Below are 57,671 nucleotides of genomic sequence, written 5' to 3'. Positions count from 1 at the left end.
TGTAGGATTTCAAACCCATTTAAAGTGGGGCCCACAAAAAGAAGTTATTCGTTTGATTCCTGGGTTAGAGAATGCAGAAATTGTACGATACGGAGTTATGCATCGAAATACGTTTATCAATTCACCGAGCTTATTAAAACCAACATACCAATATAAAGACAGAGAAGACTTATTCTTTGCGGGTCAAATGACCGGTGTGGAAGGTTATGTTGAATCGGCTGCTTCAGGGTTAGTTGCAGGAATAAACGCTGCTAACCATGTTTTAGGAAATGAATTATTAACTTTTCCACCTGAGACGGCAATAGGAAGTATGGCTAGATATATTACCTCTACCAGCTCAAAGAACTTTCAGCCTATGAATGCGAATTTTGGCTTATTTCCAGATCTTGATCGAAAAATCAAAAATAAACAAGAGCGTTATGAACAGTATGCTGATAGAGCATTAAAAACAATTCAGAATTTTATAAAAAAATAAGAGAAATTGTTTGCAAGGGCTACTAAATTGTGATACTATTTAGTAGCCTTTGTGAGGTGAAAATATTGGAAAATATGAATGTTTCGTTACATTTATCTTTTCAGTCTTTACAAACTCATAAAAAGGATTAAAATATACAATTGTCGTCGAAGAAGAGGATCATACAAGCATGAGGTTTTCGAAAACGCTCTAACCAATACATATTTCATGTCAACCCTAATCTTGGGTGCAGTTTTTCTTAGAGGAGGTCGAGAATAATGTCTACGTTTCACGCAACAACGATTTTTGCAATACATCATAAAGGGCAATGTGCAATGTCAGGTGACGGTCAAGTAACTTTTGGTAATGCAGTAGTAATGAAACATACAGCCCGTAAAGTGCGAAGAATCTTTCAAGGGAAAGTTTTAGCTGGATTTGCTGGTTCGGTCGCAGATGCGTTTACTTTATTTGAGATGTTTGAAGGGAAATTAGAAGAATACAATGGTAATCTCCAAAGAGCTGCTGTTGAACTTGCTAAAGAATGGCGTAGTGACAAAGTATTAAGAAAGCTTGAAGCAATGTTAATTGTTATGGATAGAAAGGATCTTTTACTTGTATCTGGCACAGGTGAAGTGATTGAGCCTGATGATGGGATCCTAGCAATTGGTTCAGGGGGTAATTATGCATTGTCGGCAGGTCGTGCGCTGAAGAAATACTCAGGAGAACATTTGACTGCGGTAGAAATAGCTAAGGCTTCATTAGAGATTGCTGGTGAAATTTGTGTTTATACGAACGAAAATATTATTGTCGAAGAGCTATAAGGAGGGATTTCATTCATGAAAAATAATCTAACTCCACGTCAAATTGTTGAAATGCTTGATCAATATATAGTAGGTCAAAGAGATGCTAAAAAGGCTGTTGCAGTTGCGTTAAGAAATCGCTATCGCCGTAGCAAACTAAATGATCAACTTCGGGATGAAATCGTTCCCAAGAATATCTTAATGATTGGTCCTACAGGAGTAGGGAAAACCGAAATCGCAAGAAGGCTAGCAAAACTAGTAGGTGCTCCGTTTATTAAGGTCGAAGCAACAAAGTTTACAGAGGTTGGTTATGTAGGACGAGATGTAGAATCAATGGTCCGGGACTTAATTGAAACCTCGATAAGGTTAGTTAAAGAAGAAAAGATGAATAGCGTAATGGGGAAGGCAGAAGAGAATGCCAACAAACGTATTGTCGAGCTATTGGTGCCTGCCCCACAAAAGCAAAATGCGTATAAGAACCCACTAGAAATGCTTTTTGGTGGCGGTCAATCTAATGTTCAAACTGAGCCAGAAACAATAAAAGAGGATGAAAGTATTTCTGATAAACGAAAGAGAATTACCCATCAACTTGCTCTTGGAGAACTTGAAGATCATTACGTAACAGTTGAAGTTGATGAACAGCAGCCATCAATGTTCGATATGCTTCAAGGTTCAGGTATGGAACAGATGGGCATGAATATGCAGGATGCTCTTAGTAATTTCATGCCAAAAAAACGCAAAAAAAGAAAGCTTACTGTTAGAGAAGCAAGAAAGGTACTTACAACTGAAGAAGCATCAAAATTGATTGATATGGATGAAGTTAGCCAAGATGCGATTTTTAGAGCGGAGCAATCTGGTATTATCTTTATTGATGAGATAGACAAAATTGCTGGTAAGAATCAATCTTCTTCTGCAGATGTTTCTAGAGAAGGAGTACAAAGAGATATTTTGCCTATTGTTGAAGGGTCAACGGTTGTTACAAAATATGGTTCCGTAAAAACAGATCATGTCTTGTTTATCGCAGCTGGTGCATTCCATATGGCTAAGCCATCTGATTTGATTCCAGAACTACAAGGGCGTTTTCCGATTAGAGTTGAACTAACAAAGCTAACGGTTGATGACTTTGTAAGAATTTTGGTTGAACCGGATAATGCATTACTTAAACAATACATTGCTTTATTAGAAACGGAAGGTATAAAACTAGAATTTTCTGACGATGCTATTCGTAGATTGGCTGAAATTGCATACCAAGTAAATCAAGATACTGATAATATTGGTGCAAGAAGGTTACATACAATTATGGAAAGATTGTTAGAAGATTTATCTTTTGAGGCACCTGAAATTTCGATGGGTACGGTGACAATTACTTCAAAATATGTTGATGAAAAGTTAAATACTATTGTTAAAAACAAAGATTTAAGTCAATTTATTTTATAAATCCTTGTCATAGCATTAAAAAGAATTATTCTTGAATTAAGATCTACCAATATAAGGAATTGAAAAGTAAATAGGAGGATTTATCCATGGCATTATTAGAAAAAACAAGAAAGATTAACTCAATGTTACAAAAGGCTGCTGGCAAACCAGTTAACTTCAAGGAAATGGCTGAAACATTACGTGATGTTATCGTATGTAATGTATTTGTATTAAGTCGTAGAGGAAAATTACTTGGATTTGCTATTAATCAGCAAATTGAGAATGAGCGTATGAAGAAGATGCTTGAAGATCGTCAGTTTCCAGAAGAGTATACAAAAAGCTTATTCAATATCCCAGAAACATCTTCAAACCTTGACGTAGAAAGTGAATATACTGCATTCCCTGTTGAAAACAGAGAGTTATTTAAGAACGGTTTAACAACAATTGTTCCAATCATTGGTGGAGGAGAGCGTTTAGGTACACTAATATTATCTCGCTTAGAACAATCTTTTGAAAATGATGATTTAATTCTTGCTGAATATGGTGCAACAGTTGTTGGAATGGAGATTCTCCGTGAAAAGGCTGAGGAGATTGAAGAGGAAGCTAGAAGTAAAGCTGTTGTTCAAATGGCAATTAGCTCATTATCGTATAGTGAGTTAGAAGCAATTGAGCATATTTTTGAAGAGCTGAACGGAAGCGAAGGACTATTAGTGGCTAGTAAAATTGCTGACCGAGTAGGAATCACAAGATCCGTTATCGTAAATGCATTACGTAAGCTTGAAAGTGCTGGAGTTATTGAGTCGCGTTCCTTAGGGATGAAAGGAACGTATATCAAAGTTCTAAATGATAAATTCTTAGTAGAATTATCTAAGTTAAAAGCAAATTAATCGTTTAAAAAGAAGATTGGTCATACCAGTCTTCTTTTTTTACATTGATTTATAAAGGATAAATGGGTACTGGTAAAAATTTTATTGTCGAAACCTGAAGAAAAACAGTGAATATGCAAAAAGTTTGACATATAATATATTTATAAGGTATGAGAAATGTTGATAGCATTTCTTTTTTTTTATGAGTACTTACATTTAAACTATGCATATGTATGAAAAAAGAACTATCTTGTCGAAAAATGAAGGTTTTTCTATAAGTTCCATAGACATACGTGTCATAATTCATTAAAATAATCATATTACGTCATAATAATTCGAAATATGTAGAAATTTTATGGGGGGACCTCCATTGAAACTTTTTTCCAGTACAATAACCACTTTAGAACAAGCGATGAATTACTCAACTGCTAAGCAGAAGGTAATCTCACATAATATTGCTAATTCAGATACGCCGAATTATAAAACAAAAAGTGTTAGTTTTAATTCTGAGTTTAGTAGAGTACTAAAAGATTCCATGCAGGCGAATAAAACTGATATACGTCATTATGATTTTAAGTCTACTAACAGTAAAAGCTTCTCTGTCTTTACAAAAAACAGTAGTTCATATAACCATAACGGTAACAATGTGGATATAGATAAAGAAATGACAGAACTTGCTAAAAATCAAATTTATTATAATGCTGTTGCAGACAGAATAGGAAGTAAATTTAATTCTCTTAAAACGGTAATTAGAGGAGGGAAGTAGGAATGACCATCTTTCATAGTATAAATACAACATCATCAGCTTTAACTGCCCAAAGATTAAGGATGGATGTTGTTTCATCTAATATGGCTAATATTGATACAACTCGTGGGAAATTTGTGGACGGAGAATGGCAACCTTATCGTAGAAAAATGGTTGTTACACAGGAGAATACAGGCCATTTCTCATCCTTTCTAAAAACTGCTGTAGCTAATAATGGCAGCTCTCTTGGAAATGGAGTAAAGGTTACAAAAATTGCAGAAGATGAGGCTCCTTTTAAATTAGTTTATAACCCAGATCATCCGGATGCAAATGAAGAGGGATATGTTCAATTACCTAACGTTGACCCTTTAAAGGAAATGGTGGATTTAATTAGTGCTACACGGTCTTACGAAGCAAACGTTACGGTACTAAATGCGACAAAAGGTATGTTAATGAAAGCACTAGAAATAGGGAAATAGGTGAAAAAAGATGATTGATAAAATCTCAATAGCAAATCAATTAACAAACACGCCAATTGTAAAAAAGGTAACTACGCCTAACGAAGCGCATCAAGCTTTTTCTTCTATGCTGAAAAATGCGATAAATAATGTTAACGACACCCAAAGTAAATCTGACGAAATGACTGTTAAGCTTGCCAAAGGTGAAAATGTTGACTTACATCAAGTTATGATTACAGCTGAAAAAGCAAGTGTTACAATGGCAGCTACAATGGAAATTCGCAATAAAGTAATTGAAGCCTATCAAGAAGTAATGAGGATGCAAGTATAATTGCTCGGGTGCAATTATACATAGCGGTTATTAGCTGCATCGAGAGAAAACAAGATTAATAACCGGGGGCTAGTGATGAACGAAAAATTAATACAATATAAAAATAAATCAACTGAATATTGGCAAAGTCGCTCAAAGGGACTAAAGATGCTGGTAGTAGGTTCAATTATTGGCCTGCTTTTCGTAGTTGTTCTAGTTTCCATTCTCACATCTAAAGAAAACTTTGTTCCTCTATATAGTAATCTATCACCACAAGAAACTGGTCAAATAAAAGCTACTCTTGATTCAAGGGGAATTAGTTCTCAAATATCAGATAATGGGGCGACAATAAGTGTTCCAACTGAAGTAGTGGATACTTTAAAAGTGGAATTAGCAGCCGAAGGAATTCCGAATAGCGGAAGTATAGACTACTCATTCTTTAGTCAAAATGCTGGTTTCGGTATGACGGATAATGAATTTAATACACTAAAGCTTGAAGCTATGCAAAATGAATTAGCAGGCCTCATGAAAGGAATCGACGGGATTAACGATGCGAGGGTAATGATTAATCTTCCTCCAGAAAACATCTTTGTAGGAAGTGGTCAGGAAGCTGCCAGTGCTTCCATTGTTTTAAACACAAAGCCAGGGTATAAATTTGATCAACAGCAGATCAGTTCGTTATACCATCTAGTTTCCAAAAGTGTTCCAAACCTTCCCACTGATAATATCGTCATCACCAATCAATACTTTGAGTACTTTGATCTAGAAAGTGAAAAAAATAATTCTTTTGTTGGTGATATTTCAACACAGCTAGATATTAAAAAGGAAATTGAACGAGATATCCAGCGACAAGTACAGCAAATGCTTGGAACAATGATGGGCCAAGATAAAGTTGTTGTCTCAGTAACTGCAGACCTTGACTTTACTCAGGAAAATCGTGAGGAAAATATCGTAGAACCTTTTGATAGAGAAAATAATGAAGCGATTGAAATTAGTGTAGAACGTATTACGGAAACTTTTACAGGTAACGGACAACAAGCAGCTGGTGTTGTTGGAACTGGTGAAACAGATATTACAAACTACCCAGCAGATGGTACAACAGGTAATGGAGACTATGAACGGATTGAAGAGAGAATAAACAATGATGTAAATCGAATTCGAAAAGAAATTGTAGAGAGCCCTTATAAAATCCGGGACCTAGGTATACAGGTAATGGTCGAGCCACCTGATGCCGAAAATAGAGAATCTTTACCGCAGGAAAGTGTTGATGATATTAAACAAATTCTTGGCACCATTGTCCGTACAACGATAAATAAGGATGTTAATACACCACAACTTACTGAACAGAATATCGAGGATAAGATAGTTGTATCTGTTCAACCATTTAAAGGGAAAGTCGAAACAACCACTACACCTGTGGTAAATACAATTCCAATTTGGATTTACTTTGTTGGTGGTGGATTAGTACTCGTAATTCTACTTCTTCTATTCCTTAATCTTAGAAAGAGAAAGACAGATGATTCTGTTGAATTCGAAGAAGAAGAAGAGGAGCAGTCGTATATTGGTAATGTACCAGATGTTAATCGCGAAAGAGAGACTGAAGGAACCGTCCGCAGAAAACAACTTGAAAAAATGGCAAAGGAAAAACCAGAGGACTTCGCAAAACTATTGCGCTCTTGGTTAGCTGAAGATTAGGGGGAAGAATGGTGGCAAAAAGAGATAAAGACATTAGACTATCCGGAAAACAAAAAGCAGCCATTCTTTTAATCTCATTAGGACCTGATGTCTCTGCTTCTGTCTATAAACATCTATCAGAGGAAGAAATTGAAAAGTTGACACTAGAGATTTCAGGGGTAAGGAAGGTAGATGCATCAGCAAAAGAAGAAATTATGGATGAGTTTCATCAAATTGCTCTTGCACAAGACTATATTGCTCAAGGCGGAATAGGTTATGCCAAGACTGTATTAGAGAAGGCATTAGGTGCTGATCAAGCTGCAACGATTATTAACCGCCTTACATCTTCTTTACAAGTTAAACCTTTTGACTTTGCACGAAAAGCAGATCCTGCTCAAATTCTAAATTTTATACAAAATGAGCATCCACAAACGATTGCATTGATCCTTTCTTATTTGGATGCTACTCAGGCAGGACAGATTTTATCGGAGCTTCCACAGGAAATGCAAGCAGATATTGCAAGAAGAATTGCACTCATGGATAGTACTTCACCGGAAATTATTAATGAGGTTGAACAAATCCTCGAGAGAAAACTATCTGCTACTGTGACACAGGACTATACCCAAACGGGTGGTATAGAGGCTGTAGTAGAAGTGCTAAATGGAGTTGACAGAAGTACAGAACGGACAATTCTTGATGCATTAGAAATTCAGGATCCCGAACTAGCTGAAGAGATTAAGAAAAGAATGTTTGTATTTGAAGATATTGTTACATTAGACAATCGTTCGATTCAAAGAGTTATTCGAGATGTTGAAAATGAGGATCTATTATTATCACTTAAAGTTGCAAGTGAAGAAGTAAAGGAAATCGTCTTTAAAAATATGTCTAAACGAATGGTGGATACGTTTAAAGATGAAATGGAATACATGGGACCAGTTCGATTACGAGATGTAGAAGAATCGCAATCTCGAATTGTTGCAGTAATTAGAAGGCTTGAAGAAGCAGGGGAAATCGTCATAGCACGTGGCGGAGGAGATGATATCATTGTCTAGAGTGATAAAATCTAACTTTACGAATACGACGATTGATGAAAAAAGAATTATAGCATTACAAAAAATTAAAACTTCACTAAATAACCAAGAAAACATTGAAGTTGATTTTACTAAGTTCCATTTGGAAGCTGAAGCTATTATTCAAGAAGCACAGCGAAAGGCTGAACATCTTCTTTCTAGTGCAAAGTTAGACTTAGAAAAAACATTAGAAGAAATTGAAAATCAGAAACTAAAATGGGATTCTGAAAAACAAGAGCTTCAAGCACTAGCAAAAAAAGAGGGCTATTCCTATGGATTAGCAGAGGGTAAACAAGAAGGGCTAGACGAGTATAAAACACTAATCGCTGAAGCAAGGGAAATTATTGACATTTCAAAGCAAGAGTACAGTACTCTAATCAATTCTTCAGAAGAGACCATTTTAAAGATTGGATTAAAGGTAGCCAAAAAAATCATCACTAAAGAGTTAAATGACAACAACGAAGATTTTCTACTCATTGTAAGAAAGGCTATAAAAGAGGTCAGTGAATATACTCAAATACAAATACAAGTTCACCCACGCTATTTTGAGCTTCTGTTAAACCAAAAAGAAGAGCTTAGAAATCTATTTAACAAGGAAACGGAACTATCCATTTATCCAAATGAAGAGTTACAAGAAACCGGCTGTGTGATTGAATCAAGTTTTGGAAGAATTGATGCTAGTGTTGATAGTCAGTTAATTGAAATTAAGCACAAACTTCTTTCCTTGTTGGTAGGTGAATAATTTATGAAACTAGTTGACTTACTAGAGGAAATAGATACGATCAATCCATATAAGCGTTATGGAAAAGTAAATAAGGTAGTTGGACTAATGATTGAATCTAGAGGTCCGGAATGTTCGATTGGAGACGTCTGTTATATCAATGTTGGTTCAAAACACAAGCGTAAAATTCAGGCAGAAGTCGTTGGATTTCGTGAAGAATATGTTATTTTAATGCCCTATACTTCTGTTAATGAAATTTCTCCAGGGAGTATAGTAGAAGCTACTCTAAAACCGTTAGAAATAAAAGTAGGATCTGCTTTAATAGGTAGTGTTATTGATTCAATTGGTATGCCACTAGATGGTAGCCAACTTCCAAAAGGATTAACATCTGTGCAAACTGACCAAAATCCTCCGAACCCATTAGAAAGACCGCCGATAGACGAAGAAATTTCAGTTGGTGTTCGTATGATTGATAGTCTTTTAACCGTCGGGAAAGGTCAGCGTGTAGGGATCTTTGCTGGAAGTGGTGTGGGTAAAAGTACTTTAATGGGAATGATTGCTCGTAATACGACTGCCGATATAAATGTAATAGCATTAGTAGGAGAGCGTGGACGAGAAGTTAGAGAGTTCATCGAACGAGACTTGGGAGCTGAAGGGTTACAGCGATCAATCGTAATCGTAGCTACTTCTGACCAACCTGCACTTATGAGATTAAAGGCAGCTTATACGGCTACCTCTATTGCAGAGTATTTTCGGGATAAAGGACTTAATGTCATGTTTATGATGGATTCGGTTACTCGTGTAGCTATGGCGCAAAGGGAAATTGGATTAGCGATAGGCGAGCCACCTACAACCAAAGGTTACACGCCAAGTGTATTTTCAATTTTACCCAAACTACTAGAAAGAACAGGTACAAATAAAAACGGCACAATTACTGCTTTTTACACCGTACTAGTAGATGGTGACGACATGAATGAACCTATAGCGGATACAGTTCGGGGAATACTTGATGGTCACTTGGTCTTAGATCGCGCGCTAGCGAATAAAGGACAGTTCCCAGCTATAAATGTATTAAAAAGTATTAGCCGTGTAATGAATCATATTGTTCCTGAAGAACACCGTCATAATGCAGAAAGATTAAGAGAGCTTTTATCAACCTATATTAATTCAGAAGATTTGATAAATATTGGTGCGTATAAAAGAGGATCATCTAGAGATATTGATGAAGCAATTCGTTATTATCCTAAAATTATATCCTTCTTAAAGCAAGGCACTGAAGAAAAGATATCTGCAGAAGAGAGCTTACAAAGATTGCAAAAATTAATAGAAGTAGGTGAATAGTGAATGAGCTATCAGTTTGAATTTCAAAAATTATTAGCAATTAAAGAAAGAGAAAAAGACAAAGTGCTAGTTGATTACAATGAATCTGTAAAACATTTTGAAACTCTTGCTGAAAAGTTATATTCCTATTTAAAACGTAAAGAAGAGCTTGAAGAAAAAAAGGTATCGAAACTTAGCACAGGTTTAAAAATCCAAGATATTAGACATCAGCAGCAATTTATTATTAATCTCGAGAAGACTATTGCACATTATCAAAAATTAGTTATGGAAAGTCGACAGAAAATGCAGCAATTTCAAGCTATCTTACTTGAAAAAAACATTGAAGTTAAAAAGTTTGAAAAAATGAAAGAAAAAAGACTTCAGGCGTTTGTTGCTGACCTTAGTTATCAAGAGAGTAAATTAATGGATGAAATTTCTATACAACAGTTTATGGGTAAAGGAAATTAGGTGGAGAAATGGATTCGAAAGTTTCAGCTGGTAAGATTTATAGCAAATTTCAATGGTTTCTATTTGTTATTGTAATACCTATTCTTTTTACAATTACCTTGGCATTAGTTTTATTAACAATTGCAGGTGTTAATGTTTTTGAATACTCGAAAGTGATTACTCAAAATACACCAATTGTGTCTAGCTATGTTTCAAGTGACGAGCATGCTATTGTTGAAAATAGGGAAAGTGTTGAGTTGCAAATTAGCTCATTAGAGGGAACAATTCAAGAAAAAGAAGAGCAAATTGCTGAATTAGAAAAAAACCTTGTGGAAAAAGAAACAGAAATTAATTCCCTACAAGAAGAACTGTTATTTCTTGAAGAGGAGTTGTTAGTAAAAGAAGAAGAACAAAAAACTTATGGGAAAACCATAGCAGAAATTTCGAAAATGTATGAAACAATGTCACCGAAAAATGCTGCTGTTATCATACCAAAACTTGATAATGAAGAGGCTTTATCTATACTTTCTGCTTTAAAAACGGAAACTGTCTCAAAGATTCTAGAGAAAATGGATCCTGAAGATGCAGCTAAGTACACGCAATTGCTTACAGAGTAGATAGCTTTACTATCTGAGAGGAGGTGAAAAAATTGAGAATAGAGACCTTTTCATTAACAAATCAAAATGACACTAAATTCGATCAAAATGACCAGTCTCAAAAGGCATTTAATTTTAGTGGATTGCTAAGTTTAATATCTACTACTCATCATAATCCTACTGAATCAATTAGAAATAAGCTAGGACAGAACCTGGTAATGAATCAGCAGTTTAGTAATATTGGTGAATCAGAGGATTTAATGGAATTGGAAAGTGAAAGTTTTTCGGCTTTTGTTGAATTACTTACCAAGTCAGAGAAAGGTTTCTTTGATTCAGGCAATAATGTTGATATAGAAATAAATGAGGCAATTGCTGTTCTTGTTAACCAATCTGAAGGCACAGAAAAGAATGATCTTGAGTCACTCATTACGGAATTACTTGCAAGTTTACCAAATGATGTGAAAAGTAACATTGAACAAATCCTTCAATCATTTATGCTAGGTGGCAGCCTCGATAATTCATTAGATGAACAGCTAAATCCTGAAAATACAATTGCATTGTTAATTTTACTAGCACGGTCTGTACAGGATGGAAAGAAATTAATGGAGAACCCGTCAGTTTCAAAGATAGTTGAACATGTGAATAGACAGCTTAAAACTATTAATCTATCTCAGATTATTCCTAGTAAACAAGATCTTTCAAAGACACTAAATAAGCTAGTCGAACTATCAAATACCATAGTAGAAAAGATAACACAAAACCATGGAAAGATCACAGAAGTTGATAGTAATAGGAGTTACTTACAATCAGTATTCTCCAGATACTTCGCTCAACCAAATGGACTGAAAGTGAATCACGGCTTAGTTGCACAAGCAGTAGTAACTGATCAAGAGGGTATACAAACATCTTTTAAGTCTGATATGAATACCCAAGGTATAATTGGAACTCCAGACCTACAAGTTCCAATGACGAAGGTACAACAGTTTGCCTTGTTTGTAGAACAACATGGGAAGCAAACAATTAATCAAGAACAATTTATAAAAGAGTTTCAAAACATCTTGGCGCGTAGTCAAATTGGAAACGGCAAGGATGGAATGAAACTGTTAATTAAGCTTTATCCTGAGCACCTAGGATCATTAAGAATAGAGCTTTTACAAAAAGATAATATGATGATTGCTCGTATTATTGCTTCATCTGGTGCAGCCAAAGATGTTCTAGAGTCTCAGATTCAATCCTTGAAGCAGTCTTTCTTATCTCAAAATATCCAGGTGGAAAAAATTGAAGTATCGCAACAATTTCAGCAGCCTGATCGTTTTTTACAAAAGGAATCCCAACAACACAATGGACACGGAAATCGCCAGATGAATGATAATAATCAGCAAGAAGAGTCTGAGTTAAATCAATCATTTGAATCTGCATTACAAGAAGAACTTAACGTGAAAGTATAGGTGATAGCATGACTAATAAGATTGACTCTAGTCTGTATCTCTCAAATGTTCAGCAACAGAGGAAAACTGGAAATGACATTCTTGGTAAAGATGATTTCTTAAAAATTTTGATGACTCAGTTGCAAAACCAAGACCCAATGAATCCAATGCAAGACAAAGACTTTATTGCCCAAATGGCAACCTTTTCTTCTTTAGAGCAAATGACTAATATGAGCAAGACGATGGAGAAGTTTGTTAGTGCTCATAATGGGGATCTTTTACTTAAGTACAGTAGTATGATTGGTAAAGAAGTGGAATGGGCTTATAAAACAACTGATTCTGAAGGCAATGTGTCCGGAAAATCTGGTATTGGGATTGTCAAGTCAATTAAACAAAAGGGTACTGATATTGAGCTTGAACTTGAAGATGGGACAAAAGTTTATACAGATGAAATTATTAAAGTAAGTCTTCCTAATCCCGTACTTGAACAATAGGGAGGAAGAAAAATGGATCATAGAATACATCAATTACAAAGTCATCCGTTGTCAATGACACTGAAAAAAAACACAGCTGGAATAACACAACCAACTATTTCATTTAAAGAAACACTTGCACAGGCAACTGCTCTAAAAATTAGTAAGCATGCACAAAAGCGTCTTGATGAGAGAAACATATCAATTGACCAAAAAAGATGGGCTCAAATTAATGCCAAGGTTGCTGAAGCGAAATCCAAGGGCATTAGCGACTCATTAGTAGTAATGGATGAAGCTGCATTGATTGTCAATGCGAAAAATAATACTGTTATTACAGCAATGAATAGAAGTGAAGCAAGTTCACAGATATTCACCAACATAAACGGAACAATACTTATAGACTAAATGGCTGGACCGAAAGGAAGCCAACGCCTTGCTGACTGACTGAAGCAGGCTAATCGAGAGGAGAGAAAATAATGCTAAGATCAATGTACTCAGGTATCGGTGGTATGAAAAACTTCCAGATTAAATTAGATGTAATCGGAAATAACATCGCAAACGTAAATACTTATGGATATAAAAAAGGGAGAACAACATTTAAAGACCTTGTGAGTCAGCAGATTGCTGGGGCTGCGGCACCTACAGGGACACAAGGGGGAGTAAACCCTAAACAAGTAGGATTGGGTTCACAACTTGGATCAATCGATTCAATTCACACTCAAGGGAGTTTGCAAACTACTGGAAGGCCTCTAGACCTAGGTATTTCTGGAGATGGATATTTTATGGTCACTGATGGAACATCGGATTTTTACACAAGATCAGGAAATTTTTATTTAGATCAAGCGGGAAATATCGTTAATTCTGATGGATTAAGACTTGCAGATATTGGTGGAAATGCTCTTCCAGTAATGCCTCCAAATGCAGAGAGCTTTAGTATAGCTAAAAACGGAACAGTTAATGCAATTGTCGGTGGTGCTGTGGTAGTGGTTGGGCAGATTGGTTTGGCTAAATTTCCAAACCCTGAAGGTATGGAAAAAGCAGGTGACAATCTTTATATAGCTTCTGCAAACTCTGGAGTAGCAACTCCTGGTGCACCTGGTACTGGTGGTGCGGGGTCACTCGTATCCGGAGCTCTTGAAATGTCAAATGTTGACTTATCAGAAGAGTTCACAGATATGATTGTTGCACAACGTGGGTTCCAAGCAAATACTCGAATTATTACAACTTCAGATGAAATCCTTCAAGAATTAGTAAACCTTAAACGATAGGTAAGGGAGGTAAGGGGCTAAAGTAAACTTTAGTCCCTGATATATATTGATAAAACTGACTCGATTAAATGGAAAGCCTTTTACATTAAATGCTATTTATATTGAACAGGTAGAATCATTCCCGGATACAACTATTACCTTAACAAATGGAAAAAAGTTTGTCGTGAAGGAATCCGTAGATGATGTTAACCTGAAGGTGAGAAACTTTTATCACAGTGTAAATGTGTTAGGGCTTCAAAATGACACGGAGGGATCGTCATTGTGAAAAACAAGCTACTTACAATCATGCTAATTATTATCAGTGCTATTACATTAGTAGGTACAACAGCATTTGTCGTTATAATGAATTTTACAGGTGATGAAAAAACCGAACCAACGATTGATGAAGTTTTAGAATCGACAGTTGTTTTACCGGAGATGACTACAAAGTTAAAAGGTAAAGGCTATATGCTCATATCTTTTAACATTCATACTGACAGTAAAAAGGCCAAAACAGAATTAGAAAAACGAGATTTTCAGGTTAGAAATATAGTGATTAAAGAAATATCCGAAATGACAATAGATCAGTTCGAAGGTGAGCAAGGTATTTCCTCACTTGAAAATATATTAAAAGACCGTATTAACGAACTCATGCAAGAGGGTACAGTCGTGAGTGTTTATGCAACCTCCTTTCTCCCTCAATAAATATAACTTATAACGTTAAGGTGAATCGAGGTGATGCATCATGTCGGCGGAAGTTTTGTCTCAAAGTGAAATAGACGCTTTATTATCCGCTCTTTCAACTGGGGAAATGAATGCAGATGAACTAAAGAAGGAAGTAACGGAAAAGAAAGTTAAAGTATACGATTTTAAGCGTGCTTTACGCTTCTCGAAGGATCAAGTTAGGAGTTTAACTAGAATTCATGAAAATTTTTCTAGACTTTTAACGACTTATTTCTCTGCACAATTAAGAACCTATGTACAAATTACCGTAGGATCTGCTGATCAGGTTCCATATGAAGAGTTTATACGTTCAATCCCGAAGATGACAATCTTAAATGTATTTGAAGTTCCACCACTTGATGGAAGAATCCTTTTAGAAGTAAATCCAAATATTGCATATGCGATAATGGATCGTTTATTGGGTGGGCGGGGAGCAAGTATTAACAAGGTTGAAAATTTAACTGAGATTGAAACAAAAATCATGTCTAACATATTTGAAAAAGCTTTCGAAAATCTCCGTGAAGCGTGGGACTCGGTGGCAGATATTGATCCGATGTTGGCAGAGTTTGAGGTGAATCCACAGTTTTTACAAATGGTTTCACCAAATGAGACGGTAGTTGTCATATCATTGAACACGCAAATCGGTGAAACAAGTGGGATGATTAACATTTGTATACCACATGTAGTGTTAGAGCCTATCATACCAAAACTCTCTGCACATTACTGGATGCAAAATGTAAAAAAGGAAAGTGCACCTCAATCAGTAGCTGCAATTGAAAGAAAAATTAGACATGCAGATTTACCAGTTATAGCTGAGTTGGGTTCAACAGATATATCTATTCAAGACTTTTTAATGCTTGATCTAGGGGATGTGATTCAACTCGACCAAACAATTGGTAAACCACTTACGATAAAAGTAGCTGGAACACCTAAATTTACTGGTCAAGCTGGTAAAGTCAATAAAAAAATTGGGATTCAAATTATAAATGCGATACAAGGGGGGAGCGATGACGATGAGTGATATGCTTTCACAAGACGAGATTGATGCACTATTAAGAGGCGTCACTGATTTTGATAATGATAAGGAAGAAAAAATAGATAGTTCCCCTACTAAAGAATATCTAACTTCGATGGAGGAAGATGCTCTTGGGGAAATCGGTAATATTTCTTTTGGAAGCTCAGCAACTGCTCTTTCGACATTATTAAATCAAAAAGTTGAAATTACAACACCTAGTGTTTTTGTTGTGGAGAAGAGTCAGCTTGCAGATGAATTTCCCCAACCCTATGTGGCGATACAGGTTAGTTATACAGAAGGTTTTTCAGGTGCAAATTTATTAGTAATTAAACAAAGTGATGCAGCCATTATTGCTGACTTGATGTTAGGTGGGGACGGAAGAAACCCTGCAGATTTATTAGGAGAAATTCAGTTAAGTGCAGTACAAGAGGCGATGAACCAAATGATGGGTTCTGCCGCTACATCTATGTCCACTGTTTTTAATAAAAAGGTAGATATATCTCCGCCAAGTATTGACGTACTAGATTTTACTGAGAGTGAGACAGCTGGAAAGATTCCAACTGATCAAACACTTGCTAAAATTTCTTTCCGCCTTAAAATAGGGGATTTAATAGATTCAAATATTATGCAGTTAGTTCCTTTGGAATTTGCAAAGGCATTGGTTTATGAGCTGATGAATCCTTCTGCAATTGATGAAGTTGCTCCTACTGCTCAAGCTGATCGCTATGAGGAAAAGGTTGTAACACCAGATTTGACATCTATAGAAGCAAAACAAAACATGGGTAATGACTATGTCCAGCCAGCTTACCAGCAACCGCCGAGCCAACAATCTTACCAAACCAGACCAAGTCAACCATCAGGACCAAAGCATATGGGGGCTAATTACAACCAAGCAATGGGACAACCAACAAATGTTCAGCCAGCTGTATTTTCTAACTTTGAGCAGGTTCAGTTAGGTGAAAATGAAGCGAAAAATTTAGATATGCTTTTAGATATTCCACTTCAAGTGACTGTTGAATTAGGTAGAACAAAACGATCGATTAAAGAAATTCTTGAGCTTTCAACAGGTTCAATTATTGAATTGGACAAGCTTGCGGGTGAGCCTGTAGATGTTCTGGTAAACAATAAACTTGTTGCCAAAGGTGAAGTTGTCGTTATTGATGAGAACTTTGGTGTACGCATTACAGATATTATTAGTCAAAAAGATAGAATTAATAATCTTAGATAATTTTTTAGGGGGAATTTAACGATATGGCACATAAAATTTTGATTGTAGACGACGCAGCTTTCATGAGAATGATGATTAAGGATATTCTTTCTAAGAACGGTTTTGATGTAGTTGGGGAAGCAGCAGACGGTGCTCAGGCTGTTGAAAAATATCAGGAACTTCAACCTGACTTAGTAACAATGGATATAACGATGCCTGAAATGGATGGAATTACTGCATTAAAAGAGATTAAGAAACTTAACCCGAATGCGAAGGTAATTATGTGTTCCGCAATGGGACAACAAGCAATGGTTATTGATGCAATCCAAGCAGGTGCAAAGGACTTTATTGTTAAACCTTTCCAAGCAGACCGAGTTATTGAAGCTATCAGCAAAACATTAAGCTAATCCAAATAAAGAAGGTGCGGCATTTGCTACAGCGTATTATAATTTTAACTTTTATTCTTTTAATTTCTTTTTCAAACATATTCATGTTTTCAACAGTAGTTCATGGTGATGAATCAAATAAGAACGTTGATGAGTGGTTAGATGATAACGATGAACCTTCTGAAGAAATAGACGGTACAAGCAGTGAAACTGATTTGAATGAACTAGGTTCTTCAACGGAATTCTCTGCTTGGGATTTCTTTAAGATGATTTTTGCAACCATTTTTGTAGTTGGTCTAATTTATCTTTTACTAAAATTTATTAATAAAAAAAATAAATTATTTAACCAGTATAAATATATTGAAAACATTGGAGGGACGAGCCTAGGTACCAATCGTTCCATTCAATTAGTTAAAGTCGGAGACCGAATATTGGTAGTTGGTGTAGGTGAAGATATCCAGCTACTAAAAGAAATTGATGATAACGAAGAAATTAAGGAAATCCTTGAAGAGCATAATTCTAGATTAGATCACTTAGCTCAGCCAAGAGATATCTTTAATAAACTTCTACAATATAAAAAGGGTAAATCATCAGCGGATACGAATGAATTTCAATCAATATTAAAAGAGCAATTATCTGAACTCTCAAAAGGTAGGCAAAAAATGTTAGAGGAGTTCTCGAAGAAAGGATCTAACAAAGAATGAATGAATTTATGGAGTTTTTTAATAACAGCGCCCCTGAAAATGTATCCACATCTGTTAAATTGCTCCTATTGCTAACTGTTTTAACAATTGCACCAAGTATTTTAATATTGATGACCTGTTTTACAAGAATAATCATCGTCCTTTCATTTGTACGTACGTCGTTGGCGACTCAACAGATGCCACCTAATCAGGTTCTAATCGGATTGGCTTTATTTTTAACGTTTTTCATAATGTCACCCGTTTTGTCTGAAGTAAACGAGGAAGCTTTAACGCCATTATTTAACGAAGAAATTAACTTGGAAGAGGCATATGAACGAGCAGCTTTACCATTTAAAGAATTCATGGCAAAACATACTAGACAAAAAGATTTACAGTTATTTTTGAATTATTCCGGAAGTGAACGACCAGCCTCAATCGAGGAAATTCCTCTAACAGCACTTGTACCAGCATTTGCAATAAGTGAAATTAAGACAGCTTTTCAAATTGGCTTTATGATCTTTATTCCATTTCTTGTAATAGATATGGTAGTTGCAAGTGTACTAATGTCCATGGGGATGATGATGCTTCCACCTGTTATGATATCATTACCCTTTAAAATTTTATTATTTGTCTTAGTAGATGGTTGGTATCTAATCGTTAAATCATTATTACAGAGCTTCTAGAGAAGGGGAAACTAAATGAGTCCTGAATTTGTTATTTCATTAGCCGAAAAAGGGGTTTATACAACACTTATTATTAGTGGTCCTTTATTATTGCTAGCTCTTGTAGTTGGATTAATTGTCAGTGTCTTTCAAGCAACAACCCAAATTCAAGAACAAACACTTGCGTTTGTACCTAAAATTATTGCTGTATTAGTGGGTTTAATCTTTTTCGGACCTTGGATGTTAACACATATGTTGTCATATGCCCATGATATTTTCGGTAATTTAAATAGATTTGTAGGGTAATAGAATGCTTGAATTATATACAAGTTTTCCAGCGTTTTTACTAGTATTTGTAAGGGTTTCTAGTTTTTTTGCTACCCTCCCTTTATTTTCATATCGAACAATACCGGCTCAGCATAAGATAGGGTTTGCCTTTTTCTTATCATGGATTATGTTTTTTACGATAGATGCTCCAGTCTTAACGATTGATGGTTTTTACTTGATGTTAGTTATTAAAGAAGCACTTGTCGGTTTAGCGATAGGCTTAGTTGCATACATGATAATTTCTGCTATCCAGGTTGCTGGGGCATTTATAGATTTTCAAATGGGATTTGCAATTGCAAACGTTGTTGACCCGCAAACTGGGGCTCAAAGTCCTCTAGTAGGGCAATACCTTTATACCTTTGCTTTATTGCTGCTTTTAGCTGTAAACGGACATCACCTACTTTTAGACGGAGTCTTTTATAGTTATCAATTTATACCGATTGAACAAATGTGGCTCCCACTAGGGAATGAAAATGTAATAGAGTTTGTTATGAAAGTGTTTAACCACATGTTTGTTATAGCATTCCAAATGTCAATCCCAGTTGTAGGTTCTCTATTCTTAGTTGACCTTGCATTAGGGATTGTGGCAAAAACTGTACCACAGTTAAATGTCTTTGTTGTTGGACTACCATTAAAAATCTTGGTGAGCTTTATTGTGTTGATTCTAGTAATGGCAGCCATGATGATGCTTGTGGGTCAGTTGTTTGAAAGCATGATTTATATCATGAGAGGTTTAATGGGGTTACTAGGGGGTACGTAAATGAATTTAGTAAGGCTTGATTTGCAATTTTTCGCGGGTGAAAAAACAGAAAAAGCCACTCCCAAAAAGAGGCAAGATAGTCGAAAAAAAGGTCAGGTAGCCAAGAGCCAAGACGTAAATACAGCTTTTCTACTAATTGCCATTTTTCTATTGCTCCTGTTTATTGGTGGTTTCCTCAAAGATATCACTTTAAATATTTTTCGACACTCTTTTCAGGAATATATGTTAATGGATGTGTCAATAAGTACAGTTCATAAAATTTTCTTAGATCTATTATTGGAAACAGTAATCATTGTTGGTCCAATTATGGCAGTTGCATTATTAGCTGGAGTTGGAGCCAATTTAATGCAAGTTGGTTTTTTATTTTCAACTGAATCCATCCAAATGAAACTTAGTAAAATTGATCCAATTCAAGGGTTTAAACGAATTTATTCAGTAAGAGCTCTTGTAGAGATGATTAAATCCATTTTAAAAATCTTATTTATTGGGGCTGTAACCTTTTTCGTTATCTACCTAAATATCGAACAAATTCTTAAGCTTTCTCAGATTACATTAGGTAATTCACTTGCCTTTTTAGGAAAGCTAACAATTCAAATGGGGCTTGCAGCAGCCTTTGTGCTTTTACTTTTGTCAGTACTAGACTATTTCTATCAAAAATATGACTATGAAAAAAATATTAGAATGTCTAAACAGGATATAAAGGATGAGTATAAGAAATCTGAAGGGGACCCATTAATAAAATCGAAAATTAAGCAAAAGCAACGTGAGATGGCTATGCAAAGGATGATGCAGGAGGTCCCAAAGGCTGATGTTGTCATTACGAATCCAACTCACTATGCAATTGCTCTAAAATATGATGAGAACAAAATGGATGCACCATATGTTGTTGCAAAAGGCGTTGATTTTGTAGCTCAAAAGATTAAAGAAATTGCCAACGAGAACGATATTATCATGGTTGAAAATCGTCCTCTCGCAAGAGCGTTGTACTCCCAGACAGAGATTGGGGATGCAGTACCTGAAGACTTTTTTAAGGCTGTTGCCGAAATACTGGCGTATGTATATCGTCTTAAGCAAAAAGTGTAATTCACAAAAACTTATTATGTAACTTTATAAATGATCCGAGGGAGAGAGTAATCCATGTCAGCAAGAGACTTATCTGTTCTGCTAAGTGTAATATTAATTGTTGCTATGCTTATTATTCCATTCCCAGGATGGATGTTAAGTATTCTTATTATCATTAACATAGCTCTTGCTCTACTTGTTTTGCTCACCTCAATGAATATGCAAGAACCGCTTCAATTTGCTATTTTTCCATCATTATTACTACTTTTAACCTTATTTAGATTAGGTCTTAATGTGTCAACTACAAGATCAATACTTGCGAATGGTGAAGCTGGTGGAGTAGTTGAAACGTTTGGTACATTCGTTGTTGGTGGAAATGTTGTTGTTGGTTTCGTTGTTTTCTTAATCTTAATCATAATTCAATTCGTTGTAATTACAAAAGGGTCAGAACGTGTATCTGAAGTTGCTGCTCGATTTACCCTGGATGCAATGCCAGGAAAACAAATGAGTATCGATGCTGATCTTAATGCAGGGATGATATCGGATAAAGAAGCAAGAGAGCGTCGAGATAAAATCGGTAAAGAAGCAGATTTTTATGGAGCGATGGACGGTGCGAGTAAGTTCGTAAAAGGAGATGCCATTGCAGGTATCATTATTGTATTAATTAACATGATGTTTGGATTTATTATTGGTATGACTCAACAAGGTCTAGGATTATCTGAAGCGTTATCAAAGTATACTATGCTTACAGTTGGTGATGGAATTGTCAGTCAAATTCCAGCGTTATTGATATCCACTGCAACTGGAATCGTAGTTACAAGAGCAGCCTCAGATGGTAACCTGGGACAAGATATTACAGCTCAATTATTTGCATATCCCAAAATGATTTATGTAACAGCTGGGACTATCTTTATGCTTGGTCTGGTTACCCCTATTAACGATATTTTAACAATCCCAATTGCTGCAGCTCTTGCATTTGGAGCATTTATGATTGGCCGAACTGATAAAGTTGAAGAACAATCATTGGATGACGTTGAAGAGGAACTTGTTGTAGATGGGTTGAAAAGCCCAGAAAGTGTTGTCAACTTATTAAATGTTGACCCTATTGAATTCGAATTTGGGTATGGTCTAATCCCCTTGGCTGATACTAACCAAGGAGGAGATTTATTAGACCGCATTGTTATGATTAGAAGACAGCTTGCAATAGAATTGGGCTTAGTCATTCCGGTAGTTCGGATACGTGACAACATTCAATTGCAGCCTAATGAATATCGTTTGAAAATCAAAGGTAGTGAAATGGCAAGAGGAGAGTTACTGCTGGACCATTATTTAGCAATGAGTCCAGGCGTTGATGATGACTCAATAGAAGGAATACAAACGATTGAGCCTTCCTTTGGTCTACCTGCAAAGTGGATATCTGAGGATATGAAGGATCAGGCTGAAATGCTTGGCTACACAGTAGTCGATCCACCATCCGTTGTATCTACCCACATAACAGAGTTGATTAAAGCAAATGCACATCAACTAATTGGTAGACAAGAAGTGAAGCAATTAATTGATCACCTAAAAGAGTCTTATCCAATACTAGTTGAAGAGGTTACACCGAATCCATTGTCTATTGGAGATATTCAGAAGGTTTTAGCAAAATTATTAAAAGAAAATGTTTCGATTCGTAATTTACCTATCATTTTTGAAACTTTAGCAGACTTTGGTCGAATGACATCAGATACTGATTTGTTAACTGAATATGTAAGACAATCCTTAGCACGTCAAATTACGAATAGTTACGCAAATAATGGTGATACACTAAAGGTTATCACTTTATCAGGGAAAATTGAGAAGACAGTAGCTGAAGGTATACAACAGACTGAACATGGTAATTACTTGTCCCTTGACCCTACTGTTTCACAGACAATTATTGAAAATATTGCTACACAGATTGAGCATGTGTCCCTACAAGAACAATCACCAATTTTACTATGCTCACCAGCAGTGCGTATGTATGTAAGGCAAATGATTGAAAGGTATTTCCCGCAAATTCCGGTCTTATCCTACAACGAGTTAGAGGCGAATATTGAAGTTCAAAGTGTAGGGGTGGTGAATATTGAATGAAAGTAAAAAAATTTATAGCAAAATCAATGCCTGAAGCTATGAAGCAAATTAGAAGTGAACTTGGTAGTGATGCCGTAATTTTGAATTCGAAGGTTGTACAAAGGGGTGGATTTTTAGGCTTCTTTACTACGAAAAATATCGAAGTAATAGCAGCTATTGACCCTGTACAACCCCAAAATATAAAGCCAGTTGTGAAGGAAAAACCAAAAAAGTCGTTTGAGCAGCCCAAAAAGGAAATCCCTAGTTTTGAAGGTATAGTAACCACGAATGTAGTAAACAACGATAACTCAGAGCTTATTAAGGAAATCCAAAGCCTAAGGGATATGATGCAGGATATTTCTACAGGGATTAGTACAAGCTTTGAGCATTATCCTGAACCCTTAAAAGATTTGAATAAGCAATTAATTCAACAAGAGGTATGTGACACGATAAGGCAGGACGTACTAACTCATCTTATAGAAAGGTGGTATTTGACAAATGCCACTGCTTCTACTGAAGAGGTATTCAAATGGGGTAAGGAATTCCTAATTCAAAGGTTAGGGGCTCATCAATTTGGAGGAATTACGTATCAAAAGAAATATATAAACGTCGTTGGTCCAACGGGGGTAGGGAAAACCACTACCCTTGCGAAAATTGCAGCCGAATGTCTGCTTAAGGATAACAAAAAAGTAGCATTTATAACAACAGATACTTACAGAATTGCTGCTATTGATCAATTGAAAACCTATGCAAAGATACTAGGTATTCCTATCGAGGTTAGCTATAATATAAGTGATTTTAAAGCTGCTAAAGAAAAATTTAAGGATTATGATATAGTCTTAATTGATACTGCCGGCCGAAATTTTCGAAATAAACAGTATGTTGATGATTTAAGAGGAATCATTGATTTCAATGAAGAGATAGAAACACTGTTGGTTCTATCACTAGCTTCTAAACTTTCAGATATGAAGGATATATATAAGCAGTTCTCACTTGTTAAAATTGATAAATTTATTTTTACAAAAGTGGATGAAACAAGTGTGTATGGTCCAATGATTAATTTGTTAAATGAGTCTGGATTGGGAGTCGCCTATTTAACAAATGGGCAAAATGTGCCAGATGATATTAAGGTTGCAAGCCCTGACTCAGTTGTTAATACGATATTTGGAGACGAGAAGCTATGAAAGATCAAGCAGAAAGCCTTCGTATTAAATTACAACAGAAAAGATCATCTACTAATCATACAACCTCTATTGCAGTAATCAGTGGAAAAGGTGGGGTAGGGAAATCAAACCTGTCTTTAAATTTTGCATTGTCATTAAAACAACAAGGGAAATCGGTATTGTTGTTTGATATGGATATCGGGATGGGCAACATTGATATCTTAATGGGTGTTACTTCTCAACATACAGTGGTTGATATGCTAGATAACCAACTCCCAATAAATGAAATTATACAAGAAGGTTCAAATGGCTTGGCATATATTTCAGGTGGCTCTGGACTATCATCTATTTTTACTATGGAGTTTGAAAAGATAGACCGTTTTTTTGAACAGCTGCAACTAGTGCTACCTCAATATGAATATGTCATATTTGATATGGGAGCTGGTATGACAAATGAATCTTTACAATTCCTAATAGCAATGGATGAAATTTTCATTGTAACCACTCCGGAACCAACATCAATTACAGATGCTTATGCTGCAATGAAATATATATATTCTTTTAATAACACCATTCCGTACTATTTAGTAGTAAATAGGGCACAGTCGGAAAATGAGGGTAAGCAAACTTTACAAAGACTTAGTAATGTAGTTTCTAGATTCTTAAATAAAGAGACCATCCAACTAGGGATTTTGCCTGATGATAAAACTGTTAGCAAAGCTGTTAGTCATCAAACACCATATATACTCTACTCTCCAAAATCAATGATTAGTAGGGCCATTGAGAGTCTAACGAGCCGTTATTTAGAGAATACACCATATAATGAAGGTTTAGAAATGAGGTACTCTTTTATTACAAAGTTAAAAAGACTAATCGAAAGGTAGGGTTTTAACATCTTGAAGAAAATAAAAGTTCTCGTTGTAGACGATTCTGCTTTTATGAGAAAGTTGATTTCTGATTTTCTATCGAGTGAGGCAATGATAGAGGTTGTTGGAATAGCTCGAAATGGACAAGATGCCCTAGCTAAATTAAAACAATTGAACCCCGATGTTATTACGATGGATGTAGAAATGCCTGTCATGAATGGAATTGAAGCACTTAAACAAATCATGCAAGTGCGTCCTACACCTGTGATCATGTTATCAAGTACTACAACAGAAGGTGCCGAGAACACGATTCAAGCGATGACATACGGGGCATTCGATTTTATAGCAAAGCCTTCTGGTGCCATTTCACTAGACTTACATATCGTCAAGGATGAAATTATCAGCAAAGTGATACATGCTAGCAGAAGTAATATAAAAGGATTACTAGAATCAACTAAAGAAAGTACAATTTCAGGCGATATATAGTAAAATAGAACTATCCAATAAACATATTACATGGAAAAAAAGTAGTAAAAAAATTCTGTGTATTGGGACATCTACAGGTGGACCTAGAGCACTTCAAAAAGTACTTACCGGTTTACCCGGAGATATTGACGTCCCTATTTTCGTTGTCCAACATATGCCACCTGGTTTTACTAAATCACTAGCAGATAGGTTAAACTCATTATGCGAAATAGCCGTCAAAGAGGCAGAACACGGCGAAGTAATAAAAAAAGGAGTAGCTTATATAGCTCCAGGAGGATATCATCTCAAAGTTAAGAGAATTGGTACTTCCTTAGCCATTAACATAGAGCACTCTGAAGTGCGTAATGGGCACAGACCTTCTGTTGATGTAATGTTTGAATCGATTAGCGAGTTACAAGATTATGTGAAAATTGCAGTTATTATGACTGGAATGGGCTCGGATGGTTCAAGAGGATTAAAACAATTAAAAGAATCGGGCCAGGTAATCGGAATTGCTGAATCTGAAAATACCTCTATTGTTTTTGGAATGCCAAAAGCAGCTATAGCAACGAATCTGATTGACAATGTAGTTCCGCTAGATACTATTTCTGACACGATAATGAGCTACTTGAGGTAAGTAATAGTTCAAAAGGTTATAAAACCTATGGACAATCCACTAATGGGGTGAAGAAGTAATGGATGTAAATCAATATTTAGAAGTATTTATCGAAGAGAGTAAGGATCATCTACAGTCATGTAATGAACAACTATTACTACTTGAAAAGAATCCTGAAAACCTGACTATCGTAAATGAGATCTTTCGATCCGCACATACTTTAAAGGGTATGTCTGCAACAATGGGTTATGAAGATTTAGCTAGTTTGACTCATCAAATGGAGAATGTACTTGATGCAATTAGAAACAAAAAAATTAAAGTAAGCCCCTCTATATTGGATGTTGTTTTCCAAGCAGTAGACGATTTAGAACAAATGGTTTTTTCGATTGCAGAAGGTGGAGATGGTAAGAGGAATGTAGTTCAAGTAGTAGAGAAGTTAAAAAGCATCGAAAAGGGCGAAGAAATTCCTAAAGATCTGGCTGTTACGGTAAAGGTTGAATCTGGGAATAAAATGATTTATGATGACTTCGAACTTACAGTATTACACCAATCAAAGGAACAAGGCTTTGAGAGTTATGAAATCACAGTTAGATTACGCGAAGATTGTCTTTTAAAAGCAGCTCGTGTATTTATGGTTTTCGAAATTCTAGAGCAGGTTGGAGAGGTAATTAAATCAACACCTTCAGTTGAATTACTAGAGGAAGAGCAATTTGACCAAGAGTTTTGTGTAACGATCGTTTCTAAAGAACCTAGTACAGATTTACAAAAACGAGTGTTGAAGGTTTCAGAAGTCGAAAATGTAGTAATAAAAGTGCTTAATTTTTCAAATAAAATGGTAGATAACCAAGTTTCTATGGAAGCAGAACCGGAGATAGCTGCAACAGTTGCTGTAGATGTACCGGAAATTAAAGTAGAAGATAGTGTAGAGTTAATTGAGGCTGAAGAAGTTAAGAAACCAGTTACCGCAAAAGGAGCTGGAGCAAATAATAAAACTATCCGTGTTAATATTGAACGCCTAGATATACTAATGAATTTATTCGAAGAATTAGTTATTGATAGAGGTCGTTTAGAACAAATCTCCCATGATCTTAATAACTCCGAACTTGATGAGACTGTTGAGAGAATGTCCAGAGTTTCTAATGACTTACAAAATATTATTCTAACAATGAGAATGGTTCCAGTAGAAACTGTGTTTAATAGATTTCCACGTATGGTACGACAACTCGCTCGTGATCTTAACAAAAAAATAGATTTACAAATTGTTGGTGCTGAAACAGAGTTAGATCGTACAGTTATTGATGAAATTGGGGATCCATTAGTTCATTTATTAAGAAATGCACTTGACCATGGTATAGAAACCCCTGAAGTAAGAAGAAAAAATGGCAAGCCTGAAGAAGGAAAAGTAATACTTAAAGCATTCCATAGCGGAAATCATGTGTTTATTGAAATTGAAGATGATGGTGCAGGTATTAGTAGAGAAAAGGTATTACGTAAAGCGATTAGTAGAGGTATTGTAACAGAGCAATCTGCTTCGACCTTAACCAATAAACAAGTTTATGAGTTAATTTTCTCATCAGGTTTTTCAACAGCTGAGGTTATTTCCGATGTTTCTGGACGTGGAGTAGGATTAGATGTTGTGAAAAACACAATTGAATCCCTAGGTGGATCGATTACAATTGATTCAAAAGAAGGAACCGGATCTATCTTTTCAATTCAATTACCGTTAACATTATCGATTATTTCGGTCATGTTAGTAGAGATTCAAAAAGAAAAATTTGCGATTCCACTATCTTCAATTATTGAAACTGCAATTATTAAGAAGCAAGATATTTTAAGTGCTCATAATCAAAAAGTGATCGATTTCCGTGGAAAGGTAGTCCCTCTTGTATTCTTAAAAGATATCTTTGAAGTACCTTCAGCTAAGGTAGAAGATGACTTCTTCTCAGTTGTGATTGTTCGTAAAGGTGAAAAAATGGCAGGTTTAATTGTTGATTCATTTATCGGTCAACAAGAAATCGTTTTAAAATCTTTAGGAAACTACTTAAATTCAGTGTTCGCAATTTCCGGTGCAACAATTTTAGGTGATGGTCAGGTTGCACTAATAATTGATTGTAATGCATTGATAAACTAATCGATATTCGAAATAGATGCAAGCAATGCCTTGTTAAAACATAAGTTAAAATAAGATAAGGCATTGCAGTTCTTTTCGATAGCTTAAAGGGGCGGGAACAAGTATGTCAGGAAAAGAAATGACCGAACTTAAAGTAATTGTTTTTCAACTTCAGGATGAGGAATATGGTGTTCCAGTAGAACAAGTGCGTTCTATTGAAAAAGTTTTGCATATTACTAGAGTTCCTCGTACTGAAAGTTTTGTAAAAGGTGTAATAAATCTACGAGGTGTTGTTACTCCCATAATAGATTTAAGAAAACGTTTTGGTCTTGCTGAGGAAGATTATACCGAGAATACTCGTATAATTATAGCCGCACTAGAGGATATGGAAGTAGGATTGATTGTTGATGCTGCAAATGATGTAATTGACATTTCTAAAAATTCGATTGAGCCACCTCCAGATGTTGTGGGATCAATTGAAGTTGAATATATCAATGGGATTGCTAAGTTAGACAAAAGGCTTCTTATCTTATTAGATTTAGAAAAGGCACTCAATCCAGAAGACTTTGCTGACAAAATTGTAGGGTAACTTTATGTCAATAATACAAAACTTAAATTCAACTCATATTGATGTATTAAAAGAAATTGGCAATATCGGAGCGGGGCACTCTGCGACTGCACTTTCCAAATTATTGAATAAGAAAATTGATATGAAAGTACCAAATGTAAAATTAGTAACTTTTGATGAGATGATGGATATGGCTGGTGGACCTGATAATGTGGTCGCTAGTGTTTTCTTGAGAATAGAAGGAGATGCTCCTGGTAGTATGTTTTTTGTGCTTCCGCTTTCTCAGGCTTCTCGATTTATTCATCAAATGACTGGAGAAAACACATTTTCTTTCGAGAAACCACCATATTCTGAAATAGGTATTTCTGCACTTCAAGAACTTGGAAACATACTATCTGGGTCGTACTTATCATCACTTTCTGATTTTACAAATTTAAACCTTTATCCAACTGTTCCAGCTCTCTCAATTGATATGGTTGGTGCCATACTTGGATATGGTTTAATCGAACTATCTCATGTCAGTGATTTTGCTATTGTTATTGATACCATCATCACAGAGGAAGAGGACGGAAATAGTGAGGACGTAAAAGGACACTTTTTTCTGTTACCAGATCCAGATTCGTTTGAAATTATCTTTAAGTCTTTAGGAGTAATGTTAGATGAATCAAACGGTTAATGTTGTAAAAGTTGGTATTGCAGACATGAATGTAGTGAAGGCACCTGATTCAATTAGGACATCCGGGTTAGGATCATGTGTAGGTATTATTTTATACGATCAACAAAAGGAAGTTGCTGGTCTTGCTCATATAATGCTGCCTGATTCTTCTTTAGGTAAAGCCGGAACAATTAATATTGCGAAATATGCTGATACAGCTATTGAGGAGTTAATACATCTGGTGGACAAAATGGGGGGAAGAAAGTATGCTCTTCAAGCAAAAATTGCTGGAGGTGCACAAATGTTCCAGTTCACTAGTGGTAGTGATGTTATGAGAATTGGTCCTCGAAACGTGGAGGCAGTAAGAAAACAACTTGAGCGCTTTAGAATTGATATCGTCGCTGAGGATGTTGGTGGGAATAGTGGGAGAACCATTGAGTTTTTTCCTTCAACTTCATTACTATCTATTCGTACCGTGAACCAGGGGACTACAGAAATTTGAAGTTCTAAAAATTCTTCAAGACCAACAAAGATACCCAAGAATGCGAAGGTTGTAGCCTTCGTATTTTTTATACTTATAGATAATTTGTAAATATGTACGAGTTTTTAAAAGTTTCCTGCATTTTTTGATATACTATAGGTAAATAAGTATTATTTTACCTTGTTACACATGTTTAGGAGGAGAATCATGACACAGATGTCATCAAGTGAGGATCAAAAAAATTGGGATAAATGGATTAACTCACGAGACCCTCTTGCAGGTGATATATTAGTCCGCAAATATATGCCTTTAGTTACTTATCATGTGGGACGTATATCAGTTGGTGTTCCAAAGAGTGTAAGTAAAGATGACTTGACGAGTCTAGGTCTATTAGGACTGTATGATGCACTTGAGAAGTTCGATCCATCACGTGATTTAAAATTTGATACATATGCTTCCTTTCGAGTTAGAGGTGCAATACTTGACGGTCTAAGAAAAGAGGATTGGCTCCCTCGTAGCTCGAGAGAAAAAACCAAAAAGATAGAGGCTGCGATTGAAAAGCTTGAACAAAGGTATATGAGGAACGCTACTCCTGAAGAAATAGCTAAAGAACTGGGAATTACAGAAGAGGAAGTTTATCAGACGGTGAATGAAGGATTTTTTGCAAATGTCCTTTCGATTGATGAACAACTTCAAGAGGGTGAAGGGAAAGAGAGCGCTGTTTTCTCTTTAAGAGATGAAAGGATTCTTACTCCTGAAGAGCATCTTGTTAAAGATGAAATATATAGCCAATTAGCTGAAGTTATAGCTCAGCTAAACGAAAAGGAACAGTTAGTTGTAAGTTTATTCTACAAGGAAGAGCTTACGCTAACAGAAATTGGACAAGTTATGGAACTATCCACATCTAGAATCTCACAGATACACTCTAAAGCCATTTTTAAGCTGAAAAATATCCTTGAAAAAGTAATATAGATAAACGAATAGAGAGATATACTTGGGGCATTTTTTACTAAGGGAGGGTGAGAGATGAGTGACATGTTCAGGCTTAAGGTTGCAAAAGATTCCTTACAGGCTTTCTTAACGGTTGAAGAAAAAGAGAGTGATTTATCATTGGTAACAGAACAGAAAATTATAAGTTTCTTAGAATCTAGAGGAGTCACTTTTGGCATCCAAGGAGAAACAGTAAAGAACATAACAGAAAATCCTGAGTTACTTTACAATGAAAATCTTATAGCAGTAGGCAACAAGCCCTTAATTGGAAATGACGGGTTCCTAAAAATTGCAATCACTGAGGAGTCCGATGCTAACCAGGAATTTAATTATCGAAATGTAATTAAAATCCCTTCAGTACAAACCGGGCAAAAAATAGGATCGATTATACCTCCGACTAGTGGTATAAATGGAAAGACCATTTTCAATCAGGAGCTAAACGCAGTTCCTGGCAAGCCGTTGAAACTAAGGATGGGGAAGAACATCGTTGAAAAAGATGGCCAACTCTATGCTACGATTGATGGACAATTAAGTTTAACTGAAAACAAAATAAATGTTTTTCCTGTTTTTGAAGTTAACGGTGACTTAGACTTAAAAACTGGAAATATTACTTTTATCGGTAACGTCGTTATTAGAGGGAATGTACCAACTGGATATTCTGTTCATGCAGGCGGGGATATAAAGATTTTTGGCATGGTAGAAGGAGCAGATCTGAACGCTGGTGGTTCTATATATGTCTCTGGGGGAATAGCAGGCTCCAATCGTGGAAAAATTACAGCAGTAGGAGATATCCAGGCTTCCTATATCAATCAAGGTCACGTAGAAGCGGGGCATAACATTGAAGTGAAATCAACAATTTTACATAGTTTTTTAAAAGCTGGTAACCAGGTCTTATGCAGTAGTGGTAACGTTATTGGAGGGTGTTGTACTGCAGGTGTATCTATTCATACATTAAATTTAGGAAATGAAATGCACTCTAAGACAGAAATTTGCTTCAATGTAGATTTACAGTTGCTTGAACAAGAAAAGCTATTAACTCACCAATTGGACCAAATAAAAACCGAAACCGAAAAACTGAAGATTATTGCAGAAAAGTTAACAGAAAAATATCGCACTACAGGATCACTGAACTCACAAGAACTAACCCTTCTTAAAAGGCAAAAGATTACTGAATCACAACTAAATACTCAAGAACTAGAAGTATTTGAACAACTTCAAGAGATTTATAGAGCTATTAATAAAATTGAGCAGAGTTATTTACTTGTTAATGGGACAATTTATCCAAATGTAACGATAACTTTTGGTAAGTATAAGAGAATAATAAATTCCCTAAACAAAGCAGTAAAAATCCACATGAATAATAAAGAAATTGTTATTCATTCTATAAATAAGTCTTACTGAAACCTTACATAGGGATGTGGTCTAAATATGAGTTTGAAATTAATCGAATTGCAAGTTGCCCTTCCTAGAACTCAAGATATGGGAAAGGTTCAAGAACAGTTGAACCAAAGATCCCAACTGCAGCAAGACCTACTTGTAAATGCAGCTCATCAAGAAGAAGAAAAGAAGCGAAAACAAGTAACTAAAAACGATGAACTTGGAAAAACATCAACTGGTAATAAAAAGAGCTTTGGGCAAACTGCTCACAATAAAGAAAACAAGAATAACGATAAGCTTCAAGATGAATCGAAAGAGCAACACCCTTATAAAGGAAACATTGTAGATTTTGTTGGATAGAGGGATAAGATGACTACATTTTTACTGCTGTTCTGTTTTGTTTTAATTGCTATTGCCTATTTATTAATCATAGTTTTATATCAAAAGTTCTCAACGATTAAGGAATTAGAAAAAAAGCAATCAACTATCATCCATGAAATGGAACAGATGATCACTATCTACCTTATGGAGATGAAGGAAGAAAATGAAGCTTTTCTTACTAAGTTGTCACGGGATGAAAAAGATTTGGATAGTTCATACGATAAGGGAGAGAAGAACCTAACTCATTCAAGCTCTAAAGATAAATCCTTTAATAATGAACCTTTTGAGATCATTGAAGAATCTCTTACTACGCAAGAAATGGAAAGTTTGTTACCTAAGTATGATGATGAAAATAAATTAGAAAATAATGTACAAAATAAAGTTTATACTAACCCTACTATTTTAAAACAAGAGAATGCTATAGGGGAAGCAAAATCAACTTTTAAAATAAAGGACGACTTATATGTTCAATCACTATCTGCTCAAGCTTTACTTCTACAAAAAAAGGGTGAAAGTATTGAACAAATTGCCAAAAAGTTAGGTAAAGGAAATACAGAAATAGAGTTATTACTGAAATTTCGTCAAAACTAGCAATTGTTCTTGATTAGTTACAACAGATTATGTTATATTAATTTCTGGTGTTATTACACACGTTCATAGATTTAAACATTGGTGCTGATTTCATTGTATTGTATTTTGTTCTTTCGACAGTCATTTACAAAATCAATAACAATGACAGTTTTGTTTAAAGATGATATGAACGGAGGAGAAAAAACCATTTTAGGAGGAAATATTCATGTCAGTAATCTCAATGAAGCAATTACTTGAAGCTGGTGTTCACTTCGGTCACCAAACTCGCCGTTGGAACCCAAAAATGAAACGTTACATCTTTACAGAGCGTAACGGAATCTACATTATCGACCTTCAAAAGACAGTTAAAAAGGTTGAGGAAGCTTACAACTTTGTAAGAGAATTAGCAGCTAATGGTGGAACTATGCTTTTTGTAGGTACTAAAAAACAAGCTCAAGACTCTGTAAAAGAAGAAGCTGAACGTTCAGGTATGTACTTTGTTAACCAACGTTGGTTAGGTGGTACATTAACTAACTTTGAAACAATCCAAAAACGTATCAAACGTTTAAAAGATATCGAAAGAATGCAAGAAGACGGTACTTTTGAAGTACTACCTAAAAAAGAAGTAGTACAACTTAAGAAAGAATTAGAGCGTTTAGAAAAATTCTTAGGTGGAATTAAAGAAATGAAGCAACTTCCTGATGCTTTATTCATTATCGACCCACGTAAAGAGCGTATTGCAGTTGCAGAAGCACATAAATTAAATATCCCTATCGTAGGTATCGTTGATACTAACTGCGATCCAGATGAAATCGATTATGTAATTCCTGCAAACGATGATGCAATTCGTGCTGTTAAATTACTTACAGCTAAAATTGCTGATGCTATTATGGAATCTAAACAAGGTGAAGAAACTTCTGCTTAATGAGCGAAAGGTGATAAGAGGGGCTGCCTTTTATCACCTTTTTTAAAGTAAAATTTTTAACAACCGAAATTTAGAGCAAACTAAAGACGTTAATTGAAATGTGTCAACATTACATACTTATGAGAAAACAAGGAGGAATTTACTCATGGCTGTTACTGCTCAAATGGTAAAAGAATTACGTGAAAAAACTGGTGCTGGTATGATGGATTGCAAAAAAGCATTAACTGAAACAAATGGTGATATGGAAAAAGCAATCGATTATCTTCGTGAAAAAGGTATTGCAAAAGCTGCAAAAAAATCAGATCGTATTGCTGCTGAAGGAACTACACATATTGAGGTTCAAGGTAACAAAGCGGTAATCTTAGAAGTTAACTCTGAAACAGATTTCGTTGCAAAAAATGAAGGTTTTAAAGTATTAACATCAAATTTATCTGCTCACCTACTTGCTAACAACCCGGCAACAGTTGAAGAAGCTTTAGAGCAAAAAATGGAAAACGGTGAAACTGTTCAAGAGCATATTAACAGTGCTATTGCAAAAATTGGTGAAAAACTTTCACTACGTCGTTATACTGTTGTTACAAAAACAGATGCTGATGCATTCGGTGCTTACCTTCACATGGGTGGCCGTATTGGTGTTCTTTCTTTGCTTGAAGGTACAACTGATGAGAATGTGGCAAAAGATGTGGCAATGCATGTTGCTGCTGCAAACCCGAAATATATTTCTCGTGACGAAGTTTCTCAAGAGGAAACAGAGCGTGAGCGTGAAGTATTAACACAACAAGCATTAAACGAAGGAAAACCTGAGAATATCGTTGCTAAAATGGTTGAAGGCCGTTTAAGCAAATTCTTTGAAGATATTTGTTTATTAGATCAAAGCTTCGTTAAAAATCCAGACTTAAAAGTACGTCAATTTGTTGAATCTAAAGGCGCTACTGTAAAAAGCTTTGTTCGTTATGAAGTAGGAGAAGGTATCGAGAAGCGTGTAGATAATTTCGCTGAAGAAGTAATGAGCCAAGTTAAGAAGTAAGATAGTATGGGGAACACTCTTGTGTTCCCTGTTTTTACAGTACCTACAAAAATTAAGTATATAAAATAAGGATTATACTTTACCTAGGTTTACTTAAAAATGGAGGTAATTATGAGCGCTAAATATCAACGGGTCGTTTTAAAACTTAGTGGAGAAGCTTTAGCTGGAAAAGAAGGCTTTGGTATTAATCCAACTGTTATTAACTCTGTTGCAAAGCAGGTAAAAGAAATAGCTGAAATGGGTGTTGAGGTAGCAGTCGTAGTAGGCGGTGGAAACATTTGGCGCGGTAAAATCGGTAGTGAGATGGGAATGGACCGTGCAACAGCAGATTACATGGGGATGTTAGCTACTGTAATGAATTCATTAGCTCTTCAAGATAGTTTAGAGAGTATTGGTATTCAAACGCGAGTGCAAACTTCTATTGAAATGCGACAGGTTGCAGAACCTTACATAAGAAGAAAAGCAATTCGTCATTTAGAAAAGAAGCGAGTAGTCATATTTGCTGCTGGAACTGGCAACCCGTATTTTTCAACAGATACGACAGCTGCCTTGAGAGCTGCAGAGATAGAGGCAGATGTAATTCTAATGGCTAAAAATAATGTAGATGGAGTTTATACTGCAGATCCATCAAAAGATGCCAATGCAAAAAAATATGAAACACTTTCATATCTGGATGTTCTAAAAGAGGGACTAGAGGTTATGGATTCAACAGCCTCTTCTCTATGTATGGATAATGATATACCATTAATAGTTTTCTCTGTTCTAGAAGAAGGAAACATTAAACGTGCAGTACTAGGTGAAAATATTGGAACAATTGTGAGGGGGAAATAAGATGCCAAAAAGTACACTTAATCAGGTGAAAGATAAAATGGAAAAGGCAATTCAAGCTTATTCACGTGAGCTTGCTACTGTAAGAGCTGGTAGAGCTAATCCTGCACTTCTTGACAAAGTTACAGTTGATTATTATGGTGCCCCAACACCTATTAATCAACTGGGGTCAATAAATGTTCCTGAAGCTCGTATGCTAGTTATTCAACCCTACGATAAAACAGTTTTAGGGAATATTGAAAAAGCAATTATCAAAGCAGACTTAGGGTTAAATCCATCTAATGATGGCTCAATTATCCGTATTGCAATTCCTGCTTTAACTGAAGAGCGTCGTCGTGAATTAGTTAAGGTAGTTAAAAAGTACTCAGAAGAAGCTAAAATTGCAGTCCGTAACATTCGTCGTGATGGCAATGACGATTTAAAAAAGCTTGAAAAAAATGGTGATATTACAGAAGATGAATTACGCGGTTTCACGGATGATGTTCAAAAACTAACAGATGATTATATTGCTAAAGTAGACTCAGTCACAAAAGAAAAAGAAAAAGAAATCATGGAAGTATAATTGATTTCAAGGTACAATATATGAAAAGACCCTCTAACGTAAACAGGGGGTTTTTTTGTTAATGATACTTACATAATTAGACCATCAATAGTAATATGTTAGTATAAGTAGGTATGTAAATAAATATAAACATTACTAGTGCTTGTTTATTTCCATTTTGAACAACCTCTACTAGTTATAGATCTTTAAGGGTGATGGGGGACTAGTTATATGTTAGGGAAACTTAAAAACTGGAAGAAGAGTGCTAAAGTATTTTCCAAAGAAGATATTATGAAAGGGCAAATGCCAAGTCACATTGCTATTATTATGGATGGCAACGGACGCTGGGCTAAGAAACGTGCCCTACCACGTTCAGCAGGTCACCATGAAGGAATGAAGGTGGTTAGAAGAGTCACAAAATTGGCTAATGAACTTGGAGTCAAGGTTCTTACTGTCTATGCTTTTTCCACTGAGAATTGGAAACGACCTAAATTAGAAGTGGATTATTTAATGAAACTACCCGAAGAATTTTTAGGCACGTTTTTACCAGAATTGATTGAAGAAAATGTACAGGTTCGAATCATGGGAGATAAAACTGCTTTGCCAAAGCATACACTGAGTGCTGTTGAAAAAGCAGTTGAAGAAACAAAGGAAAACACAGGATTAGTTTTAAATTTCGCATTAAATTATGGTAGCCGTTCTGAAATTATGAGTGCTGTTAAACAAGTTTTAATGGACTCGAAGGAAGGTACATTTAATCTTGATGATTTAGATGAAAATCTATTTTCTACCTACTTAATGTCTAATAAACTGGTTGATCCTGATTTATTAATTAGAACTAGTGGTGAAATCCGGTTAAGTAACTTTATGCTCTGGCAATTAGCCTATACAGAGTTTTGGTTTACAGATGTTCTGTGGCCGGATTTTAAAGAACAACATCTACTCGAAGCAATCAATGAGTTTCAACAACGAGGTCGTCGTTACGGTGGAGTATAAAATTTGCCATATTGGGCAAAGTCGTATATAGGGTAACTCTGTTTATACCTGAGTTACCATTTCTGCCTTACATAGTTGTTTAGGGCAAAAAAAGGTGATGATAAAAGAATGAAACAAAGAATAATTACAGGAGTTATAGGGGCAGCAATTCTCTTACCAATCGTTATCTATGGTGGTCTACCATTTACCGTTGCCGCTTATATTCTTGCTTCAATTGCTTTATATGAGTTATTAAGAATGAAACATATCCCAATTACTTCTTTTCCCGGCATACTATCTTTAGTGTTATTATGGATATTTCTTTTGCCAAACGGGTACCAAGAAATAATTACCGAGCTAACTAGTTCAAAAGTAGAGGTAGCGTTACTAGCGGTTTTGTTTTTTCTATCTTATACCGTTTTGAAGAAAAACAAATTCACATTTGATGACGTAGGTTTTGTTTTATTAGCTGTGATTTATATTGGGATCGGATTTTTCTATTTTATTGAAACCAGAGGAACTACTTTAGAAGGACTAAAATACATTTTTTATGCATTAATTGTTATTTGGTCAACAGATTCTGGTGCATATTTTATTGGACGTGCAATTGGGAAGCATAAACTTTGGCCTGAAATAAGTCCTAATAAGACTGTGGAAGGGTCCATTGGTGGTATTGTTTGTGCCCTTTTAATTGTGTTCATTTATCAGTTTTTCGTACCATTAAATGAATCTTTACTAACACTAGTTGTATTCACCATTGTTTTATCCATTTTTGGACAACTTGGAGATTTAGTAGAATCAGCTTTAAAGAGACATTTCCTTGTGAAAGACTCAGGAAATATACTGCCGGGGCATGGTGGTATACTAGATCGCTTTGATAGTCTGTTATTCGTTTTACCGGTGCTACACTTTTTACAGCTTATGTTTTAAATGATTAAAGAGGTCAATAGCAGCAATAAAAGTCTCTTTGGTATTTGATTAGGAGTGAGATTTTTGAAGAAAATTAGTTTGTTAGGCGCGACAGGCTCTATCGGTCAACAAACTCTTGATGTCATCAAGGCCCACCCAGGGGACTTAGAATTAGTAGCAATGTCTTTTGGGGATAACATAGAGTTTGGTCGTAAAATCATTATGGATTTTAGCCCCAAAATTGTTTCCGTTAGAAATAAGGAAGCTTGTGATACCTTAAAAACAGAATTCACTAATGGAATTACTTTTGTTTATGGAGAAGAAGGTTTAGTGGAAGTTGCTACATATCATGAAGCAACTATACTTGTAAATGCAGTAGTTGGAAGTGTTGGACTTATTCCTACATTGAAAGCCATTGAAGCCAAAAAAACAATTGCAATAGCTAATAAAGAAACCTTGGTGACCGCTGGACATATTGTTATGGATGCAGCAAAAAAACATGGGGTTTCAATTTTACCTGTTGATAGTGAGCATTCAGCAATCTTTCAATGTTTGCAAGGAGAGAATGACAAAAATATTGAAAAGATTATCTTAACTGGATCTGGTGGAAGCTTTAGGGATAAACGAAGACATGAGCTTGTAAGTGTGACTGTTGAACAAGCACTTAATCACCCAAACTGGTCAATGGGTGCTAAGATAACCATTGATTCGGCCACTATGATGAACAAAGGATTAGAAGTAATTGAGGCTCATTGGCTTTTTGAACTACCATATGATCAAATAGATGTTGTTTTACATAAGGAAAGTATTATTCACTCAATGGTTGAATTTCATGATAAAAGTGTTATAGCACAACTTGGAACACCAGACATGAGGGTACCTATACAATACGCACTAAGCTACCCTGATAGACTAATGTTACCATCAACAAAGTCCTTAAATCTTTGGGAAGTTGGAACATTACATTTTAGTAAAATAGATTTTGACCGCTATCGTTGTTTAGGTTTAGCCTATCATGCTGGAAAAATTGGTGGTACAATGCCAACAGTATTAAATGCAGCAAATGAGGTTGCTGTAGCAGCTTTTCTCAACGGCTCTATTTCTTTTCTAACAATTGAAGCGATACTCGAAAAATCGCTAGAAAAACATCAGTCAATTTCTAATCCTTCATTGGATGTAATTAAAGAAGTTGATTTAGAAGCACGTGCTTATGTAAGAGAACAACTCCTTCAATAAAAATAGGGACATGTATAAGGTAGGACAGAATATACTTTAATTTATAGAATGAAAAATGTACCCTAAACTTTCAAAAGGTGGTTAGACATGTGAATACAGTTATTGCCTTTATTATCATATTTGGTGCGCTCGTTTTCTTTCATGAACTTGGACATTTAATGCTAGCGAAACGAGCAGGAATACTTTGCCGGGAATTTGCGATTGGCTTTGGACCTAAAGTTTTTTCATTTAAGAAAAACGAAACAGTCTATACGATTCGCCTATTGCCTATAGGTGGGTTTGTTCGTATGGCAGGTGAAGATCCTGAAGTGATTGAAGTTAAGCCTGGTTATAATATTGGTATTCATTTGGATAATCAAGGCAAAGTTAATAAAATTATTTTGAATAATAAGGATAAGCATCCAAATGCAAAGATTATTGAAGTCGAGCAGGCAGATTTAGAGCATGATATGTTTATTACTGGTTATGAAGAAGGTAATGATGAACAATTGCAACGATTTGAAGTGAGTGAAAGGGCCTTTTTTGTCGTAGATGAACAGGAGACCCAAATTGCTCCTTTTTCTAGACAATTTGCTTCAAAAACACTGACACAAAGAACATTGGCTATCGCAGCTGGTCCTGCAATGAACTTTGTTTTGGCATTCTTTATCTTTTTAACGATTGGTATTTTACAAGGAACCTTTATTAATGAGCCCATCTTGGGAGAATTAACAAAGGATGGATCAGCGTTAGAGGCTGGATTAAAGCAAGGTGACATTGTTACCTCGATTGAAGGAACTTCTGTAGATTCATGGAATGATGTAGTTGAAATAATCCAGAAAAATCCTGATCATGAGATAAACTTTTCTATCGTTCGTGATGGGCAAACGATGCAAATACCTGTTACACCTGATATAAGAGAAATTGAAGGAAAATCAATAGGGATAATTGGTGTATATAAGCCAATGGAAAAATCTTTTGTTGCAGCTATTAAGAACGGGTTTGTCGAAACGTACTTATGGACCAAAGAAATACTTGTTGGTTTAGGAAAGTTAGTTACAGGTCAGTTCTCGATTGATATGCTTTCAGGACCAGTTGGAATATATGATATGACAGATGAAGTAGCACAATCTGGTATTTATTACCTTATGAGATGGGCAGCCATTTTAAGTATTAATCTAGGAATAGTAAATCTATTACCAATACCTGCACTTGATGGCGGGAGATTATTATTCTTTGCGGTTGAAGCTGTAAGAGGAAAACCGATCGATCGTCATAAGGAAGGTATGGTTCATTTTATCGGCTTCGCCTTATTGATGTTACTGATGTTGGTTGTTACATGGAATGATATTCAAAGATTTTTCTTATAAGATTTAGATGATTATTGTAGAGTGAAAAATAAATGAGGTGCTAGTTAATGAAACAAAGTATGACGCTTATTCCTACACTTAGGGAAGTTCCAGCAGATGCAGAAATTAAAAGTCATCAATTATTACTAAGGGCTGGTTTTATACGCCAAAATGCAAGTGGAATATACAGCTACATGCCACTGGCAAGAAAAGTTTTACAAAAAGTTGAGGCAATCGTTCGTGAGGAGATGGAACGTGCTGGAGCAGTTGAATTACTAATGCCAGCTTTGACACCAGCTGAGTTGTGGCAGGAATCCAAGCGCTGGTATTCATATGGTCCTGAATTAATGCGTATGAAGGATCGACACGAGCGTGACTTTGTTATTGGACCTACCCACGAAGAAGTGATTACAAGTTTAGTAAGAGATGAGGTTAAGTCATATAAGAGACTACCTTTAAATTTATATCAAATTCAGACGAAATTTAGAGACGAGAAAAGACCTCGTTTTGGTTTGTTACGTGGAAGAGAGTTTATTATGAAAGATGCTTACTCTTTTCATGCTAGTCAGGAGAGTTTAGACGAAGCTTATCAAAAAATGTTTACCGCGTATTCAAATATCTTTACAAGATGCGGGTTAAATTTCCGCGCAGTAATTGCTGACTCAGGAGCAATGGGTGGTAAAGATACACACGAATTTATGGTTCTATCAGATGTAGGTGAGGACACAATCGCCTATTCTGACTCATCCAGCTTTGCAGCTAACATTGAAATGGCTCCAGTAGTTGTTGAATATCAGAGGAGTGATGAACCTCACCAAGAACTTGAGAAAGTGAAAACAGAAGCCCAGAAAACAATCGAAGAGGTTTCATCTTTCTTAAATGTTAATCAATCAAATTGTATTAAATCTCTATTATTTAAGGTTGACGAGAGCTTTGTATTAGTTCTTGTACGTGGTGATCACGAGGTAAATGATATTAAAGTTAAGAATCTGTTGGAAGCAACGTCTGTTGAGCTTGCTTCTCCTGAAGAAACACGTACCATCATGAACTGTTCAATTGGTTCTTTAGGACCTATTAATATTAATTCAGAAGTTCAGGTGATCGCAGATCATGCCGTTAAAGCAGTTGTTAACGGTGTTTGTGGTGCAAATGAAGAGAATTACCATTATGTTGGGGTCAATTCTGACCGAGATTTTTCAGTTAACCAGTATGCAGATCTTCGTTTTATCCAAGAGGGAGATCCATCTCCAGACGGGGAAGGAACGATTCTGTTTGCTCGTGGCATTGAGGTTGGACATGTCTTTAAATTAGGCACACGTTATAGTGAAGCGATGGATGCCACGTATCTAGATGAAAATGGAAGAACCCAGCACATGATTATGGGATGCTACGGTATCGGTGTTTCCCGAACAATGGCTGCTGTTGCAGAACAATTTAATGACGAAAATGGTTTAATGTGGCCAATTGCTCTTGCTCCATATGAAGTGCATGTAATTCCTATTAATAATAAAAATGATGCACAACGCGAACTTGCGGAGGTATTATATTCTAACCTTCAAGACAAGGGCTTCGAGGTATTATATGATGACCGTGCAGAACGTCCAGGTGTAAAATTTGCCGATTCTGATTTAATTGGTATTCCAGTTCGAATTACAGTTGGAAAACGTGCAGAAGAAGGTATCGTTGAAGTAAAGGTTCGTTTAAATGGGGAAACATTGGAAGTTCATACTGAAAATCTCATCGAAACTTTACGTACTTTTATAGTAAAATAAGAAAATAGATAAAAAAAGGTACCTCTTTTGGGGTACCTTCAATTTTGGTGGGATGAGGTGATTGACAATTGGATCGGATTGAGTCAGAGCAGATAGATAAATTTAAGCTCCTACTACAGCAAATTGGGTTAACAGATGATGAACCTGTTAAGTATTTTAATAAAGCAGAAATTGCAAAGTTAGTAATTCAAAAAGAGAAAAAATCATGGCACTTTCATTTTGTTGTAGAAAACATCATACCAATTGATGTTTATCAATTATTTTACATGAGACTACAAAAGTCCTTTGCTCATATTGCTAAAATTTCATTTTCAATAAGGGTAAGAAATCAACAATTTACAGAGGAACTGGTTCAATCATATTGGACAATCTGTCTACAAGAGATGGATGGAATTGCCCCTCCACTTTTAGCATTATTAAATGAACAAGTCCCAGTCCTACAAGGGTTAAAGCTTATTGTAAAAACTAAAAATGAGACTGAAGCTATAGCTATTAAGCGTAAATATACAAAATTAATTGCTGATTCTTATCAAGATTTAGGTTTTCCAAGCTTTCAACTTGAGACAGAGGTAAAGGCTGATCAGCAAGAATATGAGAAGTTTCTGATACAAAAGCAACAAGAAGATCAGGCAAAAGCACTACTTGCTGTCACTGAGATGAATAAAAAGGAAAAAGATAAAGACAATCCAGCAGAGCATTCAGGACCTCTAACAATTGGTTATACGATTAAAGATGACGAAGAATTGAGAAACATAGAATCTATTCATGATGAAGAACGTCGTATAGCAGTACAAGGGTATATCTTTGATGCAGAAACAAGAGAATTACGAAGTGGCCGTTCTTTACTAACGTTTAAAGTTACTGACTATACAAGTTCTATACTTGTTAAAATGTTTTCACGAGATAAAGAAGACGTGACTTTACTACAATCTGTAAAAAAAGGTATGTGGGTTAAGGTTAGAGGTAGTATTCAAAATGATACCTTTGTTCGGGACCTTGTAATGATAGCAAATGACATTAATGAAATTAAACCAAAAGGTCGTGAAGATTCAGCTAAACCAGATGAAAAAAGAGTCGAGTTACATCTGCACACTCCAATGAGTCAAATGGATGCAGTCACCTCAGTGAGCAAATATATTGAACAAGCGAGTAAATGGGGCCATAAAGCACTTGCTGTAACAGACCACGGTGTCGTTCAATCTTTCCCTGAAGCCTATTCAGCAGGGAAAAAACATGGGGTTAAAATTCTTTATGGATTAGAAGCAAATGTCGTTGATGATGGTGTACCGATTGCTTATAATCCACAGCATCGATTATTACAGGAAGATACGTTTATTGTTTTTGACGTAGAAACAACAGGATTGTCAGCTGTTTATGATAAGATTATTGAACTTGCTGCCGTAAAAATTAAAGGCGGAGAAATAATTGACCGCTTTGAAGCATTCGCAAATCCACACCATCCACTTTCTGCAACTACAATAAACTTAACTGGTATCACTGATGATATGGTAAGGGATGCCCCTGATGTATCTGAAGTCTTAAAAAAATTCCATGCTTGGTGTGGCGACGATATTTTTGTTGCTCATAATGCAAGCTTCGATATGGGATTCCTAAATGTAGGTTATAAAAAGATTGGTTTCGAGAAGGTAATGAATCCAGTTATTGATACGCTAGAACTTGCACGATTTCTATTACCTGATCTAAAGAACCACCGATTAAACACATTGTGTAAGAAATTTGATATTGAACTCACTCAACATCACCGGGCGATTTATGATGCAGAGGCAACGGGATATTTATTAGTTAAAATGTTAAAGGATGCCTTAGAGCAAGGGATTGAGTATCATGATCAGTTAAATGACAACATGGGGAAAGGTAAGGCATACCAAAGGTCCAGACCTTTTCATGTCACATTGCTGGCAAAAAATGATACAGGGTTGAAAAATCTTTTCAAGCTAGTATCTATTTCACATATTGACTATTTTTATAGAGTTGCTAGAATTCCAAGGTCTGTACTACAGAGGTATCGTGAGGGCATTATAGTTGGTTCCGCTTGTGACAAGGGAGAAATATTCGAAGGAATGATGCAGAAATCTCCTGAAGAGGTGGAAGAGATTGCATCTTTTTATGACTATATCGAAGTTCAGCCACCTGATAATTACAAACATCTAATTGAGTTAGAGCTAGTGCACAATACTAAGTCACTGAAAGAAATTATTGCTAACATTGTTAAATTAGGTGAAAAACTGGACAAGCCGGTTGTAGCGACAGGGAATGTCCATTATTTGAATCCAGTGGATCACACCTATCGTAAGATATTAATCGGTTCACAAGGTGGTGCCAACCCTTTAAACCGTCACTCTTTACCACATGTTCATTTTAGAACAACAGATGAGATGATGGAGTGCTTCTCGTTTTTGGATCGTGAAAAGGCACATGAAATTGTTGTAACAAACACGCAAAAAATTGCTGATGGAATTGATGAAATTAAACCAATTAAAGATGACCTTTACACTCCTAAAATTGAAGGTGCCGATGATGAAATTAGGCAAATGAGTTATGACCGTGCGAGGTCAATCTATGGGGATGAATTACCAGAGATTGTAGAGAAAAGAATTGAAAAAGAACTGAAAAGTATTATTGGTCATGGGTTTGCAGTTATTTATCTGATTTCTCATAAACTAGTTAAAAAATCTCTAGACGACGGGTATCTTGTAGGTTCACGTGGTTCTGTCGGGTCATCGCTAGTGGCAACTTTAACTGAAATTACCGAAGTTAATCCTTTACCACCACATTATGTATGCCCGACGTGTAAGGATTCTGAGTTCTTTAATGATGGCTCTGTCGGCTCTGGTTTTGACTTACCAGACAAAGACTGCCCTAAATGTGGTGGCAAATATAATAAAGATGGGCATGATATTCCATTCGAAACCTTCCTTGGATTTAAAGGAGATAAGGTGCCTGATATCGATCTTAACTTTTCAGGTGAATATCAACCACGTGCACACAATTATACAAAGGTGTTATTCGGTGAAGAATATGTATTTAGAGCGGGAACAATTGGAACCGTTGCTGAGAAAACAGCTTATGGATATGTGAAGGGATATGCGAATGACAACAACCTAATCTTAAGAGGTGCTGAAATTGACCGACTTGTATCGGGATGTACTGGTGTTAAAAGAACGTCTGGTCAGCATCCAGGTGGGATTATAGTTGTTCCTGATTATATGGATATATATGATTTCTCACCGATTCAGTTTCCGGCGGATGATTCAACATCAGAATGGAAAACAACTCACTTTGACTTCCATTCCATCCATGATAACCTATTAAAACTTGATATTTTAGGACACGATGATCCTACAGTTATCAGGATGCTACAGGATTTAAGCGGGATTGATCCTAAAACGATACCTACAGATGATCCAGAAGTAATGAAGATTTTCAGCGGAACGGAATCATTAGGTGTTACGGAAGAACAAATTATGTGTAAGACCGGAACACTAGGAATACCTGAATTTGGTACAAGGTTTGTTAGGCAAATGCTTGAAGATACGAAGCCTACGACCTTCTCTGAATTAGTTCAAATTTCAGGATTATCACATGGTACAGACGTATGGCTTGGCAATGCACAGGAGTTAATTCATAACCAAACATGTACTCTAAGTGAAGTTATTGGATGTCGTGATGATATCATGGTTTATTTAATCTATAAGGGATTAGAACCATCGTTAGCTTTTAAAATTATGGAATCTGTTCGTAAAGGTAAAGGACTTTCTGATGAGTTTATTGATGAAATGAAAAAGAACAATGTTCCAAGTTGGTACATTGATTCATGTTTAAAAATTAAGTATATGTTCCCTAAGGCCCATGCTGCTGCCTATGTTCTAATGGCGGTAAGGATTGCTTACTTCAAAGTGCATCATCCGTTACTTTACTATGCAGCGTATTTTACAGTTCGTGCAGATGATTTTGAGATAGATGTGATGAATCGTGGCTCTAGTTCGATTAAAGCCAGAATTGATGAAATAAATGTGAAGGGACTAGATGCATCTCCGAAAGAGAAAAATTTATTAACAGTATTAGAATTAGCTTTAGAGATGTGTGAAAGAGGATATTCCTTCCAGAAGGTGGATTTGTACCGTTCAAGTGCATCAGAGTTTATAATTGATGGTAAATCATTAATTCCACCATTTAATTCGATAGCTGGCTTAGGGACGAATGCTGCAATTAACATTGTTAAAGCGAGGGCAGAAGGAGAGTTCTTGTCAAAAGAGGATCTCCAAAAGCGCGGAAAGGTTTCAAAGACAATCTTAGAATACTTAGACAGTCAAGGTTGCTTGCAATCTCTTCCAGAGCAAAATCAATTGTCGCTTTTCTAGTACAAAATATTGTTTAATTTGCAATAGAATAACGGTTATGTTATAGTTTTTATGGAAATACTATTAATAGTTTAGGTAAAAGGAGTGGGGAAACCCACTCTTTCTTGTTGATGTGAGGGTGTTTTTAGTGCTATTACATAATTTCGAGTCATCATCAGTCGCATTTTAGCTATATAGTGTTACACTTGTTCCCTGCTATCATAGCAGGGTCTTTTCACACCAAAATAATTTTAGGAAAGTTCCTTGTTAAAACTAAGGAGGAATAACATGAGTCAAAAGGTAACACAAACCGTAGAAGATTTAGTGATACCTATTTTAGAAGAATTAGGTCTTGAACTAGTTGATGTTGAGTATGTCAAAGAGGGTAAGAATTGGTTTCTACGTGTTTTTATCGATTCTCCCAAGGGAATTGATATTGAGGAATGTGGAGTAGTGAGTGAACGATTAAGTGAAAAGCTTGATGAAATTGATCCTATTCCATACAACTACTTCCTTGAAGTGTCCTCGCCCGGAGCAGAACGTCCATTGAAAAAAGAAAAGGATTTCCATAATTCATTAGGTAAACAAGTCTATATCAAAACGTATGAGCCATTAGATGGTGAAAAGGTTTTTGAAGGTGAATTAACTTCCTTTGATGGAAATACTGTAACAATTACAGTTACGATTAAAACGAGAAAGAAAGCCATTGAAATACCATACGAAAAGATTGCAAGTGCAAGACTAGCTGTAACTTTCAACTAATTATTTAGCCATTAAAGTAGTAATAAAGGGGGATGTAATACGAATGAGTAGTGAACTTTTAGATGCCTTAACATTACTCGAGAAAGAAAAGGGCATAAGTAGTGATGTATTAATCGAGGCAATTGAAGCTGCTTTGATATCTGCTTATAAGCGTAATTTTAATCAGGCACAAAACGTGAGAGTAGATTTAAATCTTGAAAATGGCTCCATGAGAGTATTTGCAAGAAAAGATGTTGTTGATGAAGTGTATGATTCACGTCTTGAAATTTCTATTGATGAAGCCAGATTGATTAACCCGAATTATCAAGTCAACGATGTACTTGAAATTGAAGTTACGCCAAAGGACTTCGGGCGTATTGCCGCTCAAACAGCAAAGCAAGTAGTTACACAGCGTGTTAGAGAAGCAGAGCGAGGCGTAATTTATTCGGAGTTTATGGATCGCGAAGATGATATTATGACTGGTATTGTTCAGCGTCTTGATTCAAAATTCATTTATGTAAGCTTAGGTAAAATTGAAGCCCTTTTACCTGCAAATGAACAAATGCCAAATGAGAAATATAAGCCTCATGACCGCATTAAGGTTTATATAACAAAAGTTGAAAAAACAACAAAAGGACCTCAAATCTTCGTTTCTAGAACTCACCCTGGTCTTTTGAAAAGATTATTTGAAATAGAAGTTCCTGAAATCTATGACGGTACTGTAGAGATTAGATCAGTTGCAAGAGAAGCGGGAGACAGATCGAAAATTTCCGTCCATTCTGACAATGAAGAGGTTGATCCAGTAGGTTCATGTGTAGGACCAAAAGGTCAACGTGTCCAGGCCATAGTTAATGAACTTAAAGGTGAGAAGGTTGATATAGTAAGATGGTCAGACGATCCAGTTGTTTTTGTGGCGAATGCATTAAGTCCGTCTAAAGTTCTAGATGTAATGGTTAATGAAGCTGAGAAAGCAACAACAGTTGTTGTTCCAGATTATCAACTTTCGTTAGCTATTGGAAAACGTGGTCAAAATGCACGTTTAGCTGCAAAGCTTACGGGCTGGAAGATAGATATTAAGAGCCAATCAGAAGCAGAAGAATCCGGTATTTTTCCAAGAGAGGGTATTTCTCTCTTTGAAGAGGAAAACGATGACACTGATGATACATTCGATTTACATTTAAAAGAAATCGAGTGAGAGGTGATATAAAATGGTAACTCGTAAAAAAGTTCCGTTACGAAAATGTGTGGCTAGTGGTGAAATGAAAACAAAAAAGAGTTAGTAAGAATTGTACGTTCCAAAGAGGGAGAGGTCTCTATTGACCCAACAGGCAAGAAGGCCGGAAGGGGAGCTTACATCAGCTTAGATAAAGACCTTATTTCACTAGCTAAAAAGAAAAACATTCTTGCAAACCAATTAAAAGTCTCAATTCCTGATGAGTTATACGATGAATTAATTCAATTGGTTGATAAGGAGAATATTGCAGGAAATGAGTAATAAAGAATGGATGTCATTGTTAGGTCTTTCCAGTCGAGCAAGAAGAATCGTTTCAGGTGAAGAACTAGTTATTAAAGAAATTCGTAATTCACGTGCAAAGCTAGTTTTATTATCGGAGGATGCATCAGCAAATACTACAAAAAAAATTAGTGACAAATGTACCTACTATCAAATACCACTTCGCTCTGTAAATGACCGTTACATGCTAGGTCAAGCGATCGGAAAAGATGCTAGAGTAGTTGTTGCTGTTACCGACAGTGGGTTTGCCAATAAATTGATGTCTTTGCTCGATTAATTTATTTGGGGGTGAACATATGAGTAAAATGAGAGTTTATGAATATGCAAAAAAACAAAACATCTCAAGCAAAGAAATAATTTCTAAGTTAAAAGAAATGGACATCGAGGTTAATAATCATATGGCGACAATAGAAGATGATGTAGTGATAAAGTTAGATGAAACTTATAATAAGAAACCGGAAGCCGGGAAAATTGATGAAGACAAGGCTAAGGGAAATACAAAACAAAAGCCTGTAGCAAAATCATTTGATGATGAAGATGATGTTGCGCCTGTAAAAAAAGTGGAGCCAATCAAAAAGGCAGCACCAAAGCAAACAGATAGTAAAAAGGGTGCTCAACAAAGCCAACAGGTAGAGAAAAAAGTATTTAACAAGAATAAAAATAAGAACAATAACAACAATAAAAACAAGTATAATCAACACCAAAATCAACAGGTTGCTCCAAAGAAGCCTGAGAAGAAATTACCAGAAAAAATTACATTCGTTGGCTCTCTAACAGTAGGCGAGTTGGCAAAAGAATTAGGGAAAGAACCTTCTGAAATCATTAAGAAGCTCCTTATGCTTGGTGTTATGGCTACGATTAACCAAGACTTAGATAAAGATACAATTGAGTTAATCGCAGGTGAATATGGCGTTCAAGTAGAAGAAGAAATTGTGTATGAAAAAACAGAGTTTGAAGGATATATTAATGAAGAAAAACCTGAAGACCTTGTAGAGCGTCCGGCTGTTGTTACTATAATGGGTCACGTTGACCATGGTAAAACAACGTTACTAGACTCGATCCGTAACACAAAAGTAACAGAAGGTGAAGCTGGAGGAATTACTCAGCATATTGGTGCATACCAAATTGTGCAAAGTGGAAAGAAAATTACGTTTCTTGATACACCAGGGCACGCAGCCTTCACAACAATGCGTGCTAGGGGTGCTCAAGTAACCGATATTACAATCCTAGTTGTAGCTGCAGATGATGGTGTAATGCCACAAACAGTTGAGGCAATTAATCACGCGAAAGCTGCAGAGGTACCAATTATCGTTGCTGTTAATAAAATGGATAAACCATCTGCAAATCCTGACCGTGTAATGCAAGAATTAACAGACCACGGCTTAGTTCCAGAGGCTTGGGGTGGAGAGACGATTTTTGTACCACTATCAGCATTAACAGGAGAAGGTATTGACTCACTTATTGAGATGATTCTTTTAGTAACTGAGGTTGAAGAGTTAGTAGCTAATCCAAATGCTAATGCTACAGGTACAGTTATTGAAGCTCAGCTTGATAAAGGTAGAGGGTCAGTTGCTACACTTCTAGTTCAAAACGGAACATTACGCGTAGGTGATCCTATTGTTGTTGGTAACACATTTGGACGCGTACGTGCAATGGTAAATGACCTTGGACGCAGAGTTAAAGAAGCGGGTCCGTCTACACCTGTTGAAATAACAGGATTAAATGATGTACCACAAGCAGGAGACCAGTTCCTTGTATTTGATGATGAGAAAACAGCTCGTTCTGTAGGGGAAGCTAGACTTCAAAAACAGCTTGTTGAACAACGTGGTTCAGGAAACCGTGTAAGCCTTGAGGATTTATTTGAGCAAATCAAACAAGGTGAAATGAAAGAAATTAACCTAATTGTTAAAGCTGACGTTCAAGGGTCTACAGAGGCATTAGCAGCATCTTTACAAAAGATTGATGTTGAAGGCGTAAAGGTTAAAATCATTCATACAGGTGTAGGGGCAATTACTGAATCAGATATTATACTAGCATCTGCTTCTAATGCGATTGTAATTGGATTTAACGTTCGTCCTGATGCTGGTGCAAAGAGAACTGCAGATGTTGAAAACGTTGATATTCGTTTACACCGTATTATTTATAAAGCAATTGAAGAAATAGAAGCTGCAATGAAAGGTATGTTAGACCCAGAATTCCAAGAAAAAGTGATTGGTCAAGCAGAAGTTCGTAATACTTTTAAGGTTTCAAAAGTTGGAACCATTGCTGGTTGTTACGTAACTGAAGGTAAAATCACTCGTGATAGTGGTGTGCGCATCATTCGTGATGGAGTCGTTATTTTTGAAGGTGAAATTGATACATTAAAACGCTTTAAAGATGACGTGAAGGAAGTTGCACGTAACTATGAATGTGGAATTACAATTACGAAATTCAATGATATCAAAGAGGGCGATATCATTGAGGCGTTTGTTATGGAAGAAATTGAGCGTGCGTAATGGATGATAGGGTATGTAGAGTGTGAATGCATAATCTACGATGCTCATTCCTTAAAGGAAAAACGAGCTGTTTTGCAGAGGATTATTACTCGGCTTAGACAGAAATATAATATTACAGTGTCGGAAGTTGATTTTCAGGATACCTGGCAACGAACAAAGCTTGCCATGGCAGTTGTTTCGTCAAGTCGAAAAACAACTGAAATAGAATTGAACCATGCCATAGGCCTGATTGATTCTTTCCCAGAAATCGAACGAACGATTACAGAATTTGAGTGGCTTTAATCGAGGTGATGATAATGAGTTTACGACCTACTCGTGTGGGAGAACAAATGAAAAAAGAATTAGGTGAGATCATTGGACGTAAAATCCAAGACCCAAGGATTGGATTTGTGACTGTTACAGATGTTGAGGTAACTGGAGATTTGCAGCAGGCCAAAGTGTTTATTTCGGTTCTTGGAGATGATGAGCAGAAGGAAAATACGTTAAAAGGTCTTGCAAAAGCTAAAGGATTTATCCGTTCTGAAATTGGTCAGCGTATACGTTTAAGAAAAACACCTGAAATTTCATTTGAATTCGACGAATCCATCAATTACGGAAATCGAATTGATACATTACTTCATGAAATTAATAAACAATCGAATCAAGATTGATTGATAAGAGGATAGGCTTTAGAGTCTATCCTTTTTATTGCTATATAAGGAGTTGTTACATAGACATGGATGGTATACTTTTATTAAATAAGCCTAAAGGGATGACATCCCATGATTGTGTTTTTAAAGTAAGGAAGTTATTGAAAATTAAAAAAGTGGGACATACTGGTACCCTAGATCCGGATGTTACTGGAGTGTTGCCAATCTGTATAGGCAGAGCAACAAAGGTTGTTGAATATATTACTGGTGCGGATAAGATATATGAGGGAGAAGTCACAATTGGGTATTCAACCACAACTGAAGATGCCTCAGGTGAAGTAGTAGAACGAAAAACAGTGAATGAAACCTTTACTAAGGAACAAATTGAAGAAACTCTCCGCTCGCTAACGGGAAAGATTACGCAAACACCACCAATGTACTCAGCAGTTAAAGTCAATGGTAAGAGGCTTTATGAGTATGCAAGACAAGGAATTGAGGTTGAAAGACCCTCAAGACAGATTACTATCTCAGAACTAGTGTTATTAGATAACCGCCAGCTTTTTGAAAGTAATGATGGGACAATCTCTTTTCGTTTTCGTGTCACAGGCAGCAAGGGAACTTATGTTAGAACTCTTGCGGTAACTATAGGAGAAAAATTAGGTTATCCTGCGCATATGTCAGACCTAGTTCGAACTGCATCAGGGCAATTCCATCTAGAAAACTGTTTATCATTTGCAGAAATTGAAGATTTAATTCAAATAGGGGACATTAATCAGGCCTTGTATCCTATTGAAGCCGCACTTTCTCATTTGCCGAATCTAACAATTAATGATAAAGTAGCAGGGAAAGTACAAAATGGGGCAGTACTTGCCATTCCGGAAAAGTTTTCTTCATTAGATAGTGGAGAACCATTTACACTATTGAATGAGGCTGGGGATACGATTGCAATTTATGAAAAACATCCTAGCAAACCCAATGTAATGAAGCCGGTAAAGGTATTAGTAAATGCTCAAGAACTAAAAGCATAGCTAGGTGAAAAATACGTGAAAATTATTTATATATCTCATCCACACCAATTAAGTAAGAAAGAACTCCCAAACACAGTTTTAGCATTAGGATATTTTGATGGAGTCCATAAAGGTCATCAATCTGTTATAAATGAAGCTATAAATATAGCATCTCATCATCAATTTTCTAGTGCGGTTATGACTTTTGACCCTCATCCATCTGTTGTTCTTGCTAACGGAAGGAAAAAGGTGGACCTACTAACTACCATTGAAGAGAAAGCAGCTATTATCGAGGAGTTAGGAATTGATATTCTATATATTGTTACCTTTAATGAAGAGTTTGCCAATTTATTACCACAAGAATTCGTAGATGATTACATTATTGGGCTGAATGTAAAGCATGTTGTAGCAGGCTTTGATTTTAGCTATGGTAGATTAGGGAAAGGGACAATGGAGACACTGCCTTTTCACTCTCGTGGTGAATTCGAACAAACAACTATAGAAAAACAAACTCACGGTGAAACGAAAATTAGTTCAACCTTAATTAGACAACTTATTAATAATGGTCAAATTGCTGAGGTATATAATTTGTTAGGTAGATATTTTACCCACACAGGAAAAGTTGTTCATGGTGATAAAAGAGGTAGAACAATAGGTTTTCCCACAGCAAACCTAGATGTAAAAGAAGGATATATTACACCACCAGTAGGAGTCTATGCTGTAAGAGTGTGTGTAAGTTCAATCTGGTACTTTGGAGTATGTAATATTGGCTTTAAGCCAACCTTCCATAAGGATAAAAAGGTACCTACAATTGAGGTGCACATTTTTGATTTTGATGAGTCTATTTATGATCAAGAAATTACAATTGAATGGCACACACGAATTAGATCAGAGAAAAAGTTTGCCAATGTTGCAGAATTAGTAAAGCAAATTAATGAAGATAGAGATGAAACGAAGCTCTATTTTGAGAAAATGTCACACGAGACTTGCTTTTTAAGGTAAAAAGTTGTATTCTAATAAACGTACTATAGAACCGTTGCTTGGCAAGTCGAATCACCAACGCTTGCTCGGTAATAGGGGATTACAATATTAGGAGGTGAAATAGGATGGCTATCACACAAGAGCGCAAGAATGAACTAATCAGTGAATACAGAACACATGATACTGATACTGGATCTCCAGAAGTTCAAATTGCTGTCCTAACTGAGGAAATTAATAACTTAAACGGACACTTACGTACTCACAAGAAGGACCATCATTCACGTCGTGGTCTATTGAAGATGGTTGGTAAACGTCGTAATTTACTAAACTACCTTCGTAACAAAGACGTAACTCGTTACCGTGAACTAATTACTAAACTTGGTTTACGTAGATAATGTAAAGAAAGCGGGAGAATTCCCGCTTTTTTATTAGCATATTTTTACGGTGCATATTCTAGTTTTAAATTGTTATGTTGAATAACTTTTGTCCATACTATACATAAAATATAGTTTCAACTATAGTTGTTAATAATGAAAAGAGAACAATGATCAAACAATCATCGTTTTTTTATAGATAAAATACTTATAATATTCTTAAAAATGTACATATAGAGAGGGGCACAAAATATGGATCAAGGAAAACAAGTATTTTCCACTGAGTGGGCTGGTCGTGAGCTTACTGTTGAAATAGGCCAACTAGCAAAGCAAGCAAGTGGTTCAGTATTAGTACGTTATGGTGAAACTGTCGTATTAAGTACTTCAACCGCTTCAAAAGAACCAAAAAATTTAGATTTCTTCCCGTTAACTGTTAACTATGAGGAACGCTTGTATGCAGTGGGTAAAATCCCTGGTGGTTTTATTAAGCGTGAAGGACGACCTAGTGAAAAAGCAATTTTAGCTAGTAGACTGATTGATCGACCAATACGTCCTTTATTTGCGGATGGATTCCGTAATGAGGTTCAGGTAATCAGTATTGTCATGAGTGTGGACCAAAACTGCTCGTCTGAAATGGCAGCTATGTTTGGATCTTCTTTATCACTATGTGTATCGGATATTCCATTTGAAGGACCCATTGCTGGAGTGATTGTAGGCAGAATTGACAATGAGTTTGTTATTAATCCATCTGTTGAACAATTAGAAAAAAGTGATATTCATTTAGTAGTAGCAGGAACTAAGGATGCTATTAACATGGTTGAAGCTAGAGCAGATGAGGTTCCTGAAGAGGTAATGCTTGAGGCAATCATGTTCGGACATGAAGAAATAAAAAAATTAATTGCTTTCCAAGAAAAAATTATGGAAGCGGTCGGTGTAGAAAAAAGAGAAATTCAATTATATGAAGTAGACAAGAACTTGGAGCAATCAGTACGTGAACTTGCAGAAAAAGATATAAACAGCGCAGTTCAGGTTCATGAGAAGCATGCTAGAGAAGATGCGATTAGTGAAGTGAAAGCAGCTGTCATTGCAAAATATGAAGAACAAGAAGCAGATGATCAAACGCTTAAACAAGTAAAAGAAATTTTAGGTAAACTTGTTAAAGAAGAAGTTCGTCGACTAATAACGGTTGAGAAAATTAGACCAGATGGTAGAAAGCCGGATGAAATTCGCCCATTATCTTCAGAGATTGGTTTATTGCCACGTACACATGGGTCAGGCTTATTTACAAGAGGTCAAACACAGGCTTTAAGTATTTGTACCCTAGGTGCGTTAGGTGATGTTCAGATTTTGGACGGGCTTGGAATTGAAGAGTCCAAGCGTTTTATGCATCATTATAACTTCCCGTTATTCAGTGTAGGTGAAACTGGACCTATGAGAGGACCAGGTCGTAGAGAAATCGGTCACGGTGCACTTGGTGAACGTGCTCTTGAGCCAGTTATTCCATCTGAAAAGGATTTCCCGTATACTATACGTTTAGTTTCAGAAGTATTAGAGTCAAATGGTTCTACTTCTCAAGCAAGTATTTGTGCAAGTACGTTAGCAATGATGGATGCTGGGGTTCCTATTAAGGCACCAGTTGCTGGTATTGCAATGGGACTTATTAAAAAGGATGAACATTATACAGTTCTAACGGATATTCAAGGAATGGAAGACCACCTCGGCGATATGGACTTTAAAGTGGCCGGTACTTCAAATGGTGTAACTGCCATTCAAATGGATATCAAAATAGAAGGATTGTCTAAACAAATTCTAGAAGAAGCACTACTACAAGCTAAAACTGGTCGTATGGAAATTTTAGAATCTATGTTACGTACAATCAATGAACCAAAACAAGAATTGTCTAAATACGCTCCAAAAATCTTAACAATGAAAATTAACCCTGATAAAATTCGTGATGTTATTGGACCTAGCGGTAAACAAATCAATAAGATTATTGATGAAACAGGTGTTAAAATTGACATTGAACAAGATGGTACAGTTTTCATTTCTTCAGTAGATCAAGCGATGAATGAAAAAGCGAAGAAAATTATTGAGGATATTGTACGTGAAGTGGAAGTTGGACAAATGTATCTTGGAAAAGTTAAACGAATTGAGAAATTTGGTGCATTCGTAGAGTTATTTAGTGGAAAAGATGGATTAGTTCATATCTCTGAGCTTGCTGAAGAAAGAGTAGGCAAAGTGGAGGATGTAGTCTCAATCGGAGATGAAATTCTTGTTAAGGTTATGGAGATTGACAAACAAGGACGTGTCAACCTATCTCGCAAGGTTGTTTTGCGTGAACAAAAAGAAAAACAAGAGTCGTAATTGGGACCTGGTAACCCCAGGTCTTTTTTCCTGTTAATTTAAAGTGAAAATCATTGCTTACATAATTTTGAGTGATTTAGTAAGTATGTAATAAAATTCTTCCTTTCAACGAAAACTAAAGTATTCCTATACCGTGAAATACTTTAAAGGAGGAAGAGTTCGATGAGAAAGCAACGCATAACAATTACAGTACTTATGGTTATGTTTTTAATTCTCTCTGGAGAAGTTAAACAACCAATTTTAGTTGAAGCGGCCGATATCAAGCAAGATTCCTTATATAAGGAAATAGTTGATAATGCATCACAATATGAGATACCGGCAATTGATGCAAAGATTGACCCAGTTTGGAAAGCAACTCCCGGCTATAATGGTCTCAAAGTTGATATTGAAGCTTCGTATAAAAAAATGAAAAAAGATGGTGTATTTGATGAGGCGAAGTTAGTCTTAAAGCAAATAGAACCAAAAGTTAAATTAAAAGACTTA

Annotated in this window: 59 protein-coding genes and 2 pseudogenes (2 of these 61 only partly in view); all 61 read left to right on the top strand. The window is 35.9% G+C overall.

Annotated elements, in window-relative coordinates:
* Positions 1 to 475 carry the 3' portion of an FADH(2)-oxidizing methylenetetrahydrofolate--tRNA-(uracil(54)-C(5))-methyltransferase TrmFO gene (trmFO, locus tag J2Z26_RS06555; RefSeq protein WP_193536680.1) on the top strand. It extends 830 nt beyond the left edge of the window, so only the last 475 of its 1,305 coding nucleotides appear in the window; its start codon lies off the left edge, out of view; it ends in the stop codon at positions 473 to 475.
* Positions 476 to 732: 257 nt separating this feature from the next.
* Entirely contained in the window at positions 733 to 1,275 is a 543-nt protein-coding gene (hslV, locus tag J2Z26_RS06550; RefSeq protein ID WP_193536678.1) for an ATP-dependent protease subunit HslV, read from the top strand.
* Between the two features lie 15 nt (positions 1,276 to 1,290).
* On the top strand, positions 1,291 to 2,691 hold the full coding sequence (gene hslU, locus J2Z26_RS06545) for an HslU--HslV peptidase ATPase subunit (RefSeq protein ID WP_193536676.1): 1,401 nt from the start codon (positions 1,291 to 1,293) through the stop codon (positions 2,689 to 2,691).
* 86 nt (positions 2,692 to 2,777) lie between these two features.
* Complete coding sequence (gene codY, locus J2Z26_RS06540) at positions 2,778 to 3,557, top strand: GTP-sensing pleiotropic transcriptional regulator CodY (protein WP_193536674.1); 780 nt, start codon at positions 2,778 to 2,780, stop codon at positions 3,555 to 3,557.
* A 349-nt stretch (positions 3,558 to 3,906) separates the two neighbouring features.
* Positions 3,907 to 4,302, top strand: coding sequence for a flagellar basal body rod protein FlgB (flgB, locus tag J2Z26_RS06535; protein ID WP_193536673.1), 396 nt, complete (start codon positions 3,907 to 3,909; stop codon positions 4,300 to 4,302).
* A 2-nt stretch (positions 4,303 to 4,304) separates the two neighbouring features.
* On the top strand, positions 4,305 to 4,760 hold the full coding sequence (gene flgC / locus J2Z26_RS06530; protein ID WP_193536671.1) for a flagellar basal body rod protein FlgC: 456 nt from the start codon (positions 4,305 to 4,307) through the stop codon (positions 4,758 to 4,760).
* A gap of 10 nt (positions 4,761 to 4,770) precedes the next feature.
* A complete protein-coding gene (fliE, locus tag J2Z26_RS06525; RefSeq protein WP_193536669.1) occupies positions 4,771 to 5,070 on the top strand; it encodes a flagellar hook-basal body complex protein FliE in 300 nt (99 codons plus the stop codon).
* 75 nt (positions 5,071 to 5,145) lie between these two features.
* A complete protein-coding gene (gene fliF / locus J2Z26_RS06520) occupies positions 5,146 to 6,744 on the top strand; it encodes a flagellar basal-body MS-ring/collar protein FliF (protein ID WP_193536667.1) in 1,599 nt (532 codons plus the stop codon).
* A gap of 11 nt (positions 6,745 to 6,755) precedes the next feature.
* Positions 6,756 to 7,775, top strand: coding sequence for a flagellar motor switch protein FliG (gene fliG / locus J2Z26_RS06515; RefSeq protein ID WP_193473293.1), 1,020 nt, complete (start codon positions 6,756 to 6,758; stop codon positions 7,773 to 7,775).
* A 1-nt stretch (position 7,776) separates the two neighbouring features.
* Positions 7,777 to 8,535, top strand: a complete 759-nt coding sequence (gene fliH / locus J2Z26_RS06510) for a flagellar assembly protein FliH (protein ID WP_319638063.1) — start codon at positions 7,777 to 7,779, stop codon at positions 8,533 to 8,535.
* 3 nt (positions 8,536 to 8,538) lie between these two features.
* Positions 8,539 to 9,855, top strand: coding sequence for a flagellar protein export ATPase FliI (gene fliI / locus J2Z26_RS06505; protein WP_193536663.1), 1,317 nt, complete (start codon positions 8,539 to 8,541; stop codon positions 9,853 to 9,855).
* Positions 9,856 to 9,858: 3 nt separating this feature from the next.
* Positions 9,859 to 10,302: a flagellar export protein FliJ gene (gene fliJ, locus J2Z26_RS06500; RefSeq protein WP_193536661.1), complete on the top strand. Its 444-nt coding sequence runs from the start codon at positions 9,859 to 9,861 to the stop codon at positions 10,300 to 10,302.
* Between the two features lie 8 nt (positions 10,303 to 10,310).
* The gene (locus J2Z26_RS06495) at positions 10,311 to 10,898 is read left to right on the top strand and encodes a MotE family protein (RefSeq protein WP_193536659.1); all 588 of its coding nucleotides are present in this window, start codon (positions 10,311 to 10,313) and stop codon (positions 10,896 to 10,898) included.
* 32 nt (positions 10,899 to 10,930) lie between these two features.
* Positions 10,931 to 12,325: a flagellar hook-length control protein FliK gene (locus J2Z26_RS06490; RefSeq protein WP_193536657.1), complete on the top strand. Its 1,395-nt coding sequence runs from the start codon at positions 10,931 to 10,933 to the stop codon at positions 12,323 to 12,325.
* An 8-nt stretch (positions 12,326 to 12,333) separates the two neighbouring features.
* Positions 12,334 to 12,798 (top strand): flagellar hook assembly protein FlgD, encoded by a 465-nt coding sequence (gene flgD, locus J2Z26_RS06485; protein WP_193536655.1) that lies wholly within the window; start codon positions 12,334 to 12,336, stop codon positions 12,796 to 12,798.
* A 12-nt stretch (positions 12,799 to 12,810) separates the two neighbouring features.
* Positions 12,811 to 13,182 carry a TIGR02530 family flagellar biosynthesis protein gene (locus J2Z26_RS06480; RefSeq protein WP_193536653.1) on the top strand — a complete coding sequence of 124 codons (372 nt, stop codon included), beginning with the start codon at positions 12,811 to 12,813 and terminating at the stop codon, positions 13,180 to 13,182.
* A gap of 71 nt (positions 13,183 to 13,253) precedes the next feature.
* Positions 13,254 to 14,045 carry a flagellar basal body rod protein FlgG gene (gene flgG / locus J2Z26_RS06475; RefSeq protein ID WP_193536651.1) on the top strand — a complete coding sequence of 264 codons (792 nt, stop codon included), beginning with the start codon at positions 13,254 to 13,256 and terminating at the stop codon, positions 14,043 to 14,045.
* Between the two features lie 46 nt (positions 14,046 to 14,091).
* Positions 14,092 to 14,310 (top strand): flagellar FlbD family protein, encoded by a 219-nt coding sequence (locus J2Z26_RS06470; protein WP_193536649.1) that lies wholly within the window; start codon positions 14,092 to 14,094, stop codon positions 14,308 to 14,310.
* Complete coding sequence (gene fliL / locus J2Z26_RS06465) at positions 14,307 to 14,729, top strand: flagellar basal body-associated protein FliL (protein ID WP_193536647.1); 423 nt, start codon at positions 14,307 to 14,309, stop codon at positions 14,727 to 14,729. The genes J2Z26_RS06470 and fliL overlap by 4 nt, the downstream gene beginning before the upstream one ends.
* A 40-nt stretch (positions 14,730 to 14,769) precedes the next feature.
* Positions 14,770 to 15,768 carry a flagellar motor switch protein FliM gene (gene fliM, locus J2Z26_RS06460; protein WP_193536645.1) on the top strand — a complete coding sequence of 333 codons (999 nt, stop codon included), beginning with the start codon at positions 14,770 to 14,772 and terminating at the stop codon, positions 15,766 to 15,768.
* Complete coding sequence (fliY, locus tag J2Z26_RS06455) at positions 15,755 to 16,990, top strand: flagellar motor switch phosphatase FliY (protein ID WP_193536643.1); 1,236 nt, start codon at positions 15,755 to 15,757, stop codon at positions 16,988 to 16,990. The genes fliM and fliY overlap by 14 nt, the downstream gene beginning before the upstream one ends.
* Positions 16,991 to 17,013: 23 nt before the next feature.
* The gene (locus J2Z26_RS06450) at positions 17,014 to 17,376 is read left to right on the top strand and encodes a response regulator (RefSeq protein ID WP_193536641.1); all 363 of its coding nucleotides are present in this window, start codon (positions 17,014 to 17,016) and stop codon (positions 17,374 to 17,376) included.
* A 23-nt stretch (positions 17,377 to 17,399) separates the two neighbouring features.
* Positions 17,400 to 18,059, top strand: a complete 660-nt coding sequence (gene fliO / locus J2Z26_RS06445) for a flagellar biosynthetic protein FliO (protein WP_227413718.1) — start codon at positions 17,400 to 17,402, stop codon at positions 18,057 to 18,059.
* Positions 18,056 to 18,721: a flagellar type III secretion system pore protein FliP gene (fliP, locus tag J2Z26_RS06440; RefSeq protein WP_193536638.1), complete on the top strand. Its 666-nt coding sequence runs from the start codon at positions 18,056 to 18,058 to the stop codon at positions 18,719 to 18,721. The genes fliO and fliP overlap by 4 nt, the downstream gene beginning before the upstream one ends.
* 15 nt (positions 18,722 to 18,736) lie before the next feature.
* Positions 18,737 to 19,006, top strand: a complete 270-nt coding sequence (gene fliQ, locus J2Z26_RS06435) for a flagellar biosynthesis protein FliQ (protein WP_193536636.1) — start codon at positions 18,737 to 18,739, stop codon at positions 19,004 to 19,006.
* 4 nt (positions 19,007 to 19,010) lie between these two features.
* Positions 19,011 to 19,787: a flagellar biosynthetic protein FliR gene (gene fliR / locus J2Z26_RS06430; protein ID WP_193536634.1), complete on the top strand. Its 777-nt coding sequence runs from the start codon at positions 19,011 to 19,013 to the stop codon at positions 19,785 to 19,787.
* Positions 19,788 to 20,870 carry a flagellar biosynthesis protein FlhB gene (gene flhB, locus J2Z26_RS06425; RefSeq protein ID WP_193536632.1) on the top strand — a complete coding sequence of 361 codons (1,083 nt, stop codon included), beginning with the start codon at positions 19,788 to 19,790 and terminating at the stop codon, positions 20,868 to 20,870.
* A 54-nt stretch (positions 20,871 to 20,924) separates the two neighbouring features.
* Positions 20,925 to 22,961: a flagellar biosynthesis protein FlhA gene (gene flhA / locus J2Z26_RS06420; protein WP_193536630.1), complete on the top strand. Its 2,037-nt coding sequence runs from the start codon at positions 20,925 to 20,927 to the stop codon at positions 22,959 to 22,961.
* Positions 22,958 to 24,124: a flagellar biosynthesis GTPase FlhF gene (gene flhF / locus J2Z26_RS06415; RefSeq protein WP_193536628.1), complete on the top strand. Its 1,167-nt coding sequence runs from the start codon at positions 22,958 to 22,960 to the stop codon at positions 24,122 to 24,124. The genes flhA and flhF overlap by 4 nt, the downstream gene beginning before the upstream one ends.
* Entirely contained in the window at positions 24,121 to 24,987 is an 867-nt protein-coding gene (locus J2Z26_RS06410) for a MinD/ParA family protein (protein ID WP_193536626.1), read from the top strand. The genes flhF and J2Z26_RS06410 overlap by 4 nt, the downstream gene beginning before the upstream one ends.
* 12 nt (positions 24,988 to 24,999) lie before the next feature.
* A pseudogene (locus J2Z26_RS06405) lies at positions 25,000 to 26,071 on the top strand (protein-glutamate methylesterase/protein-glutamine glutaminase).
* A gap of 58 nt (positions 26,072 to 26,129) precedes the next feature.
* Positions 26,130 to 28,181: a chemotaxis protein CheA gene (locus J2Z26_RS06400; protein ID WP_193536624.1), complete on the top strand. Its 2,052-nt coding sequence runs from the start codon at positions 26,130 to 26,132 to the stop codon at positions 28,179 to 28,181.
* 118 nt (positions 28,182 to 28,299) lie between these two features.
* A complete protein-coding gene (locus tag J2Z26_RS06395) occupies positions 28,300 to 28,749 on the top strand; it encodes a chemotaxis protein CheW (RefSeq protein WP_193537352.1) in 450 nt (149 codons plus the stop codon).
* 4 nt (positions 28,750 to 28,753) lie between these two features.
* Positions 28,754 to 29,404, top strand: coding sequence for a chemotaxis protein CheC (locus J2Z26_RS06390; protein WP_193536622.1), 651 nt, complete (start codon positions 28,754 to 28,756; stop codon positions 29,402 to 29,404).
* Positions 29,388 to 29,885, top strand: a complete 498-nt coding sequence (locus tag J2Z26_RS06385) for a chemotaxis protein CheD (protein ID WP_193536620.1) — start codon at positions 29,388 to 29,390, stop codon at positions 29,883 to 29,885. The genes J2Z26_RS06390 and J2Z26_RS06385 overlap by 17 nt, the downstream gene beginning before the upstream one ends.
* Before the next feature lie 186 nt (positions 29,886 to 30,071).
* On the top strand, positions 30,072 to 30,836 hold the full coding sequence (locus J2Z26_RS06380; protein WP_193536618.1) for a FliA/WhiG family RNA polymerase sigma factor: 765 nt from the start codon (positions 30,072 to 30,074) through the stop codon (positions 30,834 to 30,836).
* A gap of 54 nt (positions 30,837 to 30,890) precedes the next feature.
* Positions 30,891 to 32,255, top strand: coding sequence for a DUF342 domain-containing protein (locus J2Z26_RS06375; protein ID WP_193536616.1), 1,365 nt, complete (start codon positions 30,891 to 30,893; stop codon positions 32,253 to 32,255).
* 27 nt (positions 32,256 to 32,282) lie between these two features.
* Positions 32,283 to 32,591 (top strand): hypothetical protein, encoded by a 309-nt coding sequence (locus J2Z26_RS06370; protein ID WP_193536614.1) that lies wholly within the window; start codon positions 32,283 to 32,285, stop codon positions 32,589 to 32,591.
* 9 nt (positions 32,592 to 32,600) lie between these two features.
* Positions 32,601 to 33,203, top strand: coding sequence for a hypothetical protein (locus tag J2Z26_RS06365; RefSeq protein WP_193536612.1), 603 nt, complete (start codon positions 32,601 to 32,603; stop codon positions 33,201 to 33,203).
* A 205-nt stretch (positions 33,204 to 33,408) separates the two neighbouring features.
* On the top strand, positions 33,409 to 34,107 hold the full coding sequence (gene rpsB, locus J2Z26_RS06360) for a 30S ribosomal protein S2 (protein ID WP_193536610.1): 699 nt from the start codon (positions 33,409 to 33,411) through the stop codon (positions 34,105 to 34,107).
* Positions 34,108 to 34,252: 145 nt separating this feature from the next.
* Positions 34,253 to 35,134, top strand: a complete 882-nt coding sequence (gene tsf / locus J2Z26_RS06355) for a translation elongation factor Ts (protein WP_193536608.1) — start codon at positions 34,253 to 34,255, stop codon at positions 35,132 to 35,134.
* Between the two features lie 111 nt (positions 35,135 to 35,245).
* The gene (gene pyrH, locus J2Z26_RS06350) at positions 35,246 to 35,965 is read left to right on the top strand and encodes a UMP kinase (protein WP_406565556.1); all 720 of its coding nucleotides are present in this window, start codon (positions 35,246 to 35,248) and stop codon (positions 35,963 to 35,965) included.
* Between the two features lies 1 nt (position 35,966).
* A complete protein-coding gene (gene frr / locus J2Z26_RS06345) occupies positions 35,967 to 36,524 on the top strand; it encodes a ribosome recycling factor (protein ID WP_193536606.1) in 558 nt (185 codons plus the stop codon).
* Positions 36,525 to 36,734: 210 nt separating this feature from the next.
* Positions 36,735 to 37,499 carry an isoprenyl transferase gene (locus tag J2Z26_RS06340; RefSeq protein WP_193536604.1) on the top strand — a complete coding sequence of 255 codons (765 nt, stop codon included), beginning with the start codon at positions 36,735 to 36,737 and terminating at the stop codon, positions 37,497 to 37,499.
* A 108-nt stretch (positions 37,500 to 37,607) separates the two neighbouring features.
* Positions 37,608 to 38,408, top strand: a complete 801-nt coding sequence (locus tag J2Z26_RS06335; protein ID WP_193536602.1) for a phosphatidate cytidylyltransferase — start codon at positions 37,608 to 37,610, stop codon at positions 38,406 to 38,408.
* Positions 38,409 to 38,471: 63 nt separating this feature from the next.
* Positions 38,472 to 39,623: a 1-deoxy-D-xylulose-5-phosphate reductoisomerase gene (gene dxr, locus J2Z26_RS06330; RefSeq protein WP_193536600.1), complete on the top strand. Its 1,152-nt coding sequence runs from the start codon at positions 38,472 to 38,474 to the stop codon at positions 39,621 to 39,623.
* Between the two features lie 89 nt (positions 39,624 to 39,712).
* Positions 39,713 to 40,972 (top strand): RIP metalloprotease RseP, encoded by a 1,260-nt coding sequence (gene rseP, locus J2Z26_RS06325; RefSeq protein ID WP_193536598.1) that lies wholly within the window; start codon positions 39,713 to 39,715, stop codon positions 40,970 to 40,972.
* A gap of 47 nt (positions 40,973 to 41,019) precedes the next feature.
* The gene (locus tag J2Z26_RS06320) at positions 41,020 to 42,723 is read left to right on the top strand and encodes a proline--tRNA ligase (protein WP_193536596.1); all 1,704 of its coding nucleotides are present in this window, start codon (positions 41,020 to 41,022) and stop codon (positions 42,721 to 42,723) included.
* Positions 42,724 to 42,800: 77 nt separating this feature from the next.
* Positions 42,801 to 47,105 carry a PolC-type DNA polymerase III gene (locus tag J2Z26_RS06315; protein WP_193537350.1) on the top strand — a complete coding sequence of 1,435 codons (4,305 nt, stop codon included), beginning with the start codon at positions 42,801 to 42,803 and terminating at the stop codon, positions 47,103 to 47,105.
* 267 nt (positions 47,106 to 47,372) lie between these two features.
* Positions 47,373 to 47,846 carry a ribosome maturation factor RimP gene (gene rimP / locus J2Z26_RS06310; RefSeq protein WP_193536594.1) on the top strand — a complete coding sequence of 158 codons (474 nt, stop codon included), beginning with the start codon at positions 47,373 to 47,375 and terminating at the stop codon, positions 47,844 to 47,846.
* 43 nt (positions 47,847 to 47,889) lie between these two features.
* Positions 47,890 to 49,020 (top strand): transcription termination factor NusA, encoded by a 1,131-nt coding sequence (gene nusA, locus J2Z26_RS06305; protein ID WP_193536592.1) that lies wholly within the window; start codon positions 47,890 to 47,892, stop codon positions 49,018 to 49,020.
* A gap of 13 nt (positions 49,021 to 49,033) precedes the next feature.
* Positions 49,034 to 49,320, top strand: a pseudogene (gene rnpM / locus J2Z26_RS06300) (RNase P modulator RnpM).
* Positions 49,313 to 49,615 (top strand): YlxQ family RNA-binding protein, encoded by a 303-nt coding sequence (locus tag J2Z26_RS06295; RefSeq protein ID WP_193536590.1) that lies wholly within the window; start codon positions 49,313 to 49,315, stop codon positions 49,613 to 49,615. The pseudogene rnpM and the gene J2Z26_RS06295 overlap by 8 nt, the downstream one beginning before the upstream one ends.
* A gap of 19 nt (positions 49,616 to 49,634) precedes the next feature.
* The gene (gene infB / locus J2Z26_RS06290; protein ID WP_193536588.1) at positions 49,635 to 51,833 is read left to right on the top strand and encodes a translation initiation factor IF-2; all 2,199 of its coding nucleotides are present in this window, start codon (positions 49,635 to 49,637) and stop codon (positions 51,831 to 51,833) included.
* A 3-nt stretch (positions 51,834 to 51,836) separates the two neighbouring features.
* Positions 51,837 to 52,115 carry a DUF503 domain-containing protein gene (locus J2Z26_RS06285; protein ID WP_193536586.1) on the top strand — a complete coding sequence of 93 codons (279 nt, stop codon included), beginning with the start codon at positions 51,837 to 51,839 and terminating at the stop codon, positions 52,113 to 52,115.
* A 14-nt stretch (positions 52,116 to 52,129) separates the two neighbouring features.
* Entirely contained in the window at positions 52,130 to 52,483 is a 354-nt protein-coding gene (gene rbfA / locus J2Z26_RS06280) for a 30S ribosome-binding factor RbfA (RefSeq protein WP_193536584.1), read from the top strand.
* Positions 52,484 to 52,548: 65 nt separating this feature from the next.
* The gene (truB, locus tag J2Z26_RS06275; RefSeq protein ID WP_193536582.1) at positions 52,549 to 53,490 is read left to right on the top strand and encodes a tRNA pseudouridine(55) synthase TruB; all 942 of its coding nucleotides are present in this window, start codon (positions 52,549 to 52,551) and stop codon (positions 53,488 to 53,490) included.
* A gap of 15 nt (positions 53,491 to 53,505) precedes the next feature.
* Positions 53,506 to 54,471, top strand: coding sequence for a bifunctional riboflavin kinase/FAD synthetase (gene ribF / locus J2Z26_RS06270; RefSeq protein ID WP_193536580.1), 966 nt, complete (start codon positions 53,506 to 53,508; stop codon positions 54,469 to 54,471).
* Between the two features lie 104 nt (positions 54,472 to 54,575).
* Positions 54,576 to 54,845 (top strand): 30S ribosomal protein S15, encoded by a 270-nt coding sequence (gene rpsO / locus J2Z26_RS06265; RefSeq protein WP_193472815.1) that lies wholly within the window; start codon positions 54,576 to 54,578, stop codon positions 54,843 to 54,845.
* 231 nt (positions 54,846 to 55,076) lie between these two features.
* On the top strand, positions 55,077 to 57,188 hold the full coding sequence (gene pnp / locus J2Z26_RS06260) for a polyribonucleotide nucleotidyltransferase (RefSeq protein ID WP_193472816.1): 2,112 nt from the start codon (positions 55,077 to 55,079) through the stop codon (positions 57,186 to 57,188).
* A gap of 162 nt (positions 57,189 to 57,350) precedes the next feature.
* A protein-coding gene (locus J2Z26_RS06255; RefSeq protein WP_406565555.1) for a polysaccharide deacetylase family protein crosses the window boundary here: on the top strand, positions 57,351 to 57,671 show its beginning. Its footprint extends 609 nt past the window's final position; 321 of the gene's 930 nt are visible here — the first part of the coding sequence; it begins with the start codon at positions 57,351 to 57,353; its stop codon lies beyond the right edge, outside the window.

The sequence above is a fragment of the Cytobacillus luteolus genome (assembly GCF_017873715.1).
GTDB lineage: Bacteria > Bacillota > Bacilli > Bacillales > Bacillaceae_L > Bacillus_BV > Bacillus_BV luteola.
The sequence above is the reverse complement of the archived record's forward strand: the minus strand, read 5'-3'. Positions and strand labels throughout refer to the sequence as shown.

Coding starts and splice junctions, on each gene's coding strand:
- rpsB (WP_193536610.1), top strand. CDS start 33,409: ATGTCAGTAATCTCAATGAAGCAATTACTTGAAGCTGGTGTTCACTTC.
- codY (WP_193536674.1), top strand. CDS start 2,778: ATGGCATTATTAGAAAAAACAAGAAAGATTAACTCAATGTTACAAAAG.
- J2Z26_RS06285 (WP_193536586.1), top strand. CDS start 51,837: ATGATAGGGTATGTAGAGTGTGAATGCATAATCTACGATGCTCATTCC.
- J2Z26_RS06385 (WP_193536620.1), top strand. CDS start 29,388: ATGAATCAAACGGTTAATGTTGTAAAAGTTGGTATTGCAGACATGAAT.
- rpsO (WP_193472815.1), top strand. CDS start 54,576: ATGGCTATCACACAAGAGCGCAAGAATGAACTAATCAGTGAATACAGA.
- flgD (WP_193536655.1), top strand. CDS start 12,334: ATGACTAATAAGATTGACTCTAGTCTGTATCTCTCAAATGTTCAGCAA.
- J2Z26_RS06335 (WP_193536602.1), top strand. CDS start 37,608: ATGAAACAAAGAATAATTACAGGAGTTATAGGGGCAGCAATTCTCTTA.
- fliF (WP_193536667.1), top strand. CDS start 5,146: ATGAACGAAAAATTAATACAATATAAAAATAAATCAACTGAATATTGG.
- fliP (WP_193536638.1), top strand. CDS start 18,056: ATGAATGAATTTATGGAGTTTTTTAATAACAGCGCCCCTGAAAATGTA.
- fliM (WP_193536645.1), top strand. CDS start 14,770: ATGTCGGCGGAAGTTTTGTCTCAAAGTGAAATAGACGCTTTATTATCC.
- J2Z26_RS06320 (WP_193536596.1), top strand. CDS start 41,020: ATGAAACAAAGTATGACGCTTATTCCTACACTTAGGGAAGTTCCAGCA.
- hslU (WP_193536676.1), top strand. CDS start 1,291: ATGAAAAATAATCTAACTCCACGTCAAATTGTTGAAATGCTTGATCAA.
- J2Z26_RS06365 (WP_193536612.1), top strand. CDS start 32,601: ATGACTACATTTTTACTGCTGTTCTGTTTTGTTTTAATTGCTATTGCC.
- J2Z26_RS06400 (WP_193536624.1), top strand. CDS start 26,130: ATGGATGTAAATCAATATTTAGAAGTATTTATCGAAGAGAGTAAGGAT.
- flgC (WP_193536671.1), top strand. CDS start 4,305: ATGACCATCTTTCATAGTATAAATACAACATCATCAGCTTTAACTGCC.
- fliR (WP_193536634.1), top strand. CDS start 19,011: ATGCTTGAATTATATACAAGTTTTCCAGCGTTTTTACTAGTATTTGTA.
- J2Z26_RS06480 (WP_193536653.1), top strand. CDS start 12,811: ATGGATCATAGAATACATCAATTACAAAGTCATCCGTTGTCAATGACA.
- J2Z26_RS06450 (WP_193536641.1), top strand. CDS start 17,014: ATGGCACATAAAATTTTGATTGTAGACGACGCAGCTTTCATGAGAATG.
- J2Z26_RS06340 (WP_193536604.1), top strand. CDS start 36,735: ATGTTAGGGAAACTTAAAAACTGGAAGAAGAGTGCTAAAGTATTTTCC.
- flhF (WP_193536628.1), top strand. CDS start 22,958: ATGAAAGTAAAAAAATTTATAGCAAAATCAATGCCTGAAGCTATGAAG.
- hslV (WP_193536678.1), top strand. CDS start 733: ATGTCTACGTTTCACGCAACAACGATTTTTGCAATACATCATAAAGGG.
- J2Z26_RS06380 (WP_193536618.1), top strand. CDS start 30,072: ATGACACAGATGTCATCAAGTGAGGATCAAAAAAATTGGGATAAATGG.
- J2Z26_RS06410 (WP_193536626.1), top strand. CDS start 24,121: ATGAAAGATCAAGCAGAAAGCCTTCGTATTAAATTACAACAGAAAAGA.
- tsf (WP_193536608.1), top strand. CDS start 34,253: ATGGCTGTTACTGCTCAAATGGTAAAAGAATTACGTGAAAAAACTGGT.
- flgG (WP_193536651.1), top strand. CDS start 13,254: ATGCTAAGATCAATGTACTCAGGTATCGGTGGTATGAAAAACTTCCAG.
- frr (WP_193536606.1), top strand. CDS start 35,967: ATGCCAAAAAGTACACTTAATCAGGTGAAAGATAAAATGGAAAAGGCA.
- fliY (WP_193536643.1), top strand. CDS start 15,755: ATGACGATGAGTGATATGCTTTCACAAGACGAGATTGATGCACTATTA.
- fliQ (WP_193536636.1), top strand. CDS start 18,737: ATGAGTCCTGAATTTGTTATTTCATTAGCCGAAAAAGGGGTTTATACA.
- truB (WP_193536582.1), top strand. CDS start 52,549: ATGGATGGTATACTTTTATTAAATAAGCCTAAAGGGATGACATCCCAT.
- fliE (WP_193536669.1), top strand. CDS start 4,771: ATGATTGATAAAATCTCAATAGCAAATCAATTAACAAACACGCCAATT.
- pnp (WP_193472816.1), top strand. CDS start 55,077: ATGGATCAAGGAAAACAAGTATTTTCCACTGAGTGGGCTGGTCGTGAG.
- fliI (WP_193536663.1), top strand. CDS start 8,539: ATGAAACTAGTTGACTTACTAGAGGAAATAGATACGATCAATCCATAT.
- flhA (WP_193536630.1), top strand. CDS start 20,925: ATGTCAGCAAGAGACTTATCTGTTCTGCTAAGTGTAATATTAATTGTT.
- pyrH (WP_406565556.1), top strand. CDS start 35,246: ATGAGCGCTAAATATCAACGGGTCGTTTTAAAACTTAGTGGAGAAGCT.
- J2Z26_RS06375 (WP_193536616.1), top strand. CDS start 30,891: ATGAGTGACATGTTCAGGCTTAAGGTTGCAAAAGATTCCTTACAGGCT.
- J2Z26_RS06495 (WP_193536659.1), top strand. CDS start 10,311: ATGGATTCGAAAGTTTCAGCTGGTAAGATTTATAGCAAATTTCAATGG.
- infB (WP_193536588.1), top strand. CDS start 49,635: ATGAGTAAAATGAGAGTTTATGAATATGCAAAAAAACAAAACATCTCA.
- J2Z26_RS06390 (WP_193536622.1), top strand. CDS start 28,754: ATGTCAATAATACAAAACTTAAATTCAACTCATATTGATGTATTAAAA.
- flhB (WP_193536632.1), top strand. CDS start 19,788: ATGAATTTAGTAAGGCTTGATTTGCAATTTTTCGCGGGTGAAAAAACA.
- J2Z26_RS06370 (WP_193536614.1), top strand. CDS start 32,283: ATGAGTTTGAAATTAATCGAATTGCAAGTTGCCCTTCCTAGAACTCAA.
- rbfA (WP_193536584.1), top strand. CDS start 52,130: ATGAGTTTACGACCTACTCGTGTGGGAGAACAAATGAAAAAAGAATTA.
- J2Z26_RS06395 (WP_193537352.1), top strand. CDS start 28,300: ATGACCGAACTTAAAGTAATTGTTTTTCAACTTCAGGATGAGGAATAT.
- J2Z26_RS06295 (WP_193536590.1), top strand. CDS start 49,313: ATGAGTAATAAAGAATGGATGTCATTGTTAGGTCTTTCCAGTCGAGCA.
- nusA (WP_193536592.1), top strand. CDS start 47,890: ATGAGTAGTGAACTTTTAGATGCCTTAACATTACTCGAGAAAGAAAAG.
- fliJ (WP_193536661.1), top strand. CDS start 9,859: ATGAGCTATCAGTTTGAATTTCAAAAATTATTAGCAATTAAAGAAAGA.
- rimP (WP_193536594.1), top strand. CDS start 47,373: ATGAGTCAAAAGGTAACACAAACCGTAGAAGATTTAGTGATACCTATT.